This window comes from Prevotella bivia DSM 20514 (assembly GCF_000262545.1).
GTDB classification, from domain to species: Bacteria; Bacteroidota; Bacteroidia; order Bacteroidales; family Bacteroidaceae; genus Prevotella; species Prevotella bivia.
This window is the reverse complement of record NZ_JH660660.1, coordinates 800,674-858,344: the sequence shown is the minus strand read 5'-3', so window position 1 is coordinate 858,344 and position 57,671 is coordinate 800,674. Positions and strand designations below refer to the sequence as shown.

The following is a 57,671-nucleotide window of genomic DNA, read 5'->3' as shown; positions in this document are numbered from 1 at the left end:
GTTAGCATCCCAAGCCCAAATATATACGTTATTCCAATCGGCAGGCTTCTTAAAATATATTTTAGCTGTATATGCCACAAAGGTATTAATCGTGTACTTATGGCTCACAACGCTAGTAATAGCTCCATTCTGTACAAGAGCCACTGTCAATGTTGCGCTTTTATCAATCGTAATAACACCATTAGCAGGCACAGCAGTAGCGTTTACTGTTGGCTGCTTACCGTCTAAAGTATAAACGAGCTTACCACCATTTGCGGCAGCGGTAGCAGTTACGGTAACATCTACACGATTATAATAACTTCCATCTACTTTGCTAAACAGGATAGTTTTATCGCTGTAAGCACCCTTTGTCTCTAAAAGGTAAGCATAGTGATTACCACTGAGGATATTGGTATATCCATTCTCTGCCGAGGTAGCACCTGCTTTTGATCCCACACAGACAATAAGATTTCCATACATACCCTTTATCTTTGCTCTAAACAAGTTGGCTTCAGAAGTGATCACTTCATAGCTAGAGGTGTTGGTAATACCTGCTATCTTGCGAGCATCTATCATTGCTTTTATTTCGTTCTTATAGGCTTTCCAGTGAGGAAGGAACACGCAAGGGGTACCCGGCATAGCCAATAGATAGGCATTTGCTGCTGCAATATCGTTGGTAATAGGGTCTTTCTTATACCCTTCAGCATTACCACGATCTTGCATATCGTGATTTTCAATAAATGTTACTGCATAACGACGATAGTTGGCATCGTGTATCAGGTTATCTTGACTATTCAACTTGCGCCAATCACCACTTTGAGCTGCCTCACTAACATTGTATCTAAAACGGAAGTCGAAGGCTGCACTCTTCTTGTAGGTGGTGTTAATCCAATTCTTTATAGCATCATTATTATCCCAATATTCACCTACAGAATACTGAATACCAACAGCATCGTTATATTCGGCAATGTGGCTTCCATGAAAACCCTTTACCATATCATAGCGGAAACCAGTATAACCAAGGTCGTCTTTTAGGTATTTCACGTATGCTTTGATAACATTTCGTACATTTTCGCTATTGTGGTCAAGGTCGCGACAACCATCCCAGTCAGTACCTTCATCATCTTTGTCACTGAGCTTATAACCTTGTGCTGCCGTCTTCCCGTTATCATCATTACGAGTAATATCAGTAGCGTGCATTTGATAAGTAACATTATTATATTTTTCAGCAGGGAAATCTACCCAAGAACCATTGTTACCTTCTACGTTTCTATGATTAACCACCACATCGGCTACAATCCCCGTACCCTTATCCTTAAAGGTCTTGATCATAGCACGAAGTTCTGCTTCTGTACCAAAACTAGAATTTTGATCGAAATAATATACAGGCATATAGCCCATATTTTTATGGTCTGTCTTACAATTACCGCTTTGTGGAACCCAAATAAGACTGAAATACTTCGATAATTCGTCTGCCTGACTCGTTAGGTTAGTCCACTTGGTATCTTCGTAAGAATCCCAAGAGAAGCCTTGAAGCATTACCCCACTATAATTGTCAAGCCACCCTTCAGAAGGAGTTGGAACAGTAGGAACAGGGGTAGGCGGGGTGGGTTCTGTAGAAGAACCACCCAAATCGCTTGCTTTAGAACAAGATGACAACAATGCTGCTGCCATTGCAAAATAGATAAAATTACGAATTTTCATATAGTTGTAATTAATAGATTTTCTATACGTAGGTTGTATCATCATAAAGAACATACTGATAGGATTATAAACTGACACCACACAATAGTTCTTGTAATATAACTTTAATTTAGCGGCATAAAATTACTGCTTTGCGGCTTAACATAGAGAGCAAAATGATATAAATCAAGCGCAAATACTATGCAAACGATTGCGTTCTGTAGACGAAATAAGTTATATCATAAGGTAATACATCACCGCTTTTCTAGTAAAAGATAACCTTCCGAGACGTTAATGATAACCTATTGACTAACAATAGATTATCTTTTGATATGAAAAATAACCTATTTTTGCAATAAAAATAAATTAAAAACACAATAAAAATAAATTGTTTTTCAATATAAAAGATAACCTTTTGCATCACAAAAGCTTATCTTTTACTTGATGAAACTTTATCTTTGACAGCTAAAAGGGTAGTATTGGGCTATGCAGAAAAGAGCTGCACACAGCCTCTAATGTGTGTAACTTCAATAGCTTACTCTATACAAAAATAGATAGTTATTTGGCATTCTGCTTATTAATTGCTATTTTTGCATACTTAAAAACGAAATATAAAACATAACATAAACAGATGTCATTAGTACAAATTAAAAAGGTTGAGACGAAGAAAGATTTAAAGACTTTCATCGACTTCCACTACGACCTTTACGAAGGCTGCCCTTATGATGTGCCTAACTTGTTTAGCGATGATATGAACACGCTATCTAAGGATAAGAATGCTGCTTTCGATTTTTGTGAGGCAGAATACTATTTGGCTTATAAAGCGGGAAAACTCGTAGGGCGTGTAGCTGCTATTATCAATAATAAAGCAAACGAGAAGTGGCAAACAAAAAATGTGCGTTTTGGCTGGATCGACTTTGTGGACGATATAGAAGTATCGGAGGCTTTGCTAAAAGCTGTGGGAGATTTCGGCCGCAGCAGGGGCATGGAACAGATTGTTGGACCGCTAGGCTTTACCGATATGGATCCTGAAGGTATGCTCACGTGGGGCTTCGATAAGCTTGGAACAATGGTCACTATTTATAACTATGAGTATTATCCTAAGCACTTAGAGCAGCTAGGAGGCTGGGAAAAGGACAATGACTATATAGAACAGTTTCTTGTTGTTCCACAAGAAATACCCGAGAAATATGCAAAGATTGCAAACATGATACAACGCAGATACAACCTCAAGGTGAAGAAACTCACCAAGAAAGATGTGTTTGAGGGTGGATATGGTCGCAAACTCTTTGAGATTGTAAACGAGACTTACAAAGACCTTTATGGGTTCTCACAGCTTACCGATCGCCAAATTGATCAGTATGTGCAGATGTATTTCCCATTGGCGAACCTCGATTTCATCACCGTTATTTTGGATGGAAACAAGAATGACGCTATTGCTGGTATGGGTATCACAATACCATCGCTGAGCCGCGCCTTGCAAAAATGCCATCGCGGACGGTTATATCCCTTTGGGTGGTGGCATCTGCTAAGAGCCATTAAGTTTAATAAAACAGAGGGGGTCGATTGTCTTTTGGTAGGGTTCTTACCAGAATATCGCTCAAAAGGGGCTAACGCTTTGCTCTTTGCCGACCTTATCCCACGCTTTGCTAAAGCAGGATTTAAATGGGGCGAGAGTCAGGTAGAAATGGAAACCAACGAAGGGGTACAAAGCCAATGGGGACCACTAAATCCTGAAATTCACAAGCGACGTCGCTGCTGGAAGAAGAGCATACAGTAAAATCACCCAAAAACCTCCCCCATAGGGAGGCTTTTTGTAGTTACTAAATAAGGATAAGAAGGAAAAAAATATGGCTGAAGAAGCTAAAAGCAAAGTGCAATACACCGATGATAATATCCGACACTTATCGGATATGGAGCATGTGCGTACACGCCCGGGTATGTACATAGGGCGCTTAGGTGATGGAAAATTGCCAGAAGATGGTATTTATGTTTTGCTCAAGGAGGTTATCGACAACTCTATAGACGAGTTTAAGATGGAGGCTGGCAACAGAATAGAGATAGATATAGAGGAAAACCTTCGGGTATCGGTACGCGATTATGGTAGAGGTATTCCACAAGGAAAGCTAGTAGAAGCAGTGTCGATGCTGAATACTGGTGGTAAATACGACTCGAAAGCTTTTAAGAAAAGCGTAGGACTGAACGGCGTGGGTGTGAAAGCGGTAAACGCTTTGAGCGCAAAGTTTGAAGTAAAGAGTTTTCGTGAGGGAAAGGTGCGCCATCTATGGTTTGAAAAAGGCGAACTAAAGGACGACAAAACATCGAAATCGACCGATGAAAACGGTACTTTTATCTATTTCGAGCCCGACAACACGCTATTTAAAAACTATCAGTTCCACGATGATATAGTGGAGACAATGCTCCGCAATTACACGTATTTGAACACGGGACTGACTATTATGTACAATGGTCGCCGTATCTTAAGCCGTCATGGTTTGAAAGATTTGCTAACCGATAATATGACGGTGGATCCGCTATATCCCATTGTTCACATGAAAGGGGAAGACATAGAGATAGCGTTTACACATACCAATCAGTATGGCGAAGAATATTATTCCTTCGTAAATGGACAGCATACCACGCAGGGAGGAACGCATCAAACGGCGTTTAAAGAGCATATTGCAAAAACCATTAAGGAGTACTTTGGTAAATACGAATACGGTGATATTCGCAACGGGCTAGTAGCTGCAATCGCTGTAAATGTGGAGGAGCCTATTTTCGAATCGCAAACGAAAGTGAAGCTAGGAAGCACACAAATGGCACCAGATGGCGACACGATAAATAAGTATGTGGGCGATTTTATTAAACTAAATGTAGACAACTACCTTCATATTCATAAGGAAGACTGCTCGGATATACTAGAAAATAAGATCAAAGAAACGGAAAGAGAGCGCAAAGCTATGGCTGGAGTAACAAAGCTAGCACGAGAAAGAGCGAAGAAAGCAAATCTCCATAACCGAAAGTTGCGCGACTGCCGTATCCACTATAGTGATGTGAAGAATGACAGAAAGGAGGAAAGTGCTATCTTTATTACAGAGGGCGACTCGGCAAGTGGATCAATTACCAAAAGCCGTGATGTGAATACGCAAGCAGTATTCTCGCTTCGTGGTAAACCGCTAAACTCGTTTGGACTGACAAAAAAGGTGGTATATGAAAATGAGGAATTTAATCTTCTGCAAGCTGCTTTAGACATAGAAGAGGGCTTAGATAGTCTGCGTTACAACAAGGTGATTGTAGCTACCGATGCCGATGTAGATGGTATGCACATTCGATTGCTCATTATTACCTTCTTCTTACAGTTCTTTCCCGAACTGATTAAGAAAGGACACGTATATGTATTGCAAACACCTCTATTCCGCGTGCGCAATCGTAGAACGAAGATAAAGAATAAGAAAGTGATTGCGGAAGCTGATAAGAATAAGGCAAAAGGAGAAAAGAAAAGCGACTTTATCACGCGTTATTGCTACTCGGAAGAGGAAAGATTAGAGGCGATTTCGGCATTAGGACCAGAACCAGAGATTACACGTTTTAAGGGACTAGGCGAGATCTCGCCCGACGAATTTGCCCATTTCATCGGTCCAGACATGCGCCTTGAACAAGTAACCTTACACAAAAATGATCAGGTACAGAAGCTCTTGGAGTACTACATGGGCAAGAATACGATGGAACGCCAAAACTTTATCATTGATAATCTGGTGGTGGAGGAAGACATCGTTGACGAGAATATCGCTTATTAACCGCCTACCATCATAACCATAGAAAGAACCATTATGAGAAAAAAAATATTAGTATTGGCTGCCGTACTAGCGTTGTTGCCATCGCTAGCAAGTGCGCAACTGAAGTTTAACTTTAGTAGCAACTCTCCACTTCGCAAGTTACAAATGGCGGAAATGGCTATTAACTCGTTTTACGTTGACTCTGTAAACGAACAAAAGCTAGCAGAGGATGCCATTCGAGGAATGCTCAAAGAGCTAGATCCTCACTCAACTTATTCGAATGCAAAGGAAACCAAAGCCATGAACGAACCTTTAGAGGGCGACTTTGAGGGTGTTGGTGTTCAGTTTAACATGATGAGTGATACTTTGGTGGTTATTCAGCCTGTAGTGAATGGACCATCGGAGAAAGTGGGCATTATGGCTGGCGATCGCATTGTAGCGGTTAACGATTCAACGATTGCTGGGGTAAAGATGGACAGAATAGACATCATGAAAAAGCTTCGCGGACGCAAGGGATCGAAGGTGAAACTCACTATTGTACGCCGTGGAGTGAAGAACCGTTTGCAGTTTGTTGTTACGCGTGCAAAGATCCCTGTACACACGTTAGATGCGGCATATATGATTCGCCCTGAAGTGGGATATATCCGCTGGGGTAGTTTTGGTGCTAAGACTTACAACGAGTTTATGACTGCTGTTGACTCGCTTCAGCACAAGGGTATGAAGCAACTGATCATCGACTTGCAAGATAATGGCGGTGGATACCTGCAAGCAGCCGTACAGATTGCTAATGAGTTCTTACAATATGGTGATATGATCGTTTATACAGAGGGGCGCAGTATCAAGCGTCAGGAGTTTCGTGCGAACGGTCGTGGCAAACTAAAAGATGTCAAAGTGTATGTGCTTGTGAATGAGTTTACAGCCTCAGCAAGCGAGATTGTGAGCGGTGCTATACAAGATAATGATCGCGGAATGGTGATTGGTCGCCGCACCTTTGGTAAGGGATTAGTGCAACGTCCTATCGATTTGCCCGATGGAAGTATGATCCGTCTCACCGTAGCTCACTATTATTCACCTAGTGGTAGATGTATTCAGAAACCTTACAAAAAAGGAGATCAAGACGATTATGATATGGATCTTGAGAACCGATTGAAGCACGGAGAGTTGACAAACGCTGATAGTATCCATTTTGATAAGTCGCAGAAGTACTATACAAAGGTACAGAAACGCATTGTGTATGGGGGTGGGGGTATCATGCCAGATGTGTTTGTTCCGCTTGATACTATGCAATATACGCGTTTGCATCGACAACTAATAGCTAAGAATATTGTGATGGATGCTTATTTGAAATATGCCGATCAAAACCGTAAACAGCTAAAGTCGCAATACAAATCGTTTGAAGTTTTCGATAAAAACTATATGATACCTCAATCGCTTATCGACCAGATCTTTGCCGAAGGGAAGAAGCAAAAGCTAGAAGCAAAGGACGAGAAAGAGCTTCAGAACACACAAAAATACATGAAACTACAGCTTAAAGCGCTCATAGCTCGTGATCTTTGGGATATGAGTGAGTACTTCCGAGTATGGAATGAGCAGAGTAATATCGTGAAAAAAGCATTGGAAGTAATAGGACGATGAGCTATACATGAGAGTGTAAAACACACTTTTATTGAACGTAAAAGGCACTTTTGCTGAAAGTAAAACACACTTTTATTGAACGTAAAAGTAAAAAAATAGGAGCAGGTTGATGTGTCATACCGCTCCTATTTTTTTATTTATCTGCATCAAAAATCTCTACTGTTGCTCGAAATAAGCATTGATTTCGGCAACGTTATCGCCATCGTTTGGCTTAATATCTTTGATTACTTTACCCTTTTCAAGTAACAAGATGCGAGAACAAATATCAGAAACAAACTGAATATTATGGCTAGAAATGAGGACGGTTGTACCTTGTTCGCTACAAATTTGTTGGATCTTCTTAGCCACAAAGATCTGTGAAGAAGGGTCAAGATAGTTGAAAGGTTCGTCTAAGATTAGCACTTTGGGCGTAACAATCATAGCGCCTATAATACCTATCTTTTGTTTATTACCTTGTGAAAAATCCTTTATCAGCTTATTAGTACCCAATATTTCGCCACCATCAATAGCAGAAAACTCGGCTAAACGTTGTTGAAGATCGGCTTCAGAGATATGATAAGCCTTAGCAATGAAGTTGAAATACTCCTCTGGACTGTAGAATTCGATAAGAAAACTACCATCAATGAACGAGCCAACCCACTCTTTCCACTGTTCTGTCTCACAGACATTGGCTCCACCAATGAGAACATCACCATCTGTTTTCTCTATTAAGTCGAGCATAAGACGCATTAAAGTAGTCTTACCAGCACCGTTATTACCTACTAAGCCTACAAGTTCTCCCTGATTGATTGTTAAGTTTTCTATATCTAGTACAGTAGTATCACCGTATTGTTTTTTGAGGTTTGAAAATTGAATATCCATAGTTTATTCCATGCTTTAATTGTTCATTACCTTATTGTCTTAGCTTTTCTAAGCGTTCATACTTCTTTGCTTTAAACTTATTAGCTATCATTTTTATAACCTTCTTATGAAGAGCAAAGGCTATAATGCCCACTACACAAAGGATTGCCTCTGCTAAATAAACAGACGGAAACAAGATTAAAAGCGTGACATAGATGGCTAGTAGGAATAAAGGTAGCAATCCAAACACGTTAAAACCCATATTAGCTCCTTGGTAATTGAAGAATCCGCTTGAGAAAAGATCTACTCTACTCGACTTTAAACAAGTAAAGAACAATAGCAAATCGAGCGCAAAACTGTAGATAACAGAGGTGATAATAAGGTCTATTCCCCATAATTTAAAGAACACACCCGGCACTAATAACATAGCTGAAATACAATTTAAGCATATAAAAAAGTGGTATTTATCAATCAAATGATCCTCAAGTGCGTATGGTTTGGTAAGGAGTCCATCGATGAAATTTGCCTCAACACCTAGCATAAACTGCCCTAATATAATTGGAGCATAGGAGATAATAAAGAGGAAGAACATATAATAGTTCATCTTATTCGTCCAATATTCATCAGATCCACTTATATTTCCCATGAAATAAGCTTCTCCTGTGAATATTAATAACAATAAGATTATCGGCTTCTTAAAACGTTTTGTACGCCATAAAGCCGCCCATTCCATCGTAAATATACCTACCTTTCCTTCTTTTCCGCCACGTATCGTTGTCTTTTTTTGCTCATCATAGGTATTAAGATTATAGATAAAAACAAAGATACTACCCGCATATAGCAACACAAAGAGTATCACCACAAAGGCTGAAACTATCGGAGAAAAGAATGAAATCCCAACAATAACTACAGGAGTGATAAACATTAAGAAACAAACAAAACCCACCCATGTAGCTGTTGTTAAAAGATAACTATTAGAAAGGCGCACACTTGTAACAAAAAGAGCCACTGTAGTACTTATAATATATGCTAGGACAAAGGCTAACAAAGCATAACCAAAGGGCATTATAAAGCATGCTATGAGTGTTATTAATATGGGTGGGAAAGCTGTCCAATAATCTATTATATTTGAAACAATAATAAACTTCCCCCAAGTAAGTTTCGTAAAAGGTCGCGACTTGATGGCATTGTCCATACCATTTTCCTCTATTTTCATCATAAACATAGACATAAGACAAATGGGAATAACACTCATTGCTAGAGGAACAACGATACTTTGTAATGCTCTTTCGTGTAAAATTTGGGAGAAATTGGTACCAAATCCCCAAAGAAAAGCACCTATCACTGCCATAAAACATAGGAAGAAATAGACCAAAATGCCTAGTTTCTTCCAATCAAAGGTACGTTTTTTCTGTGTCCACCATAATTGTAGTAGTAGTCTTAACATACTTCGACTATTAGTATTTTAGATTTTTCAGTTATCACTTAATGAAGGTTTAAACCTCCATTAAGTTCTCTTCTTTGGCTATAGGCGCAGCTAATCCCTGCATTCTAGCACCTTGTTTTTTGCGTTTTACCTTTAGACGATCAAAGCCATTACCATAAACACCACTTACACGATTCAGTGTTATGAAGGCATTAGGGTCTATTTCATCGATCAAACGATACAACATAGGTGCCTCACGCTTACGCGCTACGGTAAGGATAATCTTTGTTTCATGACCTGTGTAGTAACCTTGTGCATCAAGAAGTGTACAACCTCTTGGATGAGTACCACCGATAATTGCTTCGCAAATTTCTTCATAGCGCTCGGAAATGATGAGGAATTGCACCGACTGACGTCCTACGTTCACTACCTGATCGACAACAAACGAGATCGTAAACAGCGTTACATAACCATAAATTACTTGCTCCCAACTGTGCAGAACAAAGTAGCTAAGCGATACAATAATGATGTCGCAAAGCAAAATAACACGCCCTAGCGATATGTCACGATATTTGTTCACCACAGCAGCAACAATATCCGATCCACCAGAGCTTCCGTTATAAGCTAGTCCAAAACCTACACCAAGACCGCAAAAGATACCACCTATAATGGTTACCATAAACGGCTGAGAGTGTAAGATCATAGGATTTGGGAAAGCTGTACGCATCACACCCACTGCAACAGTAAGCGTTATCACACCATACACCGTACGAACACAGAAACGCCAACCCAAAACTTTGAGTGCGATCGCCAACAAAATTACGTTCATACCAAAGTATGTTACCGTAATAGGTGTGCCTGTACCCCAATAAATAATAGATGCAAGACCTGCCACACCACCGTTTCCTATGTTGTTTGGCAACAAGAAAATAGTCCACCCGATTGCGTATGATACCATACCTACGGCAATCATTACGTAATCAATAATCTCTCGATACAATTGTTTCTTACTAATACTCACGGCTAATGTCTTTTAAAACGTTGTATAATTGTATGCAAAATTAGATAATTATTTCCATATTTGCACGTGATTTTGTATATATCATTTTAATTTCATTTACTATTTAATATAAGAGGAATAAACCTTTTATCTTTATCTCGGTATTTAGCTATAAACAAAAAGACGATTAACGATTTCCTCAATCACAACGTTTATTTTATCTTTGCATAAGATAAATTGCACTCGATAATACTCAAGCAAGCTTGTATTATACTCATTTGTATTATCTTTGCATAAGATAAACAGCATAGAAGAATAAAGATGTCTGAAGATTTTGATATAAGAGAAGAACGATTACAATCGGCAGAAAAGGACTTTGAGAACGCCCTTCGCCCATTAAAATTTGATGATTTCAGCGGTCAAGCAAAGGTCGTTGAAAATCTTAACGTGTTTGTTGAGGCTGCTAAATACAGAGGTGAACCACTCGACCATACCCTCCTTCACGGTCCTCCCGGACTTGGAAAAACCACCCTTAGCAATATTATTGCCAACGAATTGGGCGTGGGTTTCAAAATAACCTCAGGCCCTGTGCTTGACAAGCCGGGCGATTTGGCTGGCATCCTAACAAGTCTTGAGCCTAACGATGTTCTTTTTATTGACGAGATCCACCGATTATCGCCCGTTGTAGAGGAATACCTTTACTCAGCTATGGAAGATTATCGCATTGATATTATGATAGATAAAGGACCATCGGCACGCAGCATTCAGATAGATCTTAACCCATTCACCCTAGTAGGAGCTACCACCCGTAGCGGTCTGCTAACAGCTCCATTGCGTGCGCGTTTCGGTATTAACATGCACCTAGAGTATTATGATACCGCAACTATTCAGCGCATTATCAAACGCTCAGCAGCACTACTGAAAGTGCCTATTATAGACGAAGCGGCTGCAGAAATAGCCCTCCGTTCTCGTGGAACACCACGTATTTGTAACTCATTGCTTCGCCGTGTGCGCGACTTTGCACAAGTGAAAGGTAACGGAACCATCACACCAGAGATAGCAACTATGTCGCTCCAAGCACTCAACATAGACCAATACGGTCTCGATGAAATCGACAATAAAATACTACTGACTATCATTGATAAGTTTAGAGGTGGCCCAGTGGGCGTTTCGACCATTGCTACTGCCATAGGAGAAGACAGTGGTACGGTGGAAGAAGTGTATGAGCCTTTCCTCATTATGGAAGGATTTATTAAGCGAACACCTCGCGGGCGTGTTGCTACCCAATTGGCTTACGACCACCTAGGGCGCAATTATCAAGCAGCCAACCCTATGCAACCCAACCTCTTCGACCTTTAATTTTCCATAGAAATATGGCTAGCTTTATCTCTACGAGTGGGTATCCCGTTATAAAACGATACCCACTCGTAGAGATATTTTTTACCCTTTACCAATATTTTTTTCGTTTTTCTGCCACAAAAATATTTATTTTGCGACTATACTAATAAGAACTAACAAAATATTAATCTATCAAACTAAAATGAATATGAAAAAGTTTCTTCTTACAGTAGCAGTTTTTATAGCTTGCGTTGGTGCTGCACAAGCACAAACAGTAAGCCAAGTAATTGAGCAATTCAAAAACGAAAAGAATGTTAGCGTAGTCAATATTCCTAAGAATTTGATGAAGTTAGGAATTAATACTGACAACATTCAGATCGACAAGGATATAGCTGAAAACATTGATCAGCTACAAGTATTAAGTATTGGAAAGATTACTCCAGCCGTTAAAAATAAGTTTTTGAAAGCTGTAAAAAGATTAAAAACAGATGGATATGAGGACGTTGTAAAGGCTAACGATGGCGATGAAAAGGCACATATCTTAGTAAAAACAGTGGATAATATCGTTAAGAGCGTACTCATCATTGCTGTTGAGAAAGATGAATGTAGCCTTGTTTGCATAGATGGTAGCATCACTCCAGAGGCTTTAAAGAAATTGACAGAATAAGAAAAACCCCTACACATCTATGAAGAAAGCTATCTTATCTATACTTATTGCGCTCGCTTGTCAAGCAAGTTGGGCGCAATCGGCACACAGCCTTTACCGTGCTTTTAAGAATATTAAAGGTGTAGAAAATGTCTTTATACCACGATTAGTGGTTGCAGGAACAAGGCTTATCGGGGATATGGATACCGAGACACGTATGATACTCAATCATATTCACTCTATCAGAATAATGAACTTAGAAGAGTGTAACGATGATGTACGAAAAAACTTCTTAAAGAAAGCCGAAACGCTGAACTCCACAGGTTACCACGAACTCATAAGCGCACGTGGCGAACGCGAACGCACGCTCATTATGCTAAAAATGAAAGACGACCGCGTAAAGGAAGTTGTAGTACTCGATGCAGAACCAAAAGAATGTAGCATGGTAATCATCAAGTGTAACATAACCCCTGAGATGGTAAACAAACTAGTAGACATTGCTGGCAAAGGCAATATCAACACAAAGCCGAAAAAGTAGAAATAGGATGGACGTAACGCAGTTTAAACAGCTCTTCTTGCCCTGCTCTAACCAGTTGTACAACATTGCTTTTCGCTTAACACACGATGTACAACGAGCAGAAGACTTAGTGCAAGAAACCTATCTAAGGCTATGGACAAAGCGCAATAGCCTAGATAAGGTGGAGTATGTACTAACGTATAGCGTGGGAGTTTTACGCCATATTTTTATGGATCAACTGCGGTCTAACAAAAAGGCAATGAGCCAAAAACCTGTGGAAGACTATCCTTTATCCACAGAAACCGACTTACCACGCACGATAGATGCCTCCGATCAATACAAACGCCTACTGCAACTCATCTCAAATCTGCCTGATCCGCAAGGCAAAGTAATGATAATGAGGGATATAGAAGATCGTTCTTACGCTGAAATAAGCGATGAAATGGAACTTTCTGAAGTAAATATTCGCTCTATTCTGAGTAGGGCTAGAAAGCGAGTGAGACAACTTTTAATTGAGAATTGAAAATTGAAAATTGAGAATAGCGGATTGAAAAATTGAGAATTAAAATGAAAACAACAGACGAAATAAGACTACTACTCGATCGCTTCTACGAGGGTAAAACTACAGAAGCAGAAGAGCGCGTGCTGAAGGACTACTTCAGCAGCAAGGACATTGCACCCGAATTAGCATTCGAGCGGGTAATGTTTGAGGGTCTTGTCAGGTCAAAAACAACGACTCCGAACGACTTAGAACACCGTTTGGAACAACAAATAAACCAATGGAACCGACTAGAACTATCTACAAAACGGAGTCAGAAGCTGGTAAACCTACGGTGGATAGTGGGGGTAGCAGCATCTATGACCTTGCTCTTTGTAATAGGAATAGGCATTTATCAGCAACAACAGCAAAAAGAAGAACTGCAATATGGCGAAGTGATCAACAATCCTCAAGACACTTATCGACACCCTAAAGATGCGTATGCAAAGACTCGGTGGGCACTCAAGAAGTTTGCCCAAAGCATTAACAAGGGACTAGAAGCAACACAATTAAACAACGAAAATAAAACCGAATAGCAATGAAAAAAACGATATTATTACTACTATTTACCCTCATAAGTGCGTTATCGTATGGGCAAAAAGCCCTATTCGATCGGTATGATGATGCTGATAAAGTTACCACCGTTTATATCTCACGCTCTATGATGCAGCTAATGGGTGATGTAAAAGTGGGCGATAAGGATATTAGCAAGATAGCTTCACGCCTCGACTACTTACGTATCTTGTCGTGTGAACGCTCTTCTCTCATTCCAAGTATTATCCGAACAGCTCAAACGATCTATAAAACCCAAAAGTATAATGTAGCTATGAAGGTAAAAGATAATGGGGAACAGGTTACTATTTATGAGAAAAAATACGGCAATGGCAAACACGAATACTCGCTGCTAAGCATAGAGAAAGGTGAAGTTGCTATCATTAACCTCATGGGAAATGTTACCTTACGCGATATTCAAAGCCTTGCTCACCACTAACTTTAGCTGTAGTAAGTAAACCAAAAATAAGCTATAAAATAGCAAAAGGTGCTCTTCACTTTGATGAAAGAGTACCTTTCTTTATGCTATTGATGATCTTTTGTGTTAAAAAATAAATTATTTTTGATACAAAATTAAATTAAAAACAGATTAAAAATAAATTATTTTTCAATTCAAAAGATAACATATTGATATACAATAGGTTATCTTTTAATGTATAAACGGTAATATTTTACCTTCTTAAAGGTAAGCTATTGCTATTTATTGCCTATTTTTACACATCGCAATAAGGTATGTTCGCCATTCTGCAAGGTAGTAGCAAAGAGATAACAGGTACCACCGTCACGTAGCTTTAAGCGTTTACGAAGATTGGCAACAGAGAGAGGGAAGTTACGAACGGCAATGTTTGCCTGAGTAATATCAGCTAAAATGCGCTTCAATTCCTTTTTATTCATCGATGAAATGGCAGAAATTTGGAACGAACGTCCAGGGAAATCAGCAATTTCCTTGGTGGAAATAAAGAGATGGGAGTTTGGAGCAAGGGCAGAAACGGGGTATTGCTGCGTAATAACACCGAAACATCCTGCTTTCATCAAAGAGGCATTAGGCTCGTAAAGATACATATCGGGGGCTAAATCATCGATGAAAACGCGTATATTTGCCGTTTGAGACGCACGGAAAGGAAAACTAACTAATTGGTCATCATTCACACAAAAGAGCCTTAGAGGAGAGTTTTCTGTGTTTGAGAAATTAGCTTTTTCTTCGGCTTGTAGCACAAGGAGGAGTTCTTTACACTCGTTTTTTACAGAAAGGATATGCACCTCGCGCACCACATTGCCTAGCTGGTTGAGATCGTCCACCGCTTTATGCCAGTCGAGCATAGGCGAAAGTTTAAGGACAAGGTATTGTGATTTTGAGAGCAATTCAGCCTCAACAGAAAGCACATCAGGGGTGCAATCAGCGATAAAAACAGTTTTACCACCACAATCATCACGGCGAGCAGGATCAAGAAAGATAATAGTGGCAGCTTCAGTTTGATGAAGATAACTAATGCCGTCGCCATTCACGATTTGAATATCGGTATGCTCGTAACCGAACAAAGGGAAGTTATTTTGGGCAACGAGGCATAGTTTTTCTTGCTGTTCAACATATACTGCCTTATCAAAAGCACGTGCCATAAAGGAAAAATCGACACCGAAACCACCTGTTAGATCAATGAGAGAGGTGGCTTGTGGAGGTAAGGAGTTAGAGAAACTGCTCATAAGTCGCTGGGCAAGGCGAGCTTTATAGAGGGCTGTAGACTCACTAGAGCATTGTTCCATAGAAAGATGTGGAGGATAAATAAGCCCTTCAGTAGCTGCCCATGAAGGGAGTTTGGTACGTGCCTTTTGCCACCCAGAAATTTGGTTGAGCGCAAAGGGAAGATCAATATCTTTGTTGCTGCTAGCCTTGAGGGCAAGTGTGCGAATATCATCGGTGAGATGTGCTGTAATAAATTTCCTTGTTTTGTCGCAGTTAGGGTGTATAATGCTCATTATTAAGATGTTATAAATATAGAAAACAAGTGATAAAGAAGGACTGTTTAGAAACAATTTGTGCCTTAACTATTCCCCAAAATAGGGATATAGGTAAGGCACTAAATGTGTATTATGGGGTATTTAGCATTATTTCAGTGCAGCTTTCTTAGCTTTCACATATTCGCCAAAAACATTGTCAAGCGCTAAACGTTGCTCATTATTAAGCGTATCGTTGGCAGCAATCAGTCCCTTATAATAGGCTTTGATGCGTGCGTTGAGCTTGGTTTTAGTAGTAATATCCATAGCTTTTCCTTCGAATTTAGCGAAAATACCGTCTAAGTCCTTGTATAAGGCAGGCTTCATAGTATTTAAAAAAGCCAATTTTCCAACAGCTGGTGCAGCGTCTACCGCAACAGAGTCTTTGGCTATTTCCTCAACTTTAGCTGTGTCGGCTGTAGCTTGCCCTTCATCGCTCGTAAAGAGTGCGGAAGGATTTAGCTTACCAAACTGGTTGGCAATGGTGTCCTTAAAAAGGAAGATAGCCGCAATAATTCCAACAAAGACGATAGCTATTCCAAGAATTTTTATTATCCCTACGCTAATCTTAGGCATAGAAATAGATGATTTTTCATTGTTGAAATCGGCAAGAAATTCATCTATATCCGTGTAACGCTCGCTACGCTTAAAGGCACAACAACGCTTAATATGCTCGCTATATGCAAGTGTTAAGCCCATTGACTTCATAATTGTTCCTAGAGAATAAATATCGGCAGAAGCATCGGCAGACATCGTCTCATCCTTTAGTTCAGGAGCGATAAAGCGCATAGCATCAGAACTAGGCTTGAGTTCTTCAACTGTTAGGACACCAAAATCGGTGATTTTGGCTATATTTCCCTGTGTAGCAATGATGATGTTCGATGTGTTAAGGTTACGATGGATAACGCCTTGGCTATGCACATACTGCAAAGCAGAGGCTATTTGGTTAACAAGCGCTATCTTATCATCGTCAATATGTCCTTCCAATAAGTACGACTTTAGGGTCATTCCCTCAACATATTCTAGTTCAATGCAAATACCATATTCATCGGTTTCTACAAGCCGATTGTATCGAACAACGTTGGGATGGCTAAGGTTCATACAAGTTTTAAACTCCTTTTTTAAAGCATTACGCAATGCAATACGATCGCGGTACTCTGCTTTTAAGGTTTTTAAAACAACGGTTTTATCGTCCTTAACTGCCTTTATAAAAAGAAAAATACCTTTAGAAGGAAAATTATGATAGGAAGAATAAGCAACCTTTTCAATGGTTTCTACCTGTGTTGATATGTTATTCTCTGAAAGTTTATTGTCGGCCATTGCACTATGTGTTTATTTATTTATTCTTCTTGTAACCGTACAAAAGTAGTAAAAAAACACACAATAGTGGCTGAATAGATTGAAAAAATATAGTAATATATATAAAAATATCCCACAGCTTGATACAAACTGTGGGATAAATCTTATTGTTAAAAGAGGCTTAAAGCTTCTCTTTTAATGCAAGACTAGAGAATTAATCAGCTAACTTAGCTTTGATAAACTCGCGGTTTAGACGAGCGATATTAGCGATAGACTCGTTCTTTGGACACTCTGCCTCACAAGCACGAGTATTAGTACAGTTACCAAAACCTACTTCTTCCATCTTTGCAATCATAGCCTTAGCACGCTTAGCAGCCTCTGGTTTGCCCTGAGGAAGAAGTGCAAGTTGGCTTACCTTAGATGAAACGAAGAGCATAGCTGAACCGTTCTTACAAGCAGCAACACACGCACCACAACCGATACATGAAGCGCAATCCATAGCTTCATCAGCATCTTGCTTAGGAATCAAGATAGCATTAGCATCTTGTGCCTGACCTGTGCGTACTGTAGTGTAACCGCCTGCTTGCATAATAGAGTCGAAAGCAGTACGATCTACCATACAGTCCTTGATTACTGGGAAGGCTGCTGAACGCCAAGGCTCAACGGTAATAACATCGCCATCGTTGAAACGGCGCATGTATAGCTGACAAGTTGTTGCACCTGTAGCAGGGCCATGAGGATGACCATTGATGTAAAGCGAGCACATACCGCAGATACCTTCGCGGCAGTCGTGATCGAATACGAAAGGTTCTTGACCCTCGTTGATAAGTTCTTCGTTAAGAATATCGAGCATTTCGAGGAACGAAGTATCGTCAGGAATGTTCTTCATCTCACGGGTATCAAAGTGTCCCTTTGCTTGTGGACCATTCTGACGCCAATATTTCAATGTGAATGATACTGTCTTAGCCATGATTAGTTCTTGTAATTACGTGTTTGTACCTTAATTGCTTCATACTCTAGGTTCTCCTTTAGGAGTACAGGAGCTGTGTCGTCATTACCCTGATATTCCCAACAACCTACATAGAAGAAGTGCTCATCGTCGCGCTTAGCTTCACCTTCTTCGGTCTGATACTCCTCGCGGAAGTGTCCACCGCAGCTTTCATTACGTGAAAGAGCATCGTTGGCAACTAACTCACCCATAAGGATAAAGTCGCGAAGGTGGATAGCTTTATCAAGCTCTACATTCAAACCTTCTGCTGTTCCAGGAACGAATAGGTTTGTATCGAACTCCTTGCGCAAAGCTTTCATCTTCTCAAGACCTTCGCGCAAGCCCTCGGCTGTACGCCCCATACCAACGTGTTCCCACATAATATGACCTAGTTCCTTGTGAATAGAGTCGACAGAACGCTTACCCTTGATATTCAATAAGCGATCCATCTCTGCTGCAACCTTCTTTTCTGCCTCTTCAAATTCAGGAAGATCGGTAGAAAGATGTCCCCAAAGAGCCTGATCAGCCAAGTAGTTTTGAATAGTATAAGGTAGAACGAAATAACCATCAGCAAGACCTTGCATCAACGCTGAAGCTCCCAAACGGTTAGCTCCGTGGTCAGAGAAGTTACATTCACCGATAGCAAACAAGCCCTTTATAGAAGTCATCAATTCATAATCAACCCAAATACCACCCATAGTATAGTGGATAGCAGGATAGATCATCATTGGGTTGTAGTACTTAACACCATTGATTTCGTTAGCTACTTCACCTGGATTAACATCAGTAATCTCCTCATACATATCGAACAAGTTGCCATAACGCTGTAAAACAACATCAAGACCAAGACGCTCAATAGACTCAGAGAAGTCCAAGAATACAGCCAAACCAGTGTTATTAACACCAAATCCCTTATCGCAACGCTCCTTAGCAGCACGTGAAGCAACATCACGAGGCACTAAGTTACCGAAAGCAGGATAACGACGCTCCAAGTAATAATCACGATCCTCTTCAGGAATATCACTTCCTTGCTTTGTACCAGCTTGGATAGCCTTAGCATCTTCTAGCTTCTTAGGCACCCAAATACGACCATCGTTACGCAAAGACTCTGACATAAGGGTCAACTTACTTTGCTTATCACCATGAACAGGGATACAAGTTGGGTGGATCTGAACGTATGATGGGTTAGCCATCCAAGCTCCCTTACGGAAACATTGAATAGCAGCTGTACAGTTACAGCCCATAGCATTTGTAGAAAGGAAGTATGCATTGCCATAACCACCAGTAGCAATAACAACAGCATTTGCTGAGAAACGCTCCAATTTACCTGTTATAAGATTCTTAGCAATGATACCACGTGCAGCACCATTAACGATGACTACATCTTCCATCTCATAACGAGTATATAGCTTAACCTTACCAGTTTGTACTTGAGCACTCAAAGAAGAGTAAGCACCAAGCAATAACTGCTGACCTGTTTGACCCTTAGCATAGAAAGTACGGCTAACCTGTGCACCACCAAAAGAACGGTTTGCCAACATACCACCGTATTCACGAGCAAAAGGAACTCCCTGTGCTACACACTGATCGATAATATCATTTGATACTTCAGCTAAACGATACACGTTAGCCTCACGAGCACGATAGTCGCCACCCTTTACAGTATCGTAGAACAAACGGTAGATAGAGTCGCCGTCGTTCTGGTAATTCTTAGCTGCATTGATACCACCTTGTGCAGCAATAGAGTGTGCACGACGGGGTGAATCTTGAATACAGAAGTTATAAACATTAAAGCCCATCTCACCAAGAGATGCTGCAGCTGAAGCACCAGCAAGACCAGTACCTACTACAATAACATCTAGCTTTAATTTGTTTTTTGGGTTCACCAAGCGCTGGTGAGCCTTATAATTGGTCCATTTTTCGGCCACTGGGCCCTCAGGAATCCTTGAATTTATTTGATTAGTCATAATCTTATTTCAAGTTTTAATTTTCTTTTATATTGATCTTAGGTATAATTTAGTACCATATTAAATTACAAGCTAGGAGCAAAACCTAACCAAAAAGCAAGTACTAAGAAAACAAAGATAGCCATCATTATGGTTACATAAACCAAACCGATACACTGCCAACGCTTCAACCAAACTTTACCACTCCAGCCAAAGGTCTGCATTGATGACCAAAAGCCATGAGAAAGGTGAAACCAAATTGCAACCATCCAAATGAGGTAAAGGATAGAGAACACTGGGTTAGAAAAGGTATCCTTGATCCATGCAAAGCCATCAGCAGGGCTATAAGCAACCTCTATATGAGCCAACTCTGCAAACATCATGTGTGCCCAGAAATTGTAAAGGTGCAAAGCAAGACCGATAAAGACGATCAAACCTAATACTAACATGTTCTGACTAGCCCAACTAACTTCAGGACGACGGCTTGTTACAGCATAACGCTCATTACCACGAGCACGTCTATTCTGTGCTGTTAAGATAAAAGCATACACGATATGCGCAACAGCCAAAGCTCCAAGACCCGCTGTTCCTGCAACTGCGTACCAGTTAGAACCTAAAAATTCACACACCATGTTATAGCCTTCGCCTGAGAAGAAAGCAACAACATTCATACAAAGGTGGAATGTTAAGAATAGAATAAGTGCGAAACCTGTTACAGCCATCATCACTTTTCTTCCAATTGGTGAATTAATTAACCACATAAATGAATTGATTTTGATTTTATTTAATTTATTAGAATTTTCTTCATCCTTCACAGTGGAAACCTACATTGCAGAACGCATTAAATGCGATCGTTCATATATATACACAAGAATGGAATGCCGAAACAGCTATAGCCATACCAACATTTCGGTATATTCATGTGCAAAAACCTGCACAAAAGTACTATATTTTAGTGATTAACCCAAGCGAAAACAAAAGAAATCAGATTAAATTTCCTACTTTTGCAGAGAATTAGAAAAAGTATAAACAATGGTATTCAAGTATGATGTTCTTGTAATAGGTGGCGGACATGCTGGCTGTGAGGCTGCAACTGCTGCTGCAAACATAGGTGCAAAGACCTGTTTGCTAACAATGGACATGAATAAAATAGCCCAAATGAGCTGCAATCCTGCTGTAGGTGGTATTGCAAAAGGGCAGATAGTACGAGAGATTGATGCGCTAGGAGGACACATGGGACTCGTTACAGATGCCTCTGCTATTCAATTTCGCATGCTAAACCGCTCGAAAGGACCAGCCGTTTGGAGTCCGAGAGCACAGTGTGATCGCCAGCTATTTATCAATTTTTGGAGAGAAACGCTCGATAAAACCGATCATCTTGATATATTTCAAGATCAAGCCGAAGAACTTCTTGTAGAGAAAAACGATGCTTCTGCCGAAACCGAACAACGTGTTATTGGTGTAAGAACGATATGGGGCATTGATGTGTATGCACGTACTGTCATCATCACTGCAGGTACTTTCCTCAATGGATTGATGCATATTGGCAAGAAACAAGTAGCAGGTGGTCGCATATCCGAGCCTGCCGTACACAATTTTTCAGAAAGTATCACTCGCTTAGGCATCACCGTTGCGCGTATGAAAACAGGCACTCCTGTGCGTATAGACAAACGTTCGGTACATTTTGAGGATACAGAAGAACAGCCGGGAGAGTGCGATTACCATCAATTTTCATTCTTCGGAGCACAGCGTTCCCTACCCCAACTACCCTGCTGGACATTCAACACCAACGAGGAAGTTCATGAAACGCTACGCAATAGTTTATCAGAATCGCCCCTGTTCAATGGTCAAATCCAAAGCACAGGCCCACGCTATTGCCCTTCTATAGAAACCAAACTTGTTACTTTCCCTGACAAACAATCTCACCCTTTATTCCTTGAACCAGAGGGAGTTAATACGAACGAAATGTATCTTAATGGCTTTTCTTCTAGTATGCCATGGGATGTTCAGCTAGAAGCTATCCATAAGATCCCTGCCCTACGTGATGCAAAGATTTACCGACCAGGATATGCAATAGAGTATGATTACTTCGATCCTACCCAATTAAAACCTTCTCTGGAGTCGAAAATCGTTGAAGGTCTGTTCTTTGCGGGACAAGTTAATGGTACGACTGGTTACGAAGAAGCAGGTGGTCAAGGTATGGTTGCAGGTATCAATGCTGCACGCTTATGCACTGATAATCAACCATTTATAATGAATAGAGACGAAAGTTACATCGGAGTTCTCATTGACGATCTCACCACAAAGGGGGTTGATGAGCCTTATCGCATGTTTACTTCTCGTGCAGAATATCGCATTCTTCTTCGTCAAGACGATGCAGACGCACGATTAACAGAAAAAGCATACGCCTTAGGTGTGGCAAAACGCGATCGCTACGACTGGTGGTTACAGAAAAAAGAAAATATTAATCGCATAGAAACTTTCTTTAATAACACATCGGTAAAACCCGAACAGGTGAACGGATTACTAGAAAAAATAGGTTCATCCACTATTAAAGGAACCACAAAACTTATCGATTTAATCGGTCGTCCAAATGTTTCTATCAACAATTTAAGTGAAGTTCTTCCTCAGCTTAAAGAAACTATCGAGGCAAGTCCTAATCGAAAAGAGGAAATAGCCGAAGCCACCGAGATCAAAATGAAATATAAAGGCTACATCGAGCGTGAACGTATTTTTGCCGAAAAAATGCACCGTTTAGAAAATATGAAGATCAAAGGACATTTCAATTACAGCGAAATTCACGATCTTTCCACCGAGTGTAGACAAAAACTAGAACGCATTCAGCCCGAGACATTGGCACAAGCAAGTCGTATACCAGGTGTTAGTCCTAATGATATTAATGTATTACTAGTACTGATGGGACGATAAAAAAACAAGCTACCAATACATAAAATCACAACACCTCGATAGTTTATATATAATAAAAAAGTAAATAAGATAAAATTTTAAGATATAGTAATGAACAAACAACTATTACTCGACAACCTGAGATGCATCCCAGATTGGCCTATCAAGGGAGTCAACTTCCGCGATGTAACAACGCTTTTCAAATCGCCTGAGGCATTGAGAGAAATCACCGATGAGATGTATGAACTCTACAAAGACAAAGGCATTACCAAGATCGTAGGTATCGAAAGTCGTGGCTTTGTTATGTCTTCTGCCCTCGCCGAGCGTCTTGGGGCTGGTGTCATCCTATGCCGTAAACCAGGTAAATTGCCTTGCGAAACCGTGCAAGAAACTTATGCAAAAGAATATGGCACCGATACTATTGAGATCCATAAGGATGCCATTAGCGAAGATGACATCATTCTTCTTCACGATGATCTTCTTGCTACTGGTGGCACTATGAAGGCTGCTTGCAAGCTAGTCAAGAAGTTCAACCCGAAGAAAGTCTATTGCAACTTCATCATAGAATTAGCAAAAGAGTTTCCTGAATGCAGATCACAGTTTGATGCGGATGTAGAAATTTCATCACTGCTCCAATTCTAACTAATTTAAGAGAAATAGCACTTCAAACCGTGCTAAGAAAAAAAGAAAACGAAAAGGAGCAACTTTCAAAGGTTGTTCCTTTTTTCTTTAGTAATCAACTAGCGATAACCATACAGCCACAAAGTCCCCCCAGCACACCACCGTGTAACACTATTCCTGTTAATGTTCCACGTGAAACAAAGTGATCCAAAACCGTTATAAACAAAGCAGTTACACAAAATGAATAAAGAAGAAAACTTGAAGCGCCTAGAGCATCTAAAGACAATCGTAGCAAGTATGCCCGAGAAGCCCGGCACCTACCAATACTATGACGAGAGCCACACTATTATCTATATAGGGAAAGCTAAAAACCTTAAGCGAAGAGTAGCTTCTTATTTCCACAAAGAGGTAGACCGCTTCAAGACAAAGATACTTGTTTCTAAGATTTTCGATATTTCATATTCAGTAGTTAATACAGAGGAAGATGCGCTATTGATAGAGAATCAACTCATCAAGCAGTACCAACCTCGTTACAATGTATTGCTAAAAGACGGCAAAACATACCCTAGCATTTGTGTAACCAATGAATATTTTCCGCGCATATTTAATACGCGTACCATTAACAAGAAGTACGGCACCTTCTTTGGTCCTTACTCACATATTAGTTCTATGTACGCAATATTGGCTATTATCAAGAAAACCTATAAGCCTCGCACCTGCCGTTTCCCTATAACAAAAGAGGGCATTCTAAAAGGAAAATATAAACCATGCTTGGAATATCATATCGGAAACTGTGGAGCACCTTGCATTAATAAGCAAACCTACGAGGACTATCAAGAAAACATTCGACAAGCAAAAGAGATACTAAAAGGCAATACACGTGATGTACAGCGCATACTTCGCCAACAAATGGAGCAATATGCCGAAGAGCTTCGGTTTGAGGAAGCCGAAATATGTAAGCAAAAGTTTATTGCACTTGAGAACTTTGCAGCTAAGAGCGAGATAGTATCTTACACCATTACTGATGTAGATGTATTTTCAATTGATAACGACGAAACAAACAAAAATGCTTTTATCAACTATATTCACGTTACAAATGGTGCCATAAACCAAAGCTTTACGTATGAATATAAACGTAAGCTTGATGAAAGCGATGCAGAACTACTAAACGAGGCCATTCCTGAAATACGCGAGCGATTTAAGAGTAAGGCTAAGGAAATTATTGTGCCTTTTGAGCTTGATTTCAAGATAAAAGGTGCCGACTTCTTCATTCCTCAACGGGGTGATAAACGCCATTTGCTAGAACTATCGCAGATGAATGCTAAACAATATAAGTTTGATCGGCTAAAACAGACTGAGAAACTCAACCCAGAACAGAAACAAACTCGCCTAATGACCGAGCTTCGCGACAAACTAAAACTACCTAAACTTCCTTATACCATTGAGTGCTTCGATAATTCAAACATATCGGGTACTGATGCCGTTGCGGGCTGCATTGTATATAAAAAGATGAAACCCTCAAAAAAAGATTATCGCAAATATAATATCAAAACCGTAGAAGGTCCCGACGATTACGCCTCTATGCAGGAGGTGGTACGCCGCCGTTACAGCCGTATGCAAGAAGAGGGTACGCCCCTACCCGACCTCATCATTACCGATGGTGGTAAAGGTCAAATGGAAGTAGTACGTGCTGTTATTGAAGACGAGCTCCACCTTCAGATTCCTATTGCAGGTCTCGCAAAGAACAATAAACACCGCACTAACGAACTACTTTATGGCTTTCCGCCACAAACCATTGGCTTAAAAACCGACTCAGAACTATTTAAAGCACTTACACAGATACAAGATGAAGTCCACCGCTATGCCATTTCGTTCCATCGCAACAAACGATCTAAACACCAGCTACATAGCGAGTTAGACGATATTCAAGGCATAGGAACAAAGACAAAAGAAACACTTTTGAAGGAGTTTAAGACCGTTCAGAAGATAAAAACAACTGATATTCAAGAACTTACAAACATAATAGGCAAATCAAAGGCCACACTTATATTCAATTATTTTCATCCATTAACGGCTGAATAACAGAATATTTTGTATATTTGTAACATGAGAATAGTAATCCAACGTGTAACAAAAGCCTCTGTAACCATTAATGGCAATTTAAAATCGGCTATCGGTAAAGGCTACCTTATCCTATTAGGAGTGGCAGATAACGACACCCAAGAAGATGCCAACTGGCTGGCAAAGAAAGTTATTAGCTTACGCATTTTCGACGACGAGGCTGGTGTTATGAACAAAAGCATCCTCGAAGCAGGAGGCGAAATCCTCGTTGTTTCGCAGTTTACGCTACTTGCAAGCTACAAGAAGGGCAATCGCCCTAGCTGGCTTCATGCAGCCAAGCACGAGCTTTCTATCCCGCTCTATGAGCATTTCTGCAACACCTTGTCTACCCTATTAGGATCTCCTGTAGGCAGAGGCGAGTTTGGTGCCGATATGAAGGTAGAACTACTCAATGACGGTCCTGCTACTATTTGCATGGATACGCATAACAAAGAATAATACGAAGAGTGCTAACGCCACTCTAACGAAAAAAGAAATGGTAAAAGAAAGAAGAAATCGAGCCATAAAAGTACTCATCACCTATATGGCTATTATTACTATTATTTTTTTTATTCTGTTAGCACTAATAGTATGTAATGGCGGAATAAAAGGATTTACATAATAGAATTATGACGATAGAAGAAGCTCAAAAAGCAGTCGATCAGTGGATAAAAACCTATGGAGTGCGCTACTTTAGCGAACTCACCAATATGGCTTGCCTCACCGAAGAGGTAGGCGAGCTAGCACGTGCAATGGCTCGAACCTATGGCGATCAAAGTTTTAAACCAGGCGAAAAGCCTAATATAGGCGAGGAAATGGCTGATATTCTGTGGGTTTTGATATGTCTTGCCAACCAAACAGGAGTAGATCTTACTACCGAGCTCCAGAAAAGTTTTGACAAGAAAACAGCACGCGATAAGGACAGACACCGCAATAATCCAAAACTCCAGACCTAAGCAAAGGCATTAAAGCAATCCGCTGCTCACTCATATAAAAGCTAGCTGCCAAGTACAAGCAATCCTTTAAAAAGGCAGAAAAAGAGATATAAAAGCCTGAAAAACTTTATTTCTATAGCCATGGATAAGCAAGAATACAAGCCTAGAAACGGTAAAAAACAAACAAAAAATCTGTCTTTCAGACAGCAACTTATAAAACAATAACTTTATAAACATAACTAAAATAATATGGGAACAATTAAAGAAGAATTCTCAAAAGACATTCGTAAGCAGAAAGCTGCTGGCAGAATAGATAGCAGTAAGTACGAGCAAGCACTCGCACAGTATAACCTTGAAATCTCAGATGATGAAGTAAAGGCGGCTGTTAAGAAAATTATTGAAGAGAAAGTACCAGAAAACAACAACTTAGAGGTTAAGAAATTCCTATTCGGCAGTATCGAATACACCACGCTAAGCGTTACTGATACAGAGGAAAAAGTACTCGGAATGGTAGAAAAAATCAATAAATTCAACGAAGATTATCCAGAGCTTCCTCACGTTGCAGCTATCTGTACCTACCCTAACTTCACTAAGCTAATAGCTGATAGCTTGGAAGTAGAGGGCGTAGAAGTAGCTAATGTAAGTGGTGCTTTCCCTTCTTCACAAACATTCCTAGAAGTAAAAACCATCGAAACTTCGCTTGCTATAAAGGATGGTGCTACCAATATCGACATCGTTCTACCTGTTGGCAGCTTCTTCTCAGGCGACTACGAGACCGTTTGCGATACTATTTCCGAACTAAAAGAAGTATGTGGCGATGCTGATATGAAGGTGATCCTTGAAACTGGTGTACTACGAAATGCAAAGGATATTAAGATTGCTTCTCTCCTAGCTATGTACTCTGGTGCCGACTTTATCAAAACTAGCACGGGCAAAGAAGGTGGCGGTGCTAGCGCAGAAGCAGTTTATGTAATGTGCCAGGCTATCAAGGAATACTACGATAAAACAGGTATTATGGTAGGTTTGAAGCCTTCTGGCGGCATCAATAGTGCTATGGACGCTATCATCTACTACACCATCCTTAAAGAGGTGTTAGGCGAAAAGTGGGCTACCAATTACTACTTCCGCCTTGGAACAAGCCGCTTAACCAACTTATTGCTAAGCGAGATCCTTGGAAGTGAGATAAAATACTTCTAAAATAAAGACATAAAACATTTCCTTTTTTTGTCGCAGTTAGACTAAAAGGACACTTTAAGCTACTTAGCAACATCCTCATAATCAATGGGATTACCTGCTAAGTAGCTTTTACTTTTTATAGCATAAAAAGATAAAATAAAAAGAACCATACCACTACCCCTAACCAATAATAAAAGCAATATCCCTACCAAACACTAGAAAAAATAAGCTAATAATAGGCAAAACATTACCTTCTATCGAGCAATATATAACCTTTCATCCATTAAATGATTATGTTTTGATTTGATTTTTAATTTATTTTTAATATATAAATAAATTATTTTTGATATAAAAATAATTTATTTTTCAATACAAAATATAACCTATTGATAATCAATACATAACATCTCTCTACTTTAAAGCGTACCTTTCACCTATTAAAGGGTATATAATGCGAGGTATATACACTAAAAAAGACGATGCAATACTACACCGTCCTAATACTGTTTTGCCAATTTTGCTTTTACAAAAAGCAAAAACTACTTATTTCTCTGTATAACATAATCGAGATAAGCTGTGAGCGACTGCTTAATAATAGGATCACTAACCTTATTATTTATAAAACTCATTGCTTTTGCATGATAATCGTTCATACACTTTTCTGCATACTCCACTCCACCATTTTCCTTTGTAAAAGCTACCAGTTCGGTTATCTCATCAGCAGTAATAGTAAGAGCCTTTGCTTTACGTGCCAACGCCATCATTTGCTCATTTTTAGTAGTATTAAGGGCATATATTAAAGGAAGCGTTATCTTTCCCTCGGTAAGATCATTGCCTGTGGGCTTGCCTATTTCCTTCTCAGAGTCGAAATAATCGAAAATATCATCGCGAATTTGGAAGATCATACCCAAATCTTTACCAAAAGCACGTGCCAAGGCTACATCGTCTTTAGATGCACCAGCACTCTCAGCACCGATAGCTGCACATATCTCAAACAAAATAGCAGTCTTACGGGCTATAATTTGAAGATAAGCCTCTTCCGTTATTTGCTCACGTTGTATATTTGAAAGTTGTAGTATTTCTCCATCACTAAGTGTCTGACCAAGCTCTGCAAGGTATCTCACTATAAGATTAGCATTAGTGTAACTCACTTGTAACAAGGCTGTTGAGAGCACATAATCGCCTACTAAAACAGCCACTTTGTTATTATATGAAGCGTTTACACTAGCCTGACCGCGCCGCTGGCTGCTCTCATCCACTACATCGTCATGTATCAACGAGGCTGTGTGGAGCAACTCTAAACCCACTGCTGCATGCTGAGTAACTGATGAAATTTGACCAAAATTTTTAGCTATCAACAAAATAAGAATAGGGCGCATACGCTTACCACCACGCTGCTTGATATGATGTAAGACCTGTGAAAGAAGACCATCGTCATGGTGTAACGATGAATTAAAAAGCTCGATAAAATCGCTTAATTCCGATTCTATGGGTTGTTTTATAAGTGATAGCGTATCCATTCTTACATTATTATAATGTACAAAATTAGTTATTTTATCGGAGATTATGGAAAGATATTAGTAATTTTACACCTAAAATACATTTAATTATGGCTAAACTTTTCTTGATAGACGCATACGCTTTAATATTTCGGTCATACTATGCCTTTATCAAAAATCCACGTATAAATTCAAAAGGGCTAAACACATCGGCTATAATGGGCTTTTTCAATACGCTCAACGAGGTAATTACAAAGGAAAATCCCACCCATATTGGTGTAGCATTCGATATTGGTGAAACCTTTCGCAACGAGGCTTTTCCAGAGTATAAAGCACAAAGAGATGCCACGCCAGAGGATATTAAGGCTGCTGTTCCCTACATTCGCGAGATCCTTGAAGCTATGCACATTCCTACATTACAGGCTGAAGGCTTCGAGGCTGACGATGTAATTGGAACACTTGCAACTCGCTTTGGGGCCGATGGAATCGATACTTTTATGCTCACACCTGACAAAGACTACGGTCAGCTCATTGGTGATCACATCTATATGTATCGTCCTCAGCACGGTGGTGGTTATGAAGTAGTGGGCGAACCACAGATACAAGAGAAGTATGGCATACCAAGTGCGGCACAGGTAGTCGATCTCCTTGCCTTAATGGGCGACTCTGCCGACAACTTTCCGGGCTGTCCTGGCGTGGGCGAGAAAACTGCTGCTAAACTAATCAATGAGTTTGGCTCTATTGATGAAATGCTAGCACGCACTGGGGAGATCAAAGGAAAATTGCGCGAAAAGGTGGAAAGTCATATACACGATATTAAGATGTCGAAGTTCTTAGCAACCATTCGTCGTGATGTTCCTATTGAGGTTTCACTTGATGAATTAAAATTGGAAGAACCAAATGAGGAGAAGCTGCGCGAGATCTTCACCGAACTAGAATTTCGTACCTTACTGAATAAGTTTGTTAAGAAGGGTAAAGAAAAGTCTAAAAGTAAGAATAATCAGCTCGATTTATTTGCCGAAAATACGCCCGACACTCCAGATGTTCCTAAATTTTCAAATTTTGAGAGCATTAAAACAGTAGAACACGAATATAAACTCATTGATAATGAGGAAGAAGCTAGCAAACTTTGTGATTTTTTATTGACATCTAAAGTTTTAAGTTTAGACACAGAAACTACTTCTACCGATACAATGCAGGCAGAATTAGTGGGACTAAGCTTTGCCATAGAGGAAAAGAAAGCGTTTTATGTTGCTATCCCATCCGATCGCAGGGAAGCAGAAAAATTCGTAAATATTTTCAGACCATTGTATGAAAACGAAAATATTTTAAAGGTGGGTCAGAACATAAAATACGATTATGAAGTACTTGCTCAATATGGCATTGACATCAAAGGCAAGATGTTCGACACAATGATTGCGCATTATCTTATCCAACCTGAGTTGCATCATAATATGGACTATATGGCTGAAACATTGTTGGGTTATAAAACGGTGCATATTGATGAACTCATCGGAGCAAAAGGAAAGCACCAGAAAAACATGCGCGACCTCTCGCCTACCGACATCTATGAGTATGCTTCAGAAGATGCTGACATTACGCTTCAGCTATATAAAGTGCTTGAACCAAAACTCAAGGAGGTAAATGCTGAAGATTTATTCTGGAAAATTGAGATGCCACTTGTTAGGGTATTAGCTGATATGGAGATGAACGGAGTTTGCTTAGACACCGATGCATTAGCCGAAACTTCAAAAATTTTCACCGATCGTATGAATGAATACGAAGCACTTATCTATGAGCAAGCAAGTGAGAAATTTAATATATCAAGCCCTAAACAGGTAGGCGATATTCTCTTCGGGAAGATGCAAATCATGGAGAAACCGAAGAAAACAAAGACTGGACAATATGTTACTTCCGAAGAAGTACTACAGAGTTTAGAAGCTTCTGCTCCTATCGTAGGTAACATTTTAAAATACAGAGGTATTAAAAAGCTATTAAGCACCTATATTGATGCGCTTCCAAAGCTTATCAATAAGCGTACAGGTCATATCCATACCTCCTTCAATCAAGCACTTACTGCTACAGGACGCTTATCTTCGAGCGACCCCAATTTGCAAAATATTCCTGTACGAACAGACGATGGAAAGGAGATCAGAAAATGCTTTATTCCAGAACCAAAGTGTTTGTTTTTTTCAGCCGATTATAGCCAGATAGAACTTCGTATTATGGCACATCTAAGTCAAGATGAAAACATGATGGAGGCATTTCGTAGTGGGCACGATATTCATCGAGCAACAGCTGCAAAGATATGGCATGTTCCAATGGAAGAAGTTAGCGATGCACAGCGCAAGAAAGCAAAGCAAGCTAACTTCGGTATCATCTATGGCATCACCACTTATGGCTTGGCACAGCGCATGGGAATACCTAATGGAGAGGCAAAAGAGTTGATTGAAGGCTACTTCAAAACCTTCCCTAGCGTGAAAGCCTTTATGGAAAAAGCCAAGCAAACAGCACGTGAAAAGGGTTATGCCGAGACACTCTTCAATCGCCGCCGTTACCTTTCCGACATCAATAGTAAGAATGGAACAGTGCGCGGATTTGCCGAACGCAATGCCATTAACGCCCCTATTCAAGGTACAGAAGCTGACATTATAAAGGTGGCAATGATACGCATTTGGGAGCGTTTCCGCCGTGAAAATATTCGCTCTAAGATGATCCTTCAAGTGCACGACGAACTCAACTTCTCTGTATTCCCTGAAGAAAAAGAGAAAGTGGAACGCATCGTTATCGAAGAAATGCAAGCCGCCTACCCTCTCAACGTTCCTCTCGTTGCCGATGCTGGATGGGGAAACAACTGGTTAGAAGCGCATTAAGACTATCTGAAGAAAACTCAATTGTGCTTAAGGATGGCACATAAATACTGAAAAATTCTAAGTAAAATAATTGCTATTTACTTAGAGTTTTTTACGTTTAGCTTCTCAATTCACCTCTTAACTCCACCCTATTCTCATTATATTTATGTACTTTTGCACCAAAAGAAATAAACGTTTAAACGATATATGGCATTAAAATGTGGTATTGTAGGTTTGCCAAACGTGGGCAAATCTACTCTTTTCAACTGTCTTAGCAGTGCTAAAGCGCAGGCTGCTAATTTCCCTTTCTGTACAATAGAGCCAAACTTAGGTGTGATAACAGTACCTGATGAGCGTCTCAACAAGCTTGCAGAGATCATTCATCCAGGACGTATAGTACCAGCAACTTGTGAGATTGTAGACATCGCAGGTCTTGTAAAAGGTGCTTCAAAAGGTGAAGGCTTGGGCAATAAGTTCCTCGGCAACATCCGCGAATGTGATGCTATCATTCACGTTATCCGCTGTTTCGACGATGATAACGTGGTACGTGAAGGCGGTATGTCTGTCAATCCGATAGAAGATAAAGAAATTATCGACACAGAGTTGCAGCTCAAAGACCTCGAAACCGTAGAGGGACAGCTAGCTAAAACTACTAAAATGGCAGCAGCAGGAAATAAGGACGCAAAGGTTTTGATGAATGTTCTTACTGCTTATAAAGAAGTATTAGAACAAGGAAAGAACGCTCGTAGCGTATCTTTCGATAGTAAAGAAGAGCAAGATGCAGCACATAACCTCTTCCTATTGACCACCAAACCAGTACTTTACGTTTGTAATGTAGATGAAAATAGTGCAAAAGAGGGCAACGAATATAGTAAGAAAGTAGAAGCTATTGCTGCCGAAGAAGGTGCTGAAGCCATGATTATTGCAGCTAAAACAGAGGAAGATATTGCCTCATTGGAGAGCTATGAGGATAAGAAAATGTTTCTTGATGAGCTTGGATTAACTGAAAGTGGTGTGAACAGACTTATCAATAAAGCATACCATCTGCTCAATCTTCAGACCTTCATTACCGCTGGTGAGATGGAAGTAAAGGCTTGGACCTACCACAAAGGTTGGAAAGCTCCACAGTGTGCAGGCGTTATCCACACCGACTTTGAGAAAGGTTTCATTCGTGCCGAGGTAATAAAATACGACGATTATATCACCTATGGCTCTGAAGCAAAGATTCGCGAAGCTGGAAAACTAAGCATTGAAGGCAAGGAATATGAGGTGCAAGACGGAGACATTATGCACTTCCGCTTTAACGTTTAAGCACAGAATAACCTGCTCTTAGCAAACAATTACTGTGAGGAAGGTAACCCTCTACCCCACTCTTTCCCAAGTATTTAACAACAAAAAAGCAATAGCTATGTTACCATTATACATCACATGGAATCCTAGTGAATACCTCTTCAACTTTGGAGGGTTTGGTATTCGCTGGTATGGAATGTGCTGGCTCATCGGACTTGCATTGGGTTACTTCATGATGAAGTGGCTTTACAAGCAGCATAAGTACAGCCAAGAAAAGTTCGAACCACTTTTCCTTTATGTCTTTATCAGCATTTTGCTTGGTGCACGTCTAGGACATTGTCTCTTTTATGAGCCTGAATATTTCCTTACTTCAGCAAAAAATATTGTTGAAATGATTGTTCCTATCCGCTTTTTAGAGCATGGAGGATGGAAGTTTGTGGGGTATCAAGGACTTGCATCGCATGGAGGTGTAGTAGGACTATTACTCGGATTATACCTCTATATTAAACGATATAAGATGAAGCCATGGGTAGTTCTCGACTTCTTTGGCATTTGTTCTGGCATTACCGCCTGTTTTATTCGCATAGGAAATCTTATGAATTCAGAGATTATCGGTAAGATAACCGATGTGCCTTGGGCATTTATCTTCTACAAAGTAGATAGCTCCCCACGTCATCCAGGACAACTTTACGAAGCCCTTGCTTACCTATTGCTTTTTGGTTTGATATTCTTTATCTACAAACGCAACCCTAAGAAGGTGGGAACAGGCTTGTTTTTCGGCTTGTGTATCTTCCTTATCTTTGTGTTCCGCTTTGCCATTGAATATACCAAAGAGATACAAGTAGCATTCGAATCAGGTTTACCTATTGACATGGGACAAATACTTAGCATCCCTCTGATCATACTTGGCGCATGGGCTATTTGGCGATCAAAAGGAAAAGAAGTAGAGATTGGGGCATAAATACCCTTATAATATTAACACGATGCTCGCATCATTTCATTCGGAATAGACCGCTAAAAATGCGATCTTCGGTATGAAATGATGCGAGCATCGTTTTACATTATGCTTATATTTTAGACCAAACAGCTAACCAAAAATAACCAAAAACTTGCTCTTTCTCCCCTATTTTTGTATTTTTGTATCTTACATTTTATAATTCTTAACCGATAAGAAAGGACAAATATTAATGGCAAAAGACGAAAAAGGCATGACGCCCATGATGAAACAATTCTTCTCCATGAAGGCTAAACATCCTGATGCTCTCCTACTTTTCCGCTGTGGCGACTTCTATGAGACTTATCATGATGATGCTATTGATGCCGCAAAAGTCCTCGGAATAACCCTCACTAAGCGTAACAATGGTGGTAATTCGGGCGAAATAGCTATGGCTGGTTTCCCCCATCATGCCCTTGATACCTATCTTCCTAAGCTCATTCGTGCAGGCAAGCGAGTAGCTATCTGCGACCAATTAGAAGATCCCAAGAAAAAGCGCGAGGAGCTAAAGGGTAAGAAAGGCTTATCACCAATGGACAAAATGGTGAAGCGTGGCATCACCGAACTTGTTACTCCCGGTGTGGCTATGGGTGATAACGTGCTGAACTATAAGGAGAACAACTTTCTCGCTGCTGTTCATTTTGGTAAACAAGCATGTGGTGTGAGCTTCCTAGACATCAGTACTGGCGAGTTTCTTACTGGTGAAGGCACTTACGACTATGTAGAGAAACTCATTGGAAGTTTCTCGCCTAAAGAAATACTATACGATAGAGCCTACAAGAAAGAATTTGAAACCCATTTCGGAACAAAGCTCTGTACCTTTGAAATGGACGATTGGGTATTTACCGAACAAACTGCTAATCAGAAACTTTTGAAGCACTTTGGCACTGCAAACCTAAAGGGTTTTGGTGTCGATCATCTCCACAATGGCATCATTGCGGCAGGTGCTATTATGCAATATCTTGAACTTACACAACATACCCAGATACGACACATCACGGCATTAACACGCATTGAAGAAGAGAAGTATGTGCGTATGGATCGCTTCACAATCCGATCGCTAGAGCTTGTCTCAACAATGAACGACGAAGGAACATCGCTTCTCAATGTCATTGACAACACTATCACTCCTATGGGAGGCAGAATGTTGCGCCGATGGATGGTGTTTCCGCTCAAAACCGTGAAGCCTATTGAGGAGCGATTAGATGTAGTAGAATACTTCTTCAAACACCAAGACTTCCGCGATACCATTAACGAACAGTTCCATCGCATTGGCGATTTGGAGCGTATCATCTCTAAAGTAGCTGTGGGAAGAGTATCACCACGAGAGGTAGTACAACTTAAAAACGCACTGAAAGCTATCCAACCTGTAAAGACTTCCTGCTTATATGCTGAAAATAAAGTACTTAATAGGATAGGGGAGCAGCTCAATCTCTGCGAAAGTTTGCGAAATAGAATTGAACAAGAGATACAAAACGATCCGCCACAACTTGCCAATAAAGGCGATATTATAGCCTTTGGTTATAACCAAGAACTCGACGAGCTGCGCACCATTCGCGATCATGGCAAAGAATATTTGCTCCAAATTCAAGAGCGGGAAGCCGAGCGCACGGGGATAAACTCTCTGAAAGTGGGCTTCAATAATGTGTTTGGCTACTATTTAGAGGTGCGCAATACATTTAAAGACAACGTACCAGAAGAGTGGGTTCGTAAGCAAACACTAGCGCAAGCAGAACGTTATATCACACAAGAACTAAAAGAATACGAAGATAAAATCCTTGGTGCTGATGAGCGAATACTAGCCCTTGAAGGTAAACTCTTTATGGAGCTTATCCGCGATATGCAGGAGTTTATCCCACAAATACAGATCAATGCCACCCTTGTGGCGCATCTCGACTGCTTACTATCCTTTACTCGTGCATCCGAAGAGCATCATTATGTGCGCCCAGTGGTGGACGATAGCGAGGTGTTAGACATCAAACAAGGTCGCCATCCAGTAATAGAAACACAGCTACCACTCGGCGAACAATATGTGCCTAACGATGTATTACTCGACAATGATCGCCAACAAATCATGATGATAACTGGTCCTAACATGGCAGGTAAATCGGCTTTGTTACGCCAAACAGCCTTGATCGTATTGCTAGCACAGATTGGTTGCTTCGTTCCAGCAGAGCGGGCAAGAGTGGGACTAGTAGATAAAATCTTCACACGAGTAGGGGCTAGCGATAATATTTCGGTGGGAGAGAGTACGTTTATGGTAGAGATGACTGAGGCATCGAATATCCTTAACAACGTAACTCCACGCTCCCTAGTACTCTTCGACGAGCTAGGACGTGGCACAAGTACTTATGATGGTATCAGCATAGCATGGGCTATTGTGGAATATCTACACGAACAACCACGCGCAAAAGCCCGCACGCTCTTTGCCACTCACTATCATGAGCTAAACGAAATGGAAAAGAACTTTCACGGCATCAAAAACTATAATGTGTCGGTAAAGGAGGTTAACGGTAAGATTATCTTCTTGCGTAAGCTCGAAAAGGGTGGGAGTGAGCACTCTTTTGGTATTCATGTAGCTGATATAGCAGGTATGCCACGCAGTATTGTAAAGCGTGCTAACGTGATATTAAGCGAACTTGAAGCCGACAATGCACAAGTGGGCAGTGCGGGAAAAACAGCTATTGGCAAGCTAGAGCAGAGTAGGGAGGGTATGCAACTTTCGTTCTTCCAGCTCGATGATCCTGTCCTTGAGCAGATCCGCGATGAAATCTTAGGCTTGGATATCAATAACCTTACGCCCGTAGAAGCACTAAATAAGCTGAACGATATTAAGAAAATCGTTAATCCGCAGAGTAAGTAAAATAATAAAAGCCTATCATCTGATAGACTAAAATAATATAAGACTCCCTAATTTATTATCTAGTTCATATAATAAATTAGGGAGTCTTAATTTTTAAGAGTTTATTCTCCTTTCTTCAGTTCGTCTATCTGAGCAATGATTTCCTTATTGATGCGTTGCATCTTGAAGTAGATAGATAATCCCACTATCAAACCAACAATACCACCAATATTACTACCAACAGCCATGATTTGAAAGAAGAATAAGTTATGATCAGGACCTGTTACAACGATACCTTGATACATTTCATAAAAGAACCATGGCATCCAAACCATCAAGAATACCATACCTGATAGTATAACAAGGCGTCTTAACTTATGCTGCTTAACCATGTGTTCCCTTGTTTCCAAAAGATTATCATTTAGAAATTCATCACTGGTGTATCGATTTATGTAGTAATCACACAAGATATCCACTGTCATAAAGAAACAAGTGAAACCATATAACCACCATGAAAGATCTAATACCGCTCTCAAGAAATAAAATGAAAGGTAAATAAAAGCCAATGCAAAATACGACATCCATATATATTTCTTCATAAAAGACATCTTGTTAAGCATCGCTTTACGAATCATCGTATTGGTTACTATCTGCTGATCACTGAGCTTTCCCTTTAATATATCGAACTGCTGGCGCATCTCTTCTAATTGATTATTTTGCTGTTCCATAATAAAAATCTTTTTAATTGTTCTGTAATTGGTTTAGTCTTGCATCTGCTTTAGTTGTTCTTTGATACGGAATAGTCGGACGGAAACGTTCTTAGTAGATATTCCTACCACTGTTCCTATTTCCTCATAGCTCATATTTTCAAGCCATAGCAAAACAATAGCACGGTCGAATGGTTGTAGCTTGCTAATGCGATGATTGAGTGCTTGCACCTGTTTCGAGTCGGCATCGGTGTCGGTAAAAGGATTAACATCCATAGCAAGTGGCACCGTCTTTTGACGTTTCTTCTTGCGATCTTGCGAAATACAAGTATTCAATGCCACACGATAGATCCATGTTTTCACATCGCTATCACCTTTAAAGGTTCCTAATCCTTTCCAAAGATTAACCAAAACCTCTTGAAACAAATCGTTTACCTCGTCCTCATCCTTCGAGAACATATAGCAGACTGTGTATATCGTCGTCTTATGTTCTCGGACTAGCTGGGCAAAGTCCTTTTCGTTTTGCTGAATTTCCATTTTCATTTTGTTTTTGTTCTATCCTTTAGACGCAACGATCTGCAAGAAAACTACAGAATAACAGAAAAAATATACGCACAAAGATAATTATTCACACGGACTTTTTTATGGATAATCCCTTTTTTATTTATCCTACATTCAATGCTATCTGATTATCAATGACTTATATAAAACATCATCATTCGTTTTGCTAAACATCATCTTTTCTGTAGTAATAGTTTATTTTTTGTGTGATAAAAGGTAATCTTTTGCTTGCATTTTTAATTTATTTTTGGATTAAAAATAAATTAAAAACAAATCAAAAATAAATTATTTTTTATTATTAAACATCATCGTTTATGTGATACCTTAATTCCGCAGTATTTTTTCTTGTGAGAAAATTTTATATGTTGAGGTGTCTTTTTGGGACTCTATATGTTGATATGAGATGCTTCGGTGTTTCTTGGGTTTTTTCTAAGCATAAAATCCCCCACCCAAACCAATGGGGAATATTAAAACCACAAAGAAATACTGTTTATTCAAGGAAGACTTCTGAGTAGTAGGTTTTATTTGTATACAGGTTCAGAACGTTCTGCCTTCCCGTTCTCACCCATTTTGCTGGCACGCTGACAAAATGGAGGATAAAGGCTTTCAGCCTGCTTGTCTTTTTCAATGGCTTGACCTTATCGCTGATATGACGGACGAGATAGAGATAGAAGTTCTTCAGCATGGCGGTAACCATCATGAAAACCATGTTCTCAGCCATAAAGGAAAATGGAAGATGTGACCAGCCGAAGTCATTGTTCTGTATGTCGAAGTTCTTTTCACCCGCTCCACGTTCATTATAAAACGTAATGATGTCCTTCTCGGTAGACACCCAGTCGTTGGTGAGGATACAGCGGTATGTGTATATTACTCCGAACATATCCGTCTGCTCACTGCCATCCTTGCCTTTCAAAGGACTACGCTGTACGACGAGCCTGTATGACTTTCCTTCTATCAAGCTGTCTATGCTGATGGATGTGACATCGCATTTCTCATAGCCAACCTCAACGTCTTTCCATTCCTTCAACTGTTGGAAATTCTCGTAGCGACTGCCGCAGTTGGCAGCACGAATGTAGAACGTGTTGCAGCGCTGCTCTACGGTTTGGATGATTTCCTTTGAGAACGACCCGCAGTCAGCACGGAAACGCTCTATTACCACACCAAGTTCTGAGGTTACACGGTCCATAATGCGACGGAGCGTGTCCTCCTGATGGAATTTCACATTGGTGTTTCCGTCACGGTTCTCACCTCCGACTATGATTCCCCCAATGGAAGCCCAACCAGGAAAATAGCCAAGGTCCTGCTTATAAGAATACTTAGCATCGAACTTGTGGGCTGGAACGAACTGGTGGTCAAAGTCCAGGTCAACATGGCTGCCCACCTTTATAAGCCCCATTCTCCGTATCATCCGTAATAGTAAGGTGTTCAGCTTCTCTGCCGTGTTGAAACTGTAAGACTTGCCGGAGATTTCGCTCTTGTAAATAATGTTCTCTTCAGCAAGCTCCTTCAGTCCGCGCCCAACTGTGTCGGCACCGGGTAACAGCGTATCAGGTCTCTGCTTGAACTGCCCTATAAGTGCATTGATGTCCTCAAGGCATTCTCCACCACAAAGGTAGCTGAAGAAGAGAGAGCCGAAAATACTTCCATGGCTGAATGCCTTGCCGCTACTTCCACGTTTGCCCAATACGGATTCGGTAAGTTTTTCAAAGCCCAACTTTGAGAAAACGTCCATAATGTGATAAATTCCAACGAAAGAAGTGATATTCTCGTTTTTAATTGCTACCTTTGTCATGTCAGATATTTGCTTACTTGTTATGTTTACAGCACCAAGATAGGTGAAATTTCTGACATATCCAAGTGTTTTGAGAACTTTGTTTCTCAGGCACTTGGAGTTCTTACAAGAATTTATGCTGCGGAATTAAGGTGATAAAAGATAATAGATTCATATACGAAAGCTAAGCTTTTACTGAATAAAGAATAATGTTTTTATTGACTCAGCTTATTTGATCAATAGCAAAACAAATCCGATTAAAAGTATTCTTTATTAAGGCTTTTAATCGGATTTATCATTATAAAAACGCAAAGAAGGCACATTTTAAGCCTCTGTATGGGCTGCAACTTCTTGCGTGTTAGTTTGTTCGTCTGTAACAGTAATAAGGGCTTCAGCGCTTACCATAGAGCTTTCTACGGAGTCATTTAAGTTCTCTGTAGTTTCGTCTAAAAGCTCTGTAGTAAGAGAACCATTCGCCATAGCATCTTCTTTCTGCTCAATAGGTTCGGATGTAGCTGTAAGAAGCGGTTCTGTTACTGTTTCTTCTGTCTTTATTTCAGCTTCGGATTGAGTAAGGATAAGTTCTACAAAACTGGGTTCTTTTCTTATTCGTCGGTAAGTTTGCTTTGCAGCATTCTGCTGACTTTCCTTCTTCGTGAAGCCTTTTCCTTCTTCACAACGCACGTTACCAATGATAACTTGAGCTAGAAAGACAGGATTTCCGTTCTCATCGGTAGAGGTATTTACTTCGTCGAAAATAACCGTTACTTTGTTTTTCTGTGTCCATTCAATGAGCTTCGACTTATAGTTCATTTCTCTATAAGCCATCTTCTCTACATTCACTAAGTGTCCAAAAACACGATTGCGCATAAAGTTCATACAAGCATCGTATCCATGATCAAGATAGAGTGCCCCTACCAGGGCTTCAAAAGCATTACCAGCAACGTTACAGTTGTGGGTTACGGTGTGTCCGTTTTGCTTTAGCATCTTGTCAATCCCCATCTCTGTCGATACCTTATTGAGTGTTTCTCGCTTTACAAGCTTTGAGCGGGTATTCGTCAAAAAACCCTCGCGCTTGTTAGGAAAGCGTTCGTAAACAATATCGGCAACAACACAGTCGAGCACTGCATCGCCTAAAAATTCTAGTCGTTCATTGTTTACGAGTTTTCCTTTCTCGTTGCGTCGAGACACACTTTTGTGTAAAAGTGCCGTTTTATAGTAAGAGATGTCGTGAGGAATAAGCCCCGTAATCTGGTATAAAGACAAATAAAGCTCCTTTTCCTTACGGAAAGGGAGCTTTATTTTATCGAATATTTTATTCAGCATACTTCTTGAAAACCACACAAGCATTATGACCACCAAAGCCGAAAGTGTTGCTAAGAGCAGCACGAACCTCGCGCTTTTGAGCCTTGTTGAAGGTAAAGTTCAAGTTATAATCCAATTCAGGATCTTGATCATCGTCCTTGTGGTTGATGGTAGGAGGAATGATATCGTTCTTTACAGCTAACACACAAGCCATTGCTTCTACAGCACCTGCAGCACCAAGAAGGTGTCCAGTCATACTCTTTGTAGACGAAATGTTAAGCTTGTAAGCTGCTTCACCAAACAAATCCTTAATGGCTTTAGCCTCAGAAATGTCGCCAACAGGAGTTGAAGTGCCGTGAACATTGATATAGTCGATATCCTCTACTGTCATACCTGCATCGTTAAGGGCTGCTGTCATTACTAGTTTTGCACCAAGACCTTCTGGATGCGAAGCTGTGATGTGGTGTGCATCGGCCGACTCGCCTTCGCCAACCATTTCTGCATAGATCTTTGCACCACGTGCTTTAGCATGCTCAAGTTCCTCAAGAATAATACAGCCAGCACCCTCGCCCATTACAAAGCCATCGCGTGATGCTGAGAAAGGACGTGAAGCCCCTTGAGGATCATCGTTGCGAGTAGATAGCGCATGCATAGCATTGAAGCCACCAACGCCACCAGGAGTGATTGCTGCTTCTGCACCACCAGCTACGATAACATCTGCCTTACCTAGACGAATTTGGTTGAACGCAGCAGCTAGTGCTGTGCTAGATGAGGCACATGCTGATGTTGTGGTATAGTTAGGACCACGGAAACCGAACATAATGCTGATATGACCCGATGCAATATCGGCAATCATCTTTGGTATAAAGAATGGGTTAAACTTAGGACCGTTTTCTTGGTTCTTTGCATAATAGCCCACTTCCTCTTCAAACGTTTTGATACCGCCAATACCAACGCCATAAATAACGCCTACACGGTTCTTGTCGATAGTTTCTAAGTCCATAGCCGAATCTTTAACACCCTGAATAGCACTGATAATAGCTAGTTGGGCATAACGATCGAGCTTGCGAGCCTCTTTACGATCAATGTAGTCGTTAATATTAAGGTCTTTTACTTCACAAGCAAATTTTGTCTTGAACAAAGAAGTATCAAAATAAGTAATAGGAGCTGCACCACTCTTACCAGAAAGCATAGCTTCCCATGTCTCTTCAGGACTGTTTCCTAAAGGAGTTACGGCGCCTAATCCTGTTACTACTACTCTTTTTAATTCCATTAAGTTGAATTTATAAGTTAAGCTAAAAACAAAAAAGCCAAGCAAAATCTTAGTTTTGCTTGGTATTTCTTTTTGCTAAGGCTGTTACTTTGCGTTAGCCTCAATGTAAGATATAGCATCGCCAACTGTAGCAATCTTCTCAGCTTGCTCGTCTGGAATAGAGATACCGAATTCCTTTTCGAATTCCATAATTAGCTCTACAGTATCCAAAGAGTCTGCACCAAGATCATTTGTGAAGCTAGCTTCTGCCTTTACTTGTGCTTCGTCTACACCTAGTTTGTCTACAATAATAGCCTTTACTTTTGATTCAATTTCTGACATAGTCTTAATTTTAAAATGTTTAATTATTAATTGTCAAACTTAAAATTCGGCTGCAAAGGAACAATCTTTTTTCCATGTGTGCAAGTTTTTTTCTTAAAAAAGCACTTCTCTTTGCACAAATGGTATATCATTGTGCAATATTTTTTCTTATTTTATTATCTATCGGGATATCAATGGCTTATATAATTTTATTCAAATAATACTTATACTTTTGTTTATTAATACGCATTTAACAAACTTCTTTAGTGGGGTGCTTATCACTTGTTAGCATAGCTGTGTAGCTTTTATTCTTAGTAATATATAGTTGTGGTGTGCAAAAAGAAAAAGGATGGTTTTTATTTTGAATATTGCAGAATTTCTTATATATTTGCATTTAAATTAATATAAGCAATTTTCAATAATGTCATTTACAGAACATAGCAATAAAATTTTTAATCAAGCGATTAGGGATTATCACATTACAGATGATGTAAACACGCCTATTAACAATCCTTACGATCGTGATTCTATAGAGAATCGCCTCTACTTAAAGTGTTGGATTGACACTGTTCAGTGGCATTACGAGGATCTTATTCGCGATCCTCACATCAATGCTGAAGAAGGAATGAGCTTAAAACGCCGTATTGACCATTCTAATCAGGACAGAACTGACTTGGTAGAGCAGATTGATTCTTACTTCCGCCAGCTATATTCTGATGTCCGCCCAGCCGAAGATGCTACTATAAACACAGAGAGTCCAGCATGGGCTGTTGATCGTTTATCTATCCTTGCTTTGAAAATCTATCACATGCAGGAACAGACAGAGCGCACTGATGCATCGGCTGAACATATCAAAAAGTGTAAGGCTAAGCTAGCAGTTTTGTTAGAGCAGCAGCAAGATTTGAATACGGCTATTGATCAATTGCTTGACGATATTAAGTCGGGACACAAGTATATGAAGGTATATCGCCAGATGAAAATGTATAATGATCCTACTACTAACCCTATCCTTTATAAGAAATAAGGTAGAAATCACATCACAATAAGCATACAATAAGGGTTGCAATAATGTTCATTGCAACCCTTATTCGTTGTTATTATTTCTTTTTATATATGCTGCTAGCTTCTCATCTTGTAGCATTATAGCTTCTTTAAGTATGCTGCTAGCTTTTGAACAGCCTTTGCCCTGTGCGATATTTGGTTTTTAATACCCTCGCCTAGTTCAGCAAAGCTCTTGTCATAACCCTTTGGAATGAAGATAGGATCGTAGCCAAAACCATTAGAACCACTCTTCTCAAAAGCAATATTGCCCTCTACAATGCCTTCAAACTGGTGCTCTTTACCATTGATCATCAATGAGATCACGGTGCGAAAGCATGCCTTTCGATTGGTGTTATCACCTAGTTTACGGAGCAACTTGCACATATTTGCCTCACTATCATGATCGGTTGTTTCATCATAGCGTGCCGAATATACGCCCGGTTCACCACCTAATGCCTCCACTTCTAAGCCCGTATCATCAGCGAAACAGTCGAGATGATAATTAGTTACCACATAGTTCGACTTAATTCTTGCGTTCTCTTCTAGTGTTGTTCCTGTTTCAGGAATATCTTCATGACAATTAATATCTGCCAAGGAAACCACCTCAAACCCCTCACCTAGTATCTCTTTAATCTCTGAAAGTTTATGTGTATTATTGGTAGCGAATACTATTTTCATATTCTATTGATTTTGTTCTTGTAATTTTTTCTCTTCTTGCCGCTTACGAATCATCTTCTCATGTTCTTTCTTTACTGACACTTTAATATGATCGAAGCCCTCACCATATACACCGATTACGGCACTTTGGCTGACAAAAGCAGTGGGATCGTGCATTTTTATCAAGCGAAAGATGCGTTCACTCTCATTCTTTCGAGCCAGCAAACATATCACTTTAATGTCGAATCCAGTGTACCATCCATGTCCATCAAGTATTGTCATACCACGGTTTATATCATTTGAGATAGCCTCGGCAATAACTTCATGCTTACGTGAGTATATCATAAACTGAACGGATGAGCGTTGACGATTATAAACAAAGTCAAGCATATTCATCTCAATAACAATCGTACAAAGACCATATATTACCTTATAGGCACGGTCAGATATATCTCCAAACTCAGGAAAGAGGAAGCAACTACCCACAATAAATATGTCCATCAATGTCAATATCTGACCTAAGGAAATTTCTTTGTACTTGTTTACGCATACGGCAATGATGTCAGAACCTCCAGTACTGCCATTATTTAAGAATACAATAGCTAGAGATGTACCTGTTAAACAGCATCCCACGACCATAGACATAAAGCCTTGATTCTCGCCAAGTACCTTTATAAAGTGTCCATGAGCATCGACAGGCATCATAGCAGGAATATATTTAGACATAACACCTAACGCAACGATAGCATAAACGGTCTTCATCATAAATTTAAATCCCATTATCTTTAGTGCTACCACTAATAAAGAAAGGTTGATAACCCAATAGGTCCAGTCTATAGGAATATCAATAGCATAATAGAACAATGCCGCAATTCCCATTACGCCACCAGTTACTATCTGATAAGGCATTAGGAAAACGGTGAATGCTGACATATAAAGTAGCAAGCCAAGGGTTATCATAAGATAATCCTTGGCTTCGCTATAGATCAATTGTTGTTTCGCAGTTATCATATCATTAGAAGTTTTTAGCATCTCTCATTATGAGAGAAAAGTTAGGTTTTATATTTTAAAGCAGCTAGCTTTTTATATTCTTAGGTGTAATAGTAGGTATCTCCGTATGCTCATTGTAGCGTTGCCGAAGCATTTCTTCATGCTTCTTTTTTACATTAACTTTGATGCTATCAAATCCTTCTCCATATACTCCGATGACGGCACTCTGGCTAACAAAGGCTTTAGGATCGGTCATTTTGATAAGACGGAAGATCGTTTCGCTCTCATTTTTGCGTGCAAGCAGGCAGATAACCTTAATATCTTTACCTGTAAACCATCCATGCCCGTCAAGAATAGTCATACCACGTTCTGTTTCATCAGAAAGAACTGTTGCTATTTCTTCATGTTTTCGTGAATATATCATAAACTGAACTGATGAGCGTCGGCGATTATAAATAAGGTCAAGCATACCACATTCAATAACAATGGTACACAAGCCATACACCACTTTGTGTGCCCTATCGGCTATATCACCAAACTGTGGAATGAAGAAACAGCTTGAAACAATAAAGATATCAAGGAGCATTAACGCCTGCCCCAATGATACTTCCTTATACTTATTCACAACTGCCGCTACAATATCAGAGCCACCTGTACTACCATTGTTTAAGAAAACAATAGCTAGCGAAGTACCTGTAAGACAGCATCCTACCACCATTGACATAAATGCTTGCCCTTCTCCTAGAATCTTAATGTAATGTCCACCAGCGTCCATCGGCATCAGCACTTGCGCATATTCTAGCATATAGTATAGGGCAACAATAGCATAGATGGTCTTCACCATAAACTTAAACCCTAGTACTTTTAATGCAACCAACAGTAAGGACACGTTGATAATCATGTAAGTGTAGTGAATCTTAAATCCTGTGGCGTAAAAGACAATTGCGGCAACACCTGTAACACCTCCTGTTACCGTTTCATACGGTAATAAGAAGATTGTAAATGAAGCAGCATAAAGCAACAGTCCTAATGTGATAAAGATATAATCTTTAATTTCGTTTCTTAGCGTTACATTACTCATTTCAGTACAATATTAATAATTTTCTTAGGAACTATGATTACTTTCACAATATTTTTGCCTGCGATATATTGCTGACTTTTTTCATTAGCGAGAACAGTTTTCTCGATTTCTTCATTGGTTGCATCGGCAGCAAATAGCATTTGGAAGCGAGCTTTACCATTGAAAGAAACGGTAAGTTGCACCTCGTTCTCCTTTAAATATTCTTCATTGTAAGCAGGCCATTCAGCATCGCATACCGAACCACTGCCTCCCATCTGCTCCCAAAGTTCTTCAGCAATGTGTGGAGCGAATGGTGCAATGACAATGATAAGCTGCTTTAATAGCTCCTTGTTGTTGCATTTCTGCTGACCTAACTCATTAATACAGATCATAAAGGCTGCTACTGCCGTATTGTAAGAGAAAGCTTCAATATCAGATGTTACCTTTTTGATAAGCTTATGAACACTCTTTAGCGAGTCTTTTGATGGTTCCCCATCGGTTAACTCTTGCTGGAACAACTTCCAAAACTTACGCAAGAAACGATGACAACCATCGATACCATTAGTATCCCAAGGTTTAGAAGCTTCCACAGGACCGAGGAACATCTCGTACAAACGCAAGGTATCGGCACCATATTGATCGACGATTACATCAGGATTGACCACGTTGAACATCGACTTCGACATCTTTTCAACTGCCCATCCACACTTATATTGTGCGCCTTCTACCTGCTCTTGAGAACCATCTTCAAAGATAAACTCAGCATTTTGATATTCAGGACGCCATGCCTTAAATGCCTTTATGTCCAAAATATCACCATGAACGATGTTTACATCTACATGGATAGGTGTTACCTCATACTGATCTTTCTTACCCAATGATACAAAAACAGGTGCTTTGCTGTGATCTTCTGTGTTGATGCGATATACAAAGTTAGATCGACCTTGTATCATACCCTGATTTATCAACTTTTGGAATGGTTCTTCCTTGAAGCTAAATCCATAGTCGAACAAGAACTTATTCCAAAAACGGCTATAAATTAAGTGTCCTGTAGCATGTTCTGTTCCACCTACATACAGATCTACATTCTGCCAATATTCACCTGCCTTCTTTCCTACAAGGGTCTCATTGTTGTTGGGATCCATATAACGAAGATAATAAGCCGAAGAACCTGCAAAACCAGGCATTGTGTTTAATTCAAGGGCAAAAACAGTTTTTTCGTCTATCAAATCTTTGCTCACTACTTTCTTTTCTGCCTCGTTCCAAGCCCAATTAGTAGCTCTACCTAATGGTGGTTCGCCCGTTTCTGTTGGTTCATACTTATCTACTTCTGGCAATTCCAATGGCAAACACTCTTCAGGCACCATATAAGGCATACCATTTTTATAATATACTGGGAATGGTTCACCCCAATAACGCTGACGAGAGAAGATAGCATCACGGAGACGATAGTTGGTCTTTACGCGACCCAACTGCTTCTCTGTAACAAATACCTTGGTTTTAGCAATCGCTTCTTTGATAGTCAAACCATTCAAAGTAAATCCGTCTGTACTCGGCTTTCCTTCCGATGGCGAATTGGTTACAATTCCCTCTTTTGCATCAAAACTCTCTTCGCTTACATCAGCTCCCTCAATGAGAGGAATGATAGGAAGGTTGAAATGTTTAGCGAAAGCATAGTCGCGACTATCGTGTGCAGGTACAGCCATGATAGCACCCGTACCATATCCAGCCAAAACATATTCTGAAATCCAAATAGGAATTTCCTCGCCAGTGAATAGATTAATAGCGTATGAACCAGAGAACACACCCGTTACCTTGCGGTCAGACATACGTTCTAGCTCGGTACGTTTCTTTACGTATGCCAAATATTCAGCTACTTCTGCCTGCTGACTTTCAGCAGTTAAGGTTTCAACAAGTTCACTTTCAGGTGCTAAAACCATAAACGACACACCAAACATGGTGTCGGCACGAGTTGTAAAGATCGTAAACTCGCCCTTACGTGGTGCGCCTTCAACTTGAGGAGTAAGGCTTTGGAATACTACTTCAGTACCTTCTGAGCGACCAATCCAGTTGCGCTGAGTTTCTTTTATAGAGTCGGTCCAGTCTACATTGTCTAGTCCGTCAAGCAAACGCTGTGCGTAAGCCGATACGCGCAAGCACCATTGCTTCATTTTCTTCTGAACAACAGGATAACCACCACGCTCACTTACACCATTTACCACCTCGTCATTGGCTAGCACGGTGCCTAGTTCTGGACACCAGTTTACCATTGTTTCACCCAAGTAAGCAATGCGATAGTTCATCAACAATTGCTGTTGCTCCTGCTCGTTCATAGCATTCCATTCAGCAGCAGTAAAACTTCGTTCCTCACTTTGAGCAATGTTGAGTCCTTCGGTGCCTTTTTGCTCGAAGTGTTTAATGAGCTTTTCTATGGGTTGTGCTTTCTGCAAATTATTGTCGAAATACGACTTAAACATATATTGGAAAGCCCATTGTGTCCAACGATAATACTTAGGATCACAAGTACGCACCTCACGATCCCAATCGAAGCAGAAACCTATCTTATCTAGTTGCTCACGATAGCGAGCAATATTCTTTTCTGTTGTTATAGCAGGATGCTGTCCTGTCTGGATGGCATATTGCTCGGCTGGCAACCCGTAAGCATCGTATCCCATAGGGTTTAGCACATTGAAGCCCTGCAAACGCTTATAACGAGCGTAGATGTCGCTCGCTATATAACCTAGAGGATGCCCAACATGAAGCCCTGCTCCAGAAGGGTAAGGAAACATATTCAGCACATAAAATTTCTTTTTATCTGCGTCTTCCACTACCTTGTAGGTTTTGTTATCCACCCACTTCTTTTGCCATTTCTTCTCGATGTCGTTAAAGTTGTAATCCATTTTTGAATATATCGTTATTATTTCTTCTATGTTTTTTTGCTCATAAACACCCGCTTATCTGCTATTTATTAGCCAGCTAGCTGTGTCTTATATTGTAATTTGCAAAATTACTAAATCTTTCTTTAACCTAAATATTTAGTGAATAAAATTTAGTGAGAAGATTTTAAAATAGGAGTTAAAGAATTTAGTATTAACTTCTTGATTTAATAGTTATAGGCTGGTTCTATAAATTACCACCGTATATAGTCATTAAATTTTTATGAAATACGTTTTGTTATCTTTTGGCTTCTTTTTGGTTCAAAATATAAGTTCGTTCAGTCGTGTAGCTCGCTACACTCCTTCACTCTCTTGCATTTTGACCTCAAAAATAAGCTCAAAATCTAACAAAGCTAATTTATAGAACCAGCCTATAATGAGATAAAGCTAAATATTTTAGAGTATAATCACTCTTTAAATTATAATCTATGATCTTTTAAAAAGTAAAACATAACCTTTAATGTGATAAAAGGTTATGTTTTAGTTTTATTTTTAATTTATTTTTAATATAAAAATAAATTAAAAATATATCAAAAATAAATTATTTTTCATTACGAAAAATAACCTTTTGATATACAATAGGTTATGTATTGTTATTAAAAGGGTTATATTTCACCTTTTAAAAGGTATTTATTGTTTTTAAAAATACCTTCATCACCATTTATATTAGCAACTCGCATTATTTGTGCATGACCAACTTTTCCATTACTTTGCACTACAAATTTTACAACGATCAATCCTTACAAAGGATTTATACTAACAAAACTACAAAAAAAACATAGACTTAACAAAAGAAAAGTCTATGTAAATAAAAAAATAATTTACATCTTTTCAAGATACTTCTTACTATTCACTTTATCGCCTAACTTGTCGTAACATGAAGATATTTGATAAAAAATAATGTGATCCATAAGCTCGTAGTTAAGGTTTATAGCGTCTTTATAAGCCGTAATAGCTTCTAGATACATGCCTTTTTGGCGGCAAGCATCACCAATATCTTGATTGATAATAGTCATTACTGCTTTGCTTGGTGTAAACTTTTCCTTAGCCATTTGCAAGTATTTAATGGCCTCGTCATAGTATTTTCCTTCAAAACAAGCCTGACCTAAATGATAAATCATACCTGCACTTTCATATTTATTCATCTCAACAGCTTTTATTAAGCAGTCTTTGGCTTCTTCATATTCGTGTAACCGCCAATGGCTCATACCCAAATAATAATTGGTATTAACGGAAGAATCACCCAGTTCTACTATTTTATTATATCGCATTACTGCTGTACTATAATTCTTTCCTAAATAATGGGCATAGGCATTACGAGAAAGCACAGCAATGTTATCAGGATCACCAGTAAGATACATTTCTGTAAGGTCTACAGCTTTTGCAGGCAGAAGTATCTCATCATTGTTGTAAACTCCAGCTAGCGCTGCCACTATATCGCCATCGTATGGATAGCGTTCTAAAAGTATACTACCCCATAAAATCTGTGCTTCATAAGCAGAATTATAAGCTTTACAATAAAACATCTCACGTAGTGCCTCATGGGTAAGACTGTCTTTATTAAAAAATGCTGCCTTTTCTAGTATTAACTCACAAGCAGGATAATTTCCACGTTTATAATGACATTCGGCAAGCCTTATCTTTGGTGTAGCATAATTGGATTTTAATGCAATAGCTTTCTCGTAAAATTCCATTGCTGACTTATAATTATAATCGGCTAAACAGCTATCACCTTTTTGAAGAAATTGCATATAGGGATCAACATTCGCTAAAGTGGAAAGCGATGAAAACAAAGAAAGAAGAAAGATAAATGTAAGATGTTTCATATTCATAGCACAAAAATTAATTAAGAAATAGAGAGTAACAATGCCTCGTCTAGCTATTCAGCGTAATAATTTTATTGATTATCAAAAAAGATGTAAATGCTAGACGAGGCTTTATCTTATATTAATTAAGAATGAGAGAACGGTTTATTGCAGTTTAAAAGTAATAGGTAAGCAGTAACTAACAGCTACATTTTTACCTTTTTCTTTTCCGGGAATCCACTTTGGCATAATGCTAACAACACGCAAAGCCTCCTTATTTAAGGCTGGAGAACCACCACGAATAACTTTAGCACCATAAACTGTACCATCTGCAGAAACAACAAACTGAACAATAACCCTACCTTGCTGCTTAGCCTTTGCTGCTGCTTCTGGGTATTTAATCTGCTGACATAACCATGTGCTAACATCGCCTTTAAAACGTGGCATTACCGCTGCTACTTTATAAACCTTTTTGTCGCGTGGCATATTAAGTGCTGGAGTAGCCTTGATAGTAGGCGAAAAAACTTTAAAAGTGCGTGCCACTGTTTCTACATTACTTATTAATAGCATCAAAGCTATTAGTGGAGCAAAGAGCAAATACTTAGCTTTACTCATTGCGTTTGAACGTTTTTTGTTCATCATTTTGATTCTTTTTTTGAGGGGTAAAACATTAAAATTATTTGATAACGTAGCTACATTCTTTTTATAAGTGAGTCCGAGCAAGTGGTATTGATATGTCTTTTTATCGGCATCACTAGCTAAGACGGTGTGATCGGCTAGGTATTCTAGATTAATCCTTACTTCCTGCTTGAGTAACCAAGTGAAAGGATTAACCCAAAACACGATGTTAAATATTTCGCTTAATAAGATATCGAACGAGTGAACTTGATGAGCATGCGCTTTTTCATGTACTAATATTTCATGAATTTCTGATGCTGCATGGAGCTGTGGATTAATAAAAATCCAATTAAAGAAGGAGAACGGACCGCTATCAGTGGTCATTTCATATACTGTGGTATGCTCTATTACTAGCTCGTTGCAAGCCTGTTTCAAATGATAAATACTGATAAGTTGCCATAACAAGCGAATAAAAAGGCAAGCAACTATGGTAATATAAATGCATAGAAAGAAAAGTACCCAATTGAAAGAGGCAGTAGTATCGGGTGTAACAGTAATGTTAGGTAATACAAAACTAGCATAAGTAGTTGCCACTTCTTTCATCTTATCACTATTATTTGCCCACAAACTCATATTCGTTATAGGAATGGTAAGTGCTATAAAATAGATAACTTGCAATGCTATTCTACGCCAACGAAAGAAGGTATCGCCACTACACATAAGTTTGTAGAAGCCATAAAGCACGATAATTGCTAGATTTACTTTAATTAAATAGATTGCCATAATTGGTAGTGTTAGGTAGTGTTTAGATGAGCTAATAGGTTAGTTTTCACCTTTTTCTATATCATCAATGATCTCTTTCAAATCGTCTGGAGATAGCTTTTGCTCCTTAGCAAAGAAAGAAACCATCTCTTGAAACGAGTCTTTAAAGTAGTTCTCCACGAAGCGAGTCATAAAATTTTTCTTATATTCAGCTTGTTTTATGAGCGGAGTAAAGGTATAAGTAAGTCCGTTTTGTTCTGCTTTAAGATAGCCTTTTGCCTTCAATTTATTAAAAGTAGAAGCCAAAGTAGTGTAAGGTGGAGGAGGGGGTGGCATCTTAGCCAGCACCTCTTTAATGGTACAATGATCAAATTTCCATACCTGAAGCATTACCTCTTCTTCTTGTTTTGTGAGCTGTTCCATATTGCTTTTATTACAAATTAGTATTGTATCTGCCGCAAAGCTACGAAACTTTCGTAATAAAAACAAGTATTATAGTGTTAATTTATGCAAACAAATAGCCATTTATTTACTGTAATACAATATATTACGATATTATCGTAAGTTGTATATAAGAATTGAAACAATAATAAAATAAATATTCAATGCGTATAAAGTAGCTATAAAGATAATGGGGAATGCCTTCCGACACTCCCCATTATGCTTCCTATTTAATGACTAACGCATAGCCTAATTTATCTCTTTCAGTTAATGAAAATCTTATTTACGAGCTACTTCAGATGTTACCTTACTACGTATACCACGCATAGAAGTAAGGAAAGCTTTGGCAGTTCCAAACTTTAAATTCATATCTAAACGCACTGGAATATGATTTTGATCATCAGTAACAAAGAAACTTGCTATCTTATGCCACTTATTATCTTCGTATTCATAGTAGGCAAGTTGTAAGCAATTATACTTAATATTATTGTCAGCCTTAATGATTTTCTTTCCTAAAAACACAATTTTAGCAGGATCATGGCTATCTCCGTCTACAAGAGGGAAGTAGACTACTTGCCCTTTTTTCCAACTCTCTGGATTAAAACTACGTGCTCTGAGGAAAATACTCATCATATCATACATACACTCATTAGATGTATACTTCTTCCAATAGCTCTTTGCATCGGTGCCAATACGATGCTGGCGCACCTTGCATTTACCATTAGGATAAGTATAAAATACTTCCTCTACAGTATATCGTTTACCTTCTCTTGCTCCTTTTCGATAATAGAGTGGTGCCATTTCTTTGGAGTTATAGCACAACAAAGTATCGCGCAATACGAAGTAATTATCTACTTTGTTATTGCCACGAGTAGTTAACGAAGCACGATAAGCTGGAATACCATTATAGTTTGAAGATACGGTGTACCATGCAGCAGTACCTGCTTTCACCCAAATAAACTTCCAATTATAGTAAAGATTATAAGATAAATATTCTCCACTATTAAACGCTGTGTTTCTAAAAGTACATTGTGCGCTAACTCCAATGGTAAAGAACAATAACCCTGCTAAGATATAACTCCTTAATTTTTCCATACGTTTTAAACTCTCCTATATATTATATATTCTTATATTTCTTCTTTTTTAAAAATAAAGAATATGTAGTATGATGTACTGTGGAAACTTGCATAACTTTCTTATCCATTTCTTGCTTATTTGCTTATCAACATTAGAATAAAAGTTATCAACAGTTTATTCTTTCTATTTTATATTGATAATCAGTGTATATACTAAGTTATCCACAATTTTATTGATCGTTGCAAAGATAATAAGTTTATATCTTTTTCTGTTGAATAACTGTGTAAAACTTCCCTAAAAACCTTTTAATAACTATGTGGATATCCACGTATAAGGACTTATGAAGTAATGCCTGTGGATATCTTAGGAGTTATAATAAAGTTATTCTATGGCTTTTCAACAAAGTTATCCACAATTTTTGTGGATAAGTAAGGTTAGCTTTAAAAGGATTATTTATTCTTCTTCTAGTTTCTTTATAATCTCGTTTGGGGTGATTGTGTTCATACATGCGAAGTCGCCCCGATAGCAAGGCTTATTACCAAAGACAGAGCAAGGACGACAAGTAAGATTGTTATTCTGGACAATATCTGCTTGTTTTTGGGCCCATCCCATAAATCCGCAATAGGGATGGGTGGCTCCCCAAACACTCACAACGCGTGTTCCAACCAATGAAGCAAGGTGCATATTAGCACTATCCATAGATAACATTACATCGAGTTTTGACATAAGTGATAACTCTTCTTGTAAGCTTTTAAGTTTGGAAGCTACACAAACGCATTGCGTAAACCTTTTTTCCCATTCGTAAAACACATCTAATTCTTGTTTACCACCACCAAAAAGGAAGATTTTCCATGTAGTATGAAGTGTGGATAAGTTATGGATAACCTCTTCCATCTTTTCCTTTGGATACATCTTTCCACTGTGAGCAGCAAAGGGTGCAATACCTATCCAGCGATCATTTTCCTGCTTTTCTTCTATCTTATTATATATATAATGCGGTTTGATATTGCCGTATGGAGCAAAGATACTCTTGTGTTGAGGTTCAATATCATACCCAAGCGTCTTGAGAACATCAAGATAGTTTTGAAAAGAAGTAGGTTGTTGTATAAACACTTTATGCTCTTTCTTACAAAGATCACGTTTACCAGCCTTATGTTTGTTGATATGTGCTGTTTGAACACCTTTCAAACTAAACCGTAAACGAAGATATTTTGTACGTAATACATTATGAAAATCGGCTACTTGCGTGATGCTCTTAGCCTTTAATTTGCGATAAAGTTTATTCAAACCACTGATCCCTACATACTCTTTCTTTAGATCGACACCCACAAACTCGATATTCTTATCCAAGCCTTCATAGAACGCTTTAGCGAAAGGACGTGATACAACGGTGATCTTTAGGCTAGGATATTGTCTAGCCAAAGATGCTACTATGGGTACAGTCATAGCAACATCGCCCATTGCCGAAAAACGAATGATGAGTAAATGGTTTGTTTCCATTATGGTGTTTTGTTTACAGTTTTCTTTTTACGCTTAAAGAGCGAGAATTTTTTCTTTGTCTTTTTTGTCTCCTCTAATCCATTTTTGGGATTATATTCTATGCCTAAGTTTCTAGCACGTTCAGCATTTCTACCACGTGCTATTCTTACTGTTTCAGCCTTTTGTTTGGTGATAGCACTAGGCTTTTGCTTATAAAGCGGAGTCTGACGAGGATCCCATATTTGGGTAACATCCCATTTTGCTTTACACTCTATCTGACCCGGATAATAGTAAACAGCCTCTGGTTGTTGTTGCATAGCATAATTACCTGTATCCCATTTACCATTATCATTGCGATCTTCAATAAGTCTGATGTAGTATTTTGAAGGCTTAACATAATAGAATATCGCTTTTCCATTTTGCAGTTGCACCTCTTTTATAGGTTTATCAGCATCGTTTATCAACTGCACTAAGCAATGTTTACCTTCCATTCCCTCAATGGTTAATGTTAGTGTGCTATATTCATCGAGTGCTTTTATACGCACACCTTGCTTTATTTTCTTAGAGCTAATCCCATAAATATCCGTGAATGCAGCCGAATCTAATTCTATACTGTATTCATGTCCGGGATTCCATTGAGCTACCATCATCAACTTTCGCGGATAACCAGGTACTGTTCCTAATTGATATTTCGCTCGATACCACAACGAATCAATATTCTCATAAAGGTGTATCTTTGCTGTATCAGTCTTTACTAAAGGCGTTTCAAACTCAAAAGAAGGATTCTTATCAGGATCCATTGCGGCATCTACTTCTACACGCATTTGTAAAGATTCCACTGGCATCTTTGTTTGATATTCCTTGCCACGTTCCTTATTCTTTTCCTGTTGCTTCTTCCATTTATTGTAAGTTTCTTGTTGAAGCTTTAGCCTTCTAGCATAAGGATCGCGTGAAAGCACCTCAAGCGTATCCGTTTGAGGCACTAAATTGCCCAAACTATCACTCATATTATACTCCAACTTCATACGAAGCGTATCTTGATTAATCAAGGCAGAGTCTTTTATCCAATAAGTAATCGTATCTTGATTAAGACTAGGTTCTTCCACAAACGCCTTATTTGCATTGAAGTTTAAACCTGTAATCTTAGGCAAATCGGCATCACCATAACTATAATATAAGGTAAAGTGGTTAGCATTCTTTCTCTCAGCTTTCAAGAAAAAGCGATCGGTTTGCAATTCAGTAAAGGCAGAAAGCACTACATCATCTGGCAAAAAATGAGTGTAAGGCACACGTTCTATCGACTTAATATGCAACGTATCCGACCACAGTGTATCTTGTCTGAAGTCGGGTTTTGATGAAGGCATGATCACTTCAGGAGTAAAAGCTATTTGTTCGTTCTTTTGGTTAAAGCGATAGTTGCCATCTGCATCCTTCAAAGCATAGATGCGGTAATCGCCTTTAGCAACTCCTTTGATAGAGAAATGTCCTCGGCTATCGGTGCGTGATACGCGAAGCAT

General features: G+C 39.3%; 46 protein-coding genes (2 of these 46 only partly in view). 20 read left to right on the top strand and 26 right to left on the bottom strand.

Annotated features, from left to right (window positions below; translation table 11 throughout):
- A protein-coding gene (locus tag PREBIDRAFT_RS05950) for a starch-binding protein (RefSeq protein WP_004336328.1) crosses the window boundary here: on the bottom strand, positions 1–1,683 show its 5' portion. It extends 255 nt beyond the left edge of the window; the window shows 1,683 of its 1,938 coding nt (coding positions 1–1,683); the start codon lies at positions 1,681–1,683; its stop codon lies off the left edge, out of view.
- A 610-nt stretch (positions 1,684–2,293) separates the two neighbouring features.
- Here PREBIDRAFT_RS05950 and PREBIDRAFT_RS05945 point away from each other — a divergent pair.
- From PREBIDRAFT_RS05945 to PREBIDRAFT_RS05935, 3 genes are all read left to right on the top strand, one after another.
- Positions 2,294–3,442: a hypothetical protein gene (locus PREBIDRAFT_RS05945; protein ID WP_004336327.1), complete on the top strand. Its 1,149-nt coding sequence runs from the start codon at positions 2,294–2,296 to the stop codon at positions 3,440–3,442.
- A 70-nt stretch (positions 3,443–3,512) separates the two neighbouring features.
- Complete coding sequence (locus PREBIDRAFT_RS05940) at positions 3,513–5,459, top strand: DNA topoisomerase IV subunit B (RefSeq protein ID WP_004336326.1); 1,947 nt, start codon at positions 3,513–3,515, stop codon at positions 5,457–5,459.
- Between the two features lie 33 nt (positions 5,460–5,492).
- Complete coding sequence (locus PREBIDRAFT_RS05935) at positions 5,493–7,073, top strand: S41 family peptidase (RefSeq protein ID WP_004336325.1); 1,581 nt, start codon at positions 5,493–5,495, stop codon at positions 7,071–7,073.
- A gap of 156 nt (positions 7,074–7,229) precedes the next feature.
- On the opposite strand, the gene PREBIDRAFT_RS05930 is transcribed toward PREBIDRAFT_RS05935, so the two are convergent.
- Genes PREBIDRAFT_RS05930 through PREBIDRAFT_RS05920 form a run of 3 tightly spaced genes read right to left on the bottom strand, consistent with a single transcriptional unit; the run spans position 7,230 to position 10,312 of the window.
- Positions 7,230–7,934 carry an ABC transporter ATP-binding protein gene (locus PREBIDRAFT_RS05930; protein WP_004336324.1) on the bottom strand — a complete coding sequence of 235 codons (705 nt, stop codon included), beginning with the start codon at positions 7,932–7,934 and terminating at the stop codon, positions 7,230–7,232.
- A 31-nt stretch (positions 7,935–7,965) separates the two neighbouring features.
- Positions 7,966–9,360 carry a DUF5687 family protein gene (locus tag PREBIDRAFT_RS05925; RefSeq protein WP_004336323.1) on the bottom strand — a complete coding sequence of 465 codons (1,395 nt, stop codon included), beginning with the start codon at positions 9,358–9,360 and terminating at the stop codon, positions 7,966–7,968.
- Between the two features lie 49 nt (positions 9,361–9,409).
- Positions 9,410–10,312, bottom strand: a complete 903-nt coding sequence (locus tag PREBIDRAFT_RS05920; RefSeq protein WP_174299185.1) for a YitT family protein — start codon at positions 10,310–10,312, stop codon at positions 9,410–9,412.
- A 348-nt stretch (positions 10,313–10,660) separates the two neighbouring features.
- Here PREBIDRAFT_RS05920 and ruvB point away from each other — a divergent pair, with 348 nt between their 5' ends.
- The 6 genes from ruvB to PREBIDRAFT_RS05890 all read left to right on the top strand — a co-directional run bounded on the left by ruvB (position 10,661) and on the right by PREBIDRAFT_RS05890 (position 14,369).
- Positions 10,661–11,698, top strand: coding sequence for a Holliday junction branch migration DNA helicase RuvB (ruvB, locus tag PREBIDRAFT_RS05915; protein WP_004336321.1), 1,038 nt, complete (start codon positions 10,661–10,663; stop codon positions 11,696–11,698).
- A 187-nt stretch (positions 11,699–11,885) separates the two neighbouring features.
- Positions 11,886–12,344: a DUF4252 domain-containing protein gene (locus tag PREBIDRAFT_RS05910; protein WP_004339472.1), complete on the top strand. Its 459-nt coding sequence runs from the start codon at positions 11,886–11,888 to the stop codon at positions 12,342–12,344.
- A 19-nt stretch (positions 12,345–12,363) separates the two neighbouring features.
- The gene (locus tag PREBIDRAFT_RS05905; protein ID WP_004336319.1) at positions 12,364–12,861 is read left to right on the top strand and encodes a DUF4252 domain-containing protein; all 498 of its coding nucleotides are present in this window, start codon (positions 12,364–12,366) and stop codon (positions 12,859–12,861) included.
- A gap of 7 nt (positions 12,862–12,868) precedes the next feature.
- Positions 12,869–13,363: an RNA polymerase sigma factor gene (locus PREBIDRAFT_RS05900; protein ID WP_004336318.1), complete on the top strand. Its 495-nt coding sequence runs from the start codon at positions 12,869–12,871 to the stop codon at positions 13,361–13,363.
- Between the two features lie 44 nt (positions 13,364–13,407).
- A complete protein-coding gene (locus PREBIDRAFT_RS05895; RefSeq protein WP_004336317.1) occupies positions 13,408–13,914 on the top strand; it encodes a hypothetical protein in 507 nt (168 codons plus the stop codon).
- A gap of 2 nt (positions 13,915–13,916) precedes the next feature.
- Positions 13,917–14,369 (top strand): DUF4252 domain-containing protein, encoded by a 453-nt coding sequence (locus PREBIDRAFT_RS05890; protein ID WP_004336316.1) that lies wholly within the window; start codon positions 13,917–13,919, stop codon positions 14,367–14,369.
- Between the two features lie 257 nt (positions 14,370–14,626).
- Here PREBIDRAFT_RS05890 and PREBIDRAFT_RS05885 read toward each other — a convergent pair whose 3' ends face one another.
- The 5 genes from PREBIDRAFT_RS05885 to PREBIDRAFT_RS05865 all read right to left on the bottom strand — a co-directional run bounded on the left by PREBIDRAFT_RS05885 (position 14,627) and on the right by PREBIDRAFT_RS05865 (position 20,916).
- The gene (locus PREBIDRAFT_RS05885) at positions 14,627–15,904 is read right to left on the bottom strand and encodes a THUMP-like domain-containing protein (protein ID WP_004336315.1); all 1,278 of its coding nucleotides are present in this window, start codon (positions 15,902–15,904) and stop codon (positions 14,627–14,629) included.
- Positions 15,905–16,033: 129 nt separating this feature from the next.
- On the bottom strand, positions 16,034–17,242 hold the full coding sequence (locus PREBIDRAFT_RS05880; protein WP_004336314.1) for a protein kinase domain-containing protein: 1,209 nt from the start codon (positions 17,240–17,242) through the stop codon (positions 16,034–16,036).
- A gap of 193 nt (positions 17,243–17,435) precedes the next feature.
- The gene (locus tag PREBIDRAFT_RS05875) at positions 17,436–18,191 is read right to left on the bottom strand and encodes a succinate dehydrogenase/fumarate reductase iron-sulfur subunit (protein ID WP_004336313.1); all 756 of its coding nucleotides are present in this window, start codon (positions 18,189–18,191) and stop codon (positions 17,436–17,438) included.
- A 2-nt stretch (positions 18,192–18,193) separates the two neighbouring features.
- Entirely contained in the window at positions 18,194–20,176 is a 1,983-nt protein-coding gene (locus PREBIDRAFT_RS05870; RefSeq protein ID WP_004339470.1) for a fumarate reductase/succinate dehydrogenase flavoprotein subunit, read from the bottom strand.
- A gap of 65 nt (positions 20,177–20,241) precedes the next feature.
- The gene (locus tag PREBIDRAFT_RS05865; RefSeq protein ID WP_004339468.1) at positions 20,242–20,916 is read right to left on the bottom strand and encodes a succinate dehydrogenase/fumarate reductase cytochrome b subunit; all 675 of its coding nucleotides are present in this window, start codon (positions 20,914–20,916) and stop codon (positions 20,242–20,244) included.
- Between the two features lie 271 nt (positions 20,917–21,187).
- Here PREBIDRAFT_RS05865 and mnmG point away from each other — a divergent pair, with 271 nt between their 5' ends.
- From mnmG to deoC, 6 genes are all read left to right on the top strand, one after another.
- Positions 21,188–23,083, top strand: coding sequence for a tRNA uridine-5-carboxymethylaminomethyl(34) synthesis enzyme MnmG (gene mnmG, locus PREBIDRAFT_RS05855; protein WP_004336310.1), 1,896 nt, complete (start codon positions 21,188–21,190; stop codon positions 23,081–23,083).
- Between the two features lie 90 nt (positions 23,084–23,173).
- Positions 23,174–23,704 (top strand): adenine phosphoribosyltransferase, encoded by a 531-nt coding sequence (locus PREBIDRAFT_RS05850; protein ID WP_004336309.1) that lies wholly within the window; start codon positions 23,174–23,176, stop codon positions 23,702–23,704.
- 219 nt (positions 23,705–23,923) lie between these two features.
- A complete protein-coding gene (uvrC, locus tag PREBIDRAFT_RS05845) occupies positions 23,924–25,765 on the top strand; it encodes an excinuclease ABC subunit UvrC (RefSeq protein WP_004336307.1) in 1,842 nt (613 codons plus the stop codon).
- Between the two features lie 24 nt (positions 25,766–25,789).
- Positions 25,790–26,242, top strand: coding sequence for a D-aminoacyl-tRNA deacylase (gene dtd / locus PREBIDRAFT_RS05840; protein WP_004339466.1), 453 nt, complete (start codon positions 25,790–25,792; stop codon positions 26,240–26,242).
- A 170-nt stretch (positions 26,243–26,412) separates the two neighbouring features.
- Positions 26,413–26,739 carry a nucleotide pyrophosphohydrolase gene (locus PREBIDRAFT_RS05835; RefSeq protein WP_004336304.1) on the top strand — a complete coding sequence of 109 codons (327 nt, stop codon included), beginning with the start codon at positions 26,413–26,415 and terminating at the stop codon, positions 26,737–26,739.
- 228 nt (positions 26,740–26,967) lie between these two features.
- A complete protein-coding gene (gene deoC / locus PREBIDRAFT_RS05830; RefSeq protein WP_004336302.1) occupies positions 26,968–27,915 on the top strand; it encodes a deoxyribose-phosphate aldolase in 948 nt (315 codons plus the stop codon).
- Between the two features lie 518 nt (positions 27,916–28,433).
- Here deoC and PREBIDRAFT_RS05825 read toward each other — a convergent pair.
- Positions 28,434–29,414 carry a polyprenyl synthetase family protein gene (locus tag PREBIDRAFT_RS05825; RefSeq protein ID WP_004336296.1) on the bottom strand — a complete coding sequence of 327 codons (981 nt, stop codon included), beginning with the start codon at positions 29,412–29,414 and terminating at the stop codon, positions 28,434–28,436.
- Between the two features lie 89 nt (positions 29,415–29,503).
- Here PREBIDRAFT_RS05825 and polA point away from each other — a divergent pair, with 89 nt between their 5' ends.
- The 4 genes from polA (at position 29,504) to mutS (ending at position 37,392) form a co-directional block, all read left to right on the top strand.
- Complete coding sequence (gene polA, locus PREBIDRAFT_RS05820) at positions 29,504–32,266, top strand: DNA polymerase I (protein WP_004336293.1); 2,763 nt, start codon at positions 29,504–29,506, stop codon at positions 32,264–32,266.
- A 186-nt stretch (positions 32,267–32,452) separates the two neighbouring features.
- Positions 32,453–33,556, top strand: coding sequence for a redox-regulated ATPase YchF (gene ychF / locus PREBIDRAFT_RS05815; protein WP_004336291.1), 1,104 nt, complete (start codon positions 32,453–32,455; stop codon positions 33,554–33,556).
- Between the two features lie 97 nt (positions 33,557–33,653).
- Positions 33,654–34,496 (top strand): prolipoprotein diacylglyceryl transferase, encoded by an 843-nt coding sequence (gene lgt / locus PREBIDRAFT_RS05810; protein ID WP_004336286.1) that lies wholly within the window; start codon positions 33,654–33,656, stop codon positions 34,494–34,496.
- 226 nt (positions 34,497–34,722) lie between these two features.
- On the top strand, positions 34,723–37,392 hold the full coding sequence (gene mutS / locus PREBIDRAFT_RS05805; protein WP_004336284.1) for a DNA mismatch repair protein MutS: 2,670 nt from the start codon (positions 34,723–34,725) through the stop codon (positions 37,390–37,392).
- A gap of 101 nt (positions 37,393–37,493) precedes the next feature.
- Here mutS and PREBIDRAFT_RS05800 read toward each other — a convergent pair whose 3' ends face one another.
- From PREBIDRAFT_RS05800 to PREBIDRAFT_RS05775, 6 genes are all read right to left on the bottom strand, one after another.
- Complete coding sequence (locus PREBIDRAFT_RS05800; RefSeq protein WP_004336282.1) at positions 37,494–38,099, bottom strand: hypothetical protein; 606 nt, start codon at positions 38,097–38,099, stop codon at positions 37,494–37,496.
- A 33-nt stretch (positions 38,100–38,132) separates the two neighbouring features.
- Positions 38,133–38,615 (bottom strand): RNA polymerase sigma factor, encoded by a 483-nt coding sequence (locus tag PREBIDRAFT_RS05795; RefSeq protein ID WP_004336277.1) that lies wholly within the window; start codon positions 38,613–38,615, stop codon positions 38,133–38,135.
- Positions 38,616–39,129: 514 nt separating this feature from the next.
- Positions 39,130–40,431: an IS1380 family transposase gene (locus PREBIDRAFT_RS05790; protein WP_004339461.1), complete on the bottom strand. Its 1,302-nt coding sequence runs from the start codon at positions 40,429–40,431 to the stop codon at positions 39,130–39,132.
- Between the two features lie 303 nt (positions 40,432–40,734).
- Entirely contained in the window at positions 40,735–41,736 is a 1,002-nt protein-coding gene (rnc, locus tag PREBIDRAFT_RS05785; protein ID WP_004336749.1) for a ribonuclease III, read from the bottom strand.
- Positions 41,726–42,988 (bottom strand): beta-ketoacyl-ACP synthase II, encoded by a 1,263-nt coding sequence (gene fabF / locus PREBIDRAFT_RS05780; protein WP_036862163.1) that lies wholly within the window; start codon positions 42,986–42,988, stop codon positions 41,726–41,728. The genes rnc and fabF overlap by 11 nt, the downstream gene beginning before the upstream one ends.
- 84 nt (positions 42,989–43,072) lie before the next feature.
- Entirely contained in the window at positions 43,073–43,309 is a 237-nt protein-coding gene (locus PREBIDRAFT_RS05775; protein ID WP_004336747.1) for an acyl carrier protein, read from the bottom strand.
- Between the two features lie 400 nt (positions 43,310–43,709).
- On the opposite strand from PREBIDRAFT_RS05775, the gene PREBIDRAFT_RS05770 reads away from it, so the two are divergent.
- Positions 43,710–44,312 carry a DUF4254 domain-containing protein gene (locus PREBIDRAFT_RS05770; protein ID WP_004336746.1) on the top strand — a complete coding sequence of 201 codons (603 nt, stop codon included), beginning with the start codon at positions 43,710–43,712 and terminating at the stop codon, positions 44,310–44,312.
- A gap of 116 nt (positions 44,313–44,428) precedes the next feature.
- On the opposite strand, the gene PREBIDRAFT_RS05765 is transcribed toward PREBIDRAFT_RS05770, so the two are convergent.
- The 10 genes from PREBIDRAFT_RS05765 to PREBIDRAFT_RS05720 form a co-directional block, all read right to left on the bottom strand.
- Positions 44,429–45,007, bottom strand: a complete 579-nt coding sequence (locus tag PREBIDRAFT_RS05765) for a non-canonical purine NTP diphosphatase (RefSeq protein WP_004336745.1) — start codon at positions 45,005–45,007, stop codon at positions 44,429–44,431.
- Positions 45,008–45,010: 3 nt separating this feature from the next.
- Positions 45,011–45,997 carry a YitT family protein gene (locus tag PREBIDRAFT_RS05760; protein WP_004336744.1) on the bottom strand — a complete coding sequence of 329 codons (987 nt, stop codon included), beginning with the start codon at positions 45,995–45,997 and terminating at the stop codon, positions 45,011–45,013.
- A 64-nt stretch (positions 45,998–46,061) separates the two neighbouring features.
- Complete coding sequence (locus PREBIDRAFT_RS05755) at positions 46,062–47,057, bottom strand: YitT family protein (RefSeq protein ID WP_004336743.1); 996 nt, start codon at positions 47,055–47,057, stop codon at positions 46,062–46,064.
- The gene (gene leuS, locus PREBIDRAFT_RS05750; protein ID WP_004336742.1) at positions 47,054–49,936 is read right to left on the bottom strand and encodes a leucine--tRNA ligase; all 2,883 of its coding nucleotides are present in this window, start codon (positions 49,934–49,936) and stop codon (positions 47,054–47,056) included. The genes PREBIDRAFT_RS05755 and leuS overlap by 4 nt, the downstream gene beginning before the upstream one ends.
- 857 nt (positions 49,937–50,793) lie before the next feature.
- Positions 50,794–51,804: a tetratricopeptide repeat protein gene (locus tag PREBIDRAFT_RS05745; protein WP_004336741.1), complete on the bottom strand. Its 1,011-nt coding sequence runs from the start codon at positions 51,802–51,804 to the stop codon at positions 50,794–50,796.
- A 138-nt stretch (positions 51,805–51,942) separates the two neighbouring features.
- Complete coding sequence (locus PREBIDRAFT_RS05740) at positions 51,943–53,178, bottom strand: M56 family metallopeptidase (protein ID WP_004336740.1); 1,236 nt, start codon at positions 53,176–53,178, stop codon at positions 51,943–51,945.
- Between the two features lie 39 nt (positions 53,179–53,217).
- The gene (locus PREBIDRAFT_RS05735; protein WP_004336739.1) at positions 53,218–53,580 is read right to left on the bottom strand and encodes a BlaI/MecI/CopY family transcriptional regulator; all 363 of its coding nucleotides are present in this window, start codon (positions 53,578–53,580) and stop codon (positions 53,218–53,220) included.
- Between the two features lie 297 nt (positions 53,581–53,877).
- Positions 53,878–54,693: a DUF3108 domain-containing protein gene (locus tag PREBIDRAFT_RS05730; RefSeq protein ID WP_004336738.1), complete on the bottom strand. Its 816-nt coding sequence runs from the start codon at positions 54,691–54,693 to the stop codon at positions 53,878–53,880.
- A 435-nt stretch (positions 54,694–55,128) separates the two neighbouring features.
- Positions 55,129–56,175, bottom strand: a complete 1,047-nt coding sequence (locus PREBIDRAFT_RS05725; RefSeq protein WP_004336737.1) for a glycosyltransferase family 9 protein — start codon at positions 56,173–56,175, stop codon at positions 55,129–55,131.
- A protein-coding gene (locus PREBIDRAFT_RS05720) for an Ig-like domain-containing protein (RefSeq protein ID WP_004336736.1) crosses the window boundary here: on the bottom strand, positions 56,175–57,671 show its 3' portion. It continues 579 nt past the right edge of the window; only the last 1,497 of its 2,076 coding nucleotides appear in the window; its start codon lies off the right edge, out of view — the gene reads right to left on this strand; the stop codon is at positions 56,175–56,177. Before PREBIDRAFT_RS05720 ends, PREBIDRAFT_RS05725 begins: the two co-directional genes overlap by 1 nt.

Excerpts from the sequence above, each read along its gene's own strand:
- PREBIDRAFT_RS05755 (WP_004336743.1), bottom strand. The coding sequence starts at position 47,057 with ATGAGTAATGTAACGCTAAGAAACGAAATTAAAGATTATATCTTTATC.
- PREBIDRAFT_RS05905 (WP_004336319.1), top strand. The coding sequence starts at position 12,364 with ATGAAGAAAGCTATCTTATCTATACTTATTGCGCTCGCTTGTCAAGCA.
- PREBIDRAFT_RS05735 (WP_004336739.1), bottom strand. The coding sequence starts at position 53,580 with ATGGAACAGCTCACAAAACAAGAAGAAGAGGTAATGCTTCAGGTATGG.
- PREBIDRAFT_RS05865 (WP_004339468.1), bottom strand. The coding sequence starts at position 20,916 with ATGTGGTTAATTAATTCACCAATTGGAAGAAAAGTGATGATGGCTGTA.
- fabF (WP_036862163.1), bottom strand. The coding sequence starts at position 42,988 with ATGGAATTAAAAAGAGTAGTAGTAACAGGATTAGGCGCCGTAACTCCT.
- polA (WP_004336293.1), top strand. The coding sequence starts at position 29,504 with ATGGCTAAACTTTTCTTGATAGACGCATACGCTTTAATATTTCGGTCA.
- PREBIDRAFT_RS05935 (WP_004336325.1), top strand. The coding sequence starts at position 5,493 with ATGAGAAAAAAAATATTAGTATTGGCTGCCGTACTAGCGTTGTTGCCA.
- PREBIDRAFT_RS05725 (WP_004336737.1), bottom strand. The coding sequence starts at position 56,175 with ATGGAAACAAACCATTTACTCATCATTCGTTTTTCGGCAATGGGCGAT.
- PREBIDRAFT_RS05895 (WP_004336317.1), top strand. The coding sequence starts at position 13,408 with ATGAAAACAACAGACGAAATAAGACTACTACTCGATCGCTTCTACGAG.
- PREBIDRAFT_RS05800 (WP_004336282.1), bottom strand. The coding sequence starts at position 38,099 with ATGGAACAGCAAAATAATCAATTAGAAGAGATGCGCCAGCAGTTCGAT.
- lgt (WP_004336286.1), top strand. The coding sequence starts at position 33,654 with ATGTTACCATTATACATCACATGGAATCCTAGTGAATACCTCTTCAAC.
- uvrC (WP_004336307.1), top strand. The coding sequence starts at position 23,924 with ATGAATAAAGAAGAAAACTTGAAGCGCCTAGAGCATCTAAAGACAATC.
- ruvB (WP_004336321.1), top strand. The coding sequence starts at position 10,661 with ATGTCTGAAGATTTTGATATAAGAGAAGAACGATTACAATCGGCAGAA.
- leuS (WP_004336742.1), bottom strand. The coding sequence starts at position 49,936 with ATGGATTACAACTTTAACGACATCGAGAAGAAATGGCAAAAGAAGTGG.
- PREBIDRAFT_RS05880 (WP_004336314.1), bottom strand. The coding sequence starts at position 17,242 with ATGGCCGACAATAAACTTTCAGAGAATAACATATCAACACAGGTAGAA.
- ychF (WP_004336291.1), top strand. The coding sequence starts at position 32,453 with ATGGCATTAAAATGTGGTATTGTAGGTTTGCCAAACGTGGGCAAATCT.
- PREBIDRAFT_RS05745 (WP_004336741.1), bottom strand. The coding sequence starts at position 51,804 with ATGAATATGAAACATCTTACATTTATCTTTCTTCTTTCTTTGTTTTCA.
- dtd (WP_004339466.1), top strand. The coding sequence starts at position 25,790 with ATGAGAATAGTAATCCAACGTGTAACAAAAGCCTCTGTAACCATTAAT.
- PREBIDRAFT_RS05790 (WP_004339461.1), bottom strand. The coding sequence starts at position 40,431 with ATGACAAAGGTAGCAATTAAAAACGAGAATATCACTTCTTTCGTTGGA.
- PREBIDRAFT_RS05920 (WP_174299185.1), bottom strand. The coding sequence starts at position 10,312 with ATGATTGCCGTAGGTATGGTATCATACGCAATCGGGTGGACTATTTTC.
- PREBIDRAFT_RS05850 (WP_004336309.1), top strand. The coding sequence starts at position 23,174 with ATGAACAAACAACTATTACTCGACAACCTGAGATGCATCCCAGATTGG.
- PREBIDRAFT_RS05945 (WP_004336327.1), top strand. The coding sequence starts at position 2,294 with ATGTCATTAGTACAAATTAAAAAGGTTGAGACGAAGAAAGATTTAAAG.
- PREBIDRAFT_RS05900 (WP_004336318.1), top strand. The coding sequence starts at position 12,869 with ATGGACGTAACGCAGTTTAAACAGCTCTTCTTGCCCTGCTCTAACCAG.
- PREBIDRAFT_RS05910 (WP_004339472.1), top strand. The coding sequence starts at position 11,886 with ATGAAAAAGTTTCTTCTTACAGTAGCAGTTTTTATAGCTTGCGTTGGT.
- mutS (WP_004336284.1), top strand. The coding sequence starts at position 34,723 with ATGGCAAAAGACGAAAAAGGCATGACGCCCATGATGAAACAATTCTTC.
- PREBIDRAFT_RS05885 (WP_004336315.1), bottom strand. The coding sequence starts at position 15,904 with ATGAGCATTATACACCCTAACTGCGACAAAACAAGGAAATTTATTACA.
- PREBIDRAFT_RS05930 (WP_004336324.1), bottom strand. The coding sequence starts at position 7,934 with ATGGATATTCAATTTTCAAACCTCAAAAAACAATACGGTGATACTACT.
- PREBIDRAFT_RS05835 (WP_004336304.1), top strand. The coding sequence starts at position 26,413 with ATGACGATAGAAGAAGCTCAAAAAGCAGTCGATCAGTGGATAAAAACC.
- PREBIDRAFT_RS05770 (WP_004336746.1), top strand. The coding sequence starts at position 43,710 with ATGTCATTTACAGAACATAGCAATAAAATTTTTAATCAAGCGATTAGG.
- PREBIDRAFT_RS05940 (WP_004336326.1), top strand. The coding sequence starts at position 3,513 with ATGGCTGAAGAAGCTAAAAGCAAAGTGCAATACACCGATGATAATATC.
- PREBIDRAFT_RS05925 (WP_004336323.1), bottom strand. The coding sequence starts at position 9,360 with ATGTTAAGACTACTACTACAATTATGGTGGACACAGAAAAAACGTACC.
- PREBIDRAFT_RS05730 (WP_004336738.1), bottom strand. The coding sequence starts at position 54,693 with ATGGAAAAATTAAGGAGTTATATCTTAGCAGGGTTATTGTTCTTTACC.
- PREBIDRAFT_RS05795 (WP_004336277.1), bottom strand. The coding sequence starts at position 38,615 with ATGGAAATTCAGCAAAACGAAAAGGACTTTGCCCAGCTAGTCCGAGAA.
- deoC (WP_004336302.1), top strand. The coding sequence starts at position 26,968 with ATGGGAACAATTAAAGAAGAATTCTCAAAAGACATTCGTAAGCAGAAA.
- PREBIDRAFT_RS05740 (WP_004336740.1), bottom strand. The coding sequence starts at position 53,178 with ATGGCAATCTATTTAATTAAAGTAAATCTAGCAATTATCGTGCTTTAT.
- PREBIDRAFT_RS05890 (WP_004336316.1), top strand. The coding sequence starts at position 13,917 with ATGAAAAAAACGATATTATTACTACTATTTACCCTCATAAGTGCGTTA.
- PREBIDRAFT_RS05760 (WP_004336744.1), bottom strand. The coding sequence starts at position 45,997 with ATGATAACTGCGAAACAACAATTGATCTATAGCGAAGCCAAGGATTAT.
- PREBIDRAFT_RS05875 (WP_004336313.1), bottom strand. The coding sequence starts at position 18,191 with ATGGCTAAGACAGTATCATTCACATTGAAATATTGGCGTCAGAATGGT.
- PREBIDRAFT_RS05870 (WP_004339470.1), bottom strand. The coding sequence starts at position 20,176 with ATGACTAATCAAATAAATTCAAGGATTCCTGAGGGCCCAGTGGCCGAA.
- PREBIDRAFT_RS05765 (WP_004336745.1), bottom strand. The coding sequence starts at position 45,007 with ATGAAAATAGTATTCGCTACCAATAATACACATAAACTTTCAGAGATT.
- PREBIDRAFT_RS05775 (WP_004336747.1), bottom strand. The coding sequence starts at position 43,309 with ATGTCAGAAATTGAATCAAAAGTAAAGGCTATTATTGTAGACAAACTA.
- PREBIDRAFT_RS05825 (WP_004336296.1), bottom strand. The coding sequence starts at position 29,414 with ATGGATACGCTATCACTTATAAAACAACCCATAGAATCGGAATTAAGC.
- mnmG (WP_004336310.1), top strand. The coding sequence starts at position 21,188 with ATGGTATTCAAGTATGATGTTCTTGTAATAGGTGGCGGACATGCTGGC.
- rnc (WP_004336749.1), bottom strand. The coding sequence starts at position 41,736 with ATGCTGAATAAAATATTCGATAAAATAAAGCTCCCTTTCCGTAAGGAA.